Genomic DNA, 57,671 nt, shown 5'->3' on the forward strand with positions numbered 1-57,671 from the left:
TGAGCTCGCGGTGAGCTCGCGGTGAGCTCGCGGTGAGCTCGCGGTGAGCTCGCGGTGAGCTCGCGGCGGTGAAGCCGATGCGGTCCGGTCCACGATCGGACGCGAAGACCGCCGGTGGATCGGATCCGCCCGCGCCGAATTCCCCGGTCCGCCTCTTCCCGGCTCATCTCGGTGACCGACCGGCCACCCCGCCGGCCCGCTTCTCCCCCGCCGGGTGACCACGGTTCCCAGACCGCCTCACCCTGGCCGACCGGCCACCCCGCCGGCTCACTGCGTCCCCGCCGGGTGACCGTGGTCCGGTTCAGGGGCGGCCCCGAGGATTTACGGGCCGGGTGGTAATCAGGAGCGCCCGGGAGGGACTACTCGGTGTGGACGATCCCCAAGAACGATTCACCGGCCTCTATGACCGCCACTACCGGGGCGTGCTGGGCTATGCCCTGCTGCGCGCCGAGCACGGCGTGGCGGAGGACGTGTCCAGTGAGACCTTCCTGATCGCCTGGCGGCGTCTCGACGAACTGCCCGATCCACCGTTGCCGTGGCTGCTGGGCGTGACGCGCAACCTGCTGGCCAAGCAACGCGACTCGCGTCACCGGCGGCAGGCGCTCGTCGATCGGATCGCGGCGCTCACCACCTCTCAGGACCACCTGATCTGGGACATCGCCGAGCACGTGGTGGACCGGGACACCGCGCTCGCCGTCCTGGCCGCCCTGCCGGAACAGGACGTGGAGGTGATGGCCCTCGCCACCTGGCACGGGCTCCCGCCCGATCAGGCCGCGACCGTCATGGGCTGCTCGACCCGTACGTACAACGTCAGGCTCCACCGGGCCCGCAAGCGCCTGGGCAGGGCGCTGCGCACCGAGGCGGGGACGAGGGCCGCGCAGCTCCGCCCGCGCCCGTCTCTCCGAGGAGGCCTGATGTCGTACCCACCCCGCCGCTCCCGCGAGGAACCGTCCTGCCGAGCCAGCAAGGAGGAAGACATGACCGACCGCATGTTCGCCCGGCTCAAGCCCGTGGAGCTGGACGAGCTGACCGACGAGGCCTACCGCCGCCGCCGTTCGGACGATCTCGCCCGCGCGTTCCGGACTCCCCGTTCCCCCCAGCCCACCCGGAGGTTCACGATGCCCCGCCGTCCGTTCCTGATCACCGCCACCGTGGCCGCCGCCGGGCTCGCCGCCGCCGTGATCGCCGTTCCCGGCCTCGTCTCCGGGGACTCCTCTCCGGGCGGAACCCCCGCCGCGGTCCCGCGGACCTCGCAGGCCGTGGACGCCGCGGGCTCGCAGCCGCTGGACGCCCGGTCCTTCCTCCTCGCGGCGGCCGAGACCGCGGCCCGCGAACCGGCCAGCTCGGGCCGCTACTGGTACACCCGCGAGCGCGTCTTCGAGAAGATCCGGGTGGCGGAGGGCGAGTACACGGCCGAGGCCAAGGCTCTGCTCAAGGAGTGGGAGGCGACGCAGAAGGCCCTGAAGGACAAGCCCGAGGAGCTCAAGGCCGCCACCGAGGAGTTCGAGAAGAAGAGCTACGAGCTGAAGACCTCGCAGGTGCCGTACGACGCGACCGCCGCCTACACCAAGGATTTCTGGCGCGCGCGTGAGAAGGGCGCCACCAGCCGCACGGTCGGCAACCAGGACGTGAAGATCACGTTCAGGACCCCGGAGGACGAGGCGAAATGGAAGGAGGCGGGTTCACCGGTCCTGCGGGACGACAGGCCGCGCACCGGCGACGACACCACGGAACGGGTCCTGTCCATCGACAACCCAGGCCTGAACGTCAGGAACGTGGCCGAACTGCCGACCGGCAAGAAGGATCTGGAGCGCCGGCTGCGGAGCCTGTACGGCCGGAAGCCCTCCGGTGGCGGCGGGAAGGCGACGTTCGACATGTACCTGTGGCAGACAGGTCTGGACCTGATGGCGGCGCCGATCACGCCGGGGACCCGGTCCGCCCTGTTCCAGGTGCTGGCCGGACAGTCGGGCCTCCGGTCGCAGGGAACGGTCACCGACGCGTTGGGGCGCGCAGGGGTCGCTCTCACGACGAGTGACACCTCCGAGGAGGGCACGTTCGAGTTCCGCCTGATCCTGGACGAGAAGACCGCGGAACTGCTGGAGTACTCGGTCGCCGAGCAGGGGGAGTCCTCCCCGCTCGTGCAGGTGGCCTACGAGGACATGGGCTGGGTGGACCGCCTGGGTGAGCGCCCGCGCGACTAGCTCCCCGCGCCTCTTCCTCTCCCTTCCTCCGGGAACCCCGGGGGCCCCGGTCGGGACTCCGCCACAAGCCGAGGACTCCGCCACGGGCCCGGTCCCGGTGGGCTTTCCACCGGGACCGCCACGGAGGTCATCCCGTTCCGGTGCCCCGCCCCTGCGCGGCCGTCACGGCCTCCACCCCCAGCGGGATCTCGAAGTGGACGGTCTGGAAGTGCTCGTGGTCGCCGTCACGGGCGTCGTGGACCACCGTGGCCAGCGACCGCCAGAACGCCTCCGCGCCGTCCACCCGGGTGTCGGTGTGCAGGTAGAGGGCCTCGTACCCGCCGACGTCCGCAACGAATCGGCACGCGAGCCCGACCATGGCCCTGGCCAGGCCGTGACGCCGGTGCTCGGGCCGGACGTAGACGCGGAAAAGCTGGGCGGTGGTCTCCGCGGGGTAGCGGTCGGCGAGGAACCGCGGGTGCGGCGGGCACGAAGGGCCCCCGGCCCTGACCGCGGTGGTTCCGACGACCTCCCCGCCCTTGGTGGCCACGAAGAGGGCGTGCCTGGCCGGACGGAGATAGACACCGTCGAGGTCGATGACGTCCCGGTGCCATTCCGGGCGGTAGCCGTACCCGAACTCACGGTAGAAGGTGTCGAGCATGACGCCGCGCGCGCCTTCCAGGTGCTCGGCCTCGGCCAGGTGGACATCGTAGGGACTCATGTTCGGTTCTCCTGGTAGACGTGTGGATCGAGGAGGTCGCGGGTCAGCGGGTGGCGGGGCCGGTCGAGGACGTGCGCGACGGCGCCCTCCTCCACGACCCTTCCCGCTGAGAGGATCACGACGTGATCCGCCAGCCGCGCGACGACACCCATGTCATGGCTGATCAGTACGAGGGTGAGGCCGAACGCCTGGCGGAGCTCGTCGAGCAGGTCGAGGACCCCGGCCTGGGTGACCATGTCCAGGCCCGAGGTGATCTCGTCGCAGACGAGGACGTCGGGGGAGGCCAGCAGCGCGCGGGCGAGAGCCGCGCGCTGGAGTTCCCCGCCGGACAGTCCCCCGGGCCGGCGGGTCGCCGTGGCCGGGTCGAGCCTGACGTGCCGGAACATCTCCAGCGCCGCGTCCCGCGCCACGCCCGGGCTCAGGCCGCGCAACCGTACGGCGGTGCGGCTCACCTGGTCGACCACCGTCCGGTTCCGGTCGAAGGAGGCGTGCGCGTCCTGGAAGACGTACTGCACGCGGGCGATGTCCTCGCGGCGCCGACGCGACAGTGAGGGCGCCAGCGGTCGCCCGTCGAGCAGTACGGCACCCCGTGTGGGTTCGTGCAACCCCGCGATGCAGCGGGCGAGGGTGGTCTTCCCGCTGCCCGAACGCCCGACCAGCGCCAGGCACCGACCGGCGGCCACCCGCAGTGACACGTCATGGAGCACCGTGGTCGCGCGGTGCCCGGCGGTCAGGCCGTCCACGGCCAGCCGCGCCGGGGCCGGCGAGGCTCCCCCGGGGCACGGGTCCACCGAACCGGGAGACGCGTTCTCCGGGGTGAGAGGCGGGCCGGCCGGGTCGGAAGACGGGTTCCCCGGGCCGGGAGGCGGGTTCACCGGGAGCCGGGCGGCGAGAAGCCGCCGGGTGTAGTCGTGCCGGGGCCGGCTGAGCACCTGCTGAGCCGGACCGCTCTCCACCGCCCGGCCGTCGGACAGGACGACGACGTGATCGGCGAGTGCGCACACCACGTCCAGGTCGTGGCTGAGCAGCACCACGGCGATGCCCTGGCGGGTGAGGCCCTTCAGCTCGTCGATGATCTCCCGCTTGGTGATGGCGTCCTGGCCGGTGGTGGGTTCGTCCGCCACGATCGCCGATGGAGTGGTGAGGAGGGTCTGGGCAAGCACCAGGCGCTGCTGCTGGCCCCCGGAGAGCTGGTGCGGGTAGCGGCGGAGCAGGTCCTCACCCGTGGGCAGTTCCGCACGGCGGAGCACGGACGCGATGCGCTCCGCCTCGGCCTCCCGGCGGACGCGCCACCGGGCGAGGACCCTTTCCGGCCCGCGTCGGCGGGTGCCGCCTCCTTCCGCCCTTCCCAGCCCTTCCGCCCTTCCCCGCCCTCCCGGTCCTTCCGGCTTTTCCGGTCCTTCCGGCTTTTCCGGTCCTCCCGATCCGTGCCGCCGCGTGCCGGGCTCCCGCACCCCGTACGCCCGGGCGGCCTCCTCCGGCCCATGCCGCCGGGCGATCTCGCGGAGCACCGCGCCGACGCGGCGGACCGGGTTGAGCACCGACGCGGGGTGCTGTGGCAGACAGCCCACCGTGCCGGTCACCTCGACCGTCCCGGACAGGACCACGCCGGGTGCGTGCTCGCCGAGCAGCGCCCGGCCGATCGTGGTCTTGCCGCTGCCCGAGGCGCCGACCAGGGCGAGCACCTCGCCGGAGGCGAGCTCGAAGGAGACGCCGTCGACCAGCGTGCGGCCGCCGGCTTCGGCGCGCAGCCCCACGACGCGGATCACCTGGCCTCCCCACGGCGCCGCTGTGCCCCGTCGAAGAGCAGGTTCAGCCCGACGGCCAGCATGACGACGAGCAGGGCCGGGACGACGACCGCCCAGGGCTGGAGGAACATGCCGGTACGGTTGCGATCGACCATCACGGCCCAGTCGCTGGCGTCCGGCGGCACGCCGACGCCCAGGAAGCCCGCCGTCGCGACGAGGTAGAGCGCTCCGACGACGCGGACGCCCAGGTCCGCCAGGAGCGTGCGGAGCATCGACCGGCCCACGTACCCGATCGCCCGGCGCCACCAGGTCTCGCCCTGGAGCCGCATCGCCTCCATGGCGGGCCGTGCGGCGATCTCCAGGGCCGCCGCGCGGGAGATGCGGGCCACCTCCGGTGCGCTGATCACGGCGACGATGGCGATCAGGGTGAGCGGTCCGGGCGGGACGGTCGCGGCCAGCAGGATGAGCAGCAGCAGCGAGGGGATGGCCAGCAGCAGGTCGAGGGGGCGCATCAGCAGTTCGTCGAGCCACCGGCGCCGGGTCATCGCGGCCAGCACGCCCAGCGGCGTGCCGACGAGGTAGGCCAGGGCGGTGGCGGTCAGCGCGACCGTCACGACCGTCCTGCCGCCGAGGAGCACCTGCTCTCCCACGTCGCGCCCGACGAAGTCCGTTCCCAGGAAGGGGCCCTGGGAGAACGAGACACCGCGAGGGCTCGGCTCTCCCACCAGCAGCGGGCCGGCGAGGGCGATCACCGCCGGCACACCCAGCAGCACACCGCCCAGCCCCCACCTCAGTACCGGCCCCACGCCGCGCCTCCCGCCGCGTCCCGGCACCGGCCCCACGCCGCGCCTCCCGCCGGGTCCCGGCACCGGCCTCACGCCGCGCCTCCCGCGCGCGGGGCCAGACGGAAGGCGACGACGTCGGCGACGAGGTTCACGGACACGGTCGTGGCCGCGAAGACCAGGGCGAGCCCCTGGATCACCGGGATGTCCCGGGCGGAGACCGCGCTGATCAGCGAGGTGCCGAGGCCGGGGATGACGAAAACGGCCTCGACGGCGATCACACCGCCGAGGAGCCAGTCCGTGGTACGGGCGAGTTGCTGCACGGCCGGCGCCACCGCGTTGGGCAGCGCGTGCGCCAGCCTCACCCGCCGGACCGGTAGCCCGAGCCGCAGGGCATGGCGGACGTAGTCGGAGCGCAGGGCATCGATCATCCCGGCCCGGACCAGCCGGCTGATCGAGCAGATCGGCCGGGCGAGCAGGGCGAGGAGGGGCAGCACCAGCACGGCCGGCTGCGCGAGCAGGTTCGGGCCGACGCCCACCGCGGTGGGCGGGAGCCAGCCGAGCCTGAGCGCGAACAGCGCCACCAGCATGACGGCGAGGGCGAACTCCGGCACCGAGTACAGGCCGATGCCGACCGATGTGAGCACCCGGTCCAGCAGCCGGCCCTCGCGGATCGCGGCGACCACGCCGACGGCCACGGCCAGCGGCACCAGGAGCAGCAGGGTGATCGCGGCGAGTTGGACGGTCGGCCCGCCGGCGTCGGCGAGGAAGCCGGTGACCGGGCGCCCGGCCGTCAGGGACGACCCGAGGTCGCCGTGGAGAAGCCCGAGCAGCCAGTCGGCGTAGCGCGCCGGTGCGGGCCGGTCGAGCCCGAGCTCCCGGCGGATCTGCTCGATCCGCTCCGGGTCGGGTGTGTCACCGGCCAGCACCACGGCGGCGTCCCCGGGCAGCGCCTCGGTGAGGGCGAACACCAGCGTCGCGACCGCGAGGATCTGCGCCAGGCCGAGCAGCAGGCGCCGCCCGGCGTACCGCGGCAGGCTCACGCCAGCCAGACCTTGTCGAACCGGGCCCAGTCGAGGGTGTTGGCCGGGGCGTCGACGATGCCGCCCACCCCCGGCGCGGTGGCGACGAGCCAGTCGGCGAAGCCCCAGACGAGATAGCCGCCCTCGGCGTGCTGCATGCGCTGCATCTCGGCGTACACGTCGCGGCGTGCCTTCTCGTCGGCGAGCGAGACGGCCTTGGCGTAGAGCGCGTCGAACTCCGAGCGCTTCCACTTGGTGATGTTGGTGGTGGACGTGGAGAGCAGGCGTTGCGAGAAGTGGGACTCGATGGGCATCGCGCCGGAGCGGAAGCAGCACAGGCTGCCCTTGTCGAGGACGTCCTTCCAGTAGGTGTCCTTGTCGCCCACGGCGACCTTGACGTCGAGTCCGGCCTGCCGCATCTGGTCGGCGAAGACGCTCGCGGACTCCACGAAGCCACTGGCCGCCTCCGAGGTGTCGAGCTGCACCTTCAGTCCCTTCGCGCCGGCCTTCTCCACCAGCCACTTCGCCCGGTCCAGGTCCCGGGTGCGCTGCGGGATCTCCTCGGCGTAGTACTGGTAGCCCTTGCCGAACAGGTCGTTGCCGACCTGCCCGGCCCCGGCCAGGACGGTGTCGACCAACTGCCGGCGGTCGGCCAGCAGGAACATGGCCTCGCGCAGGTCGGGGTCGTTGAAGGGCGGACGGTCCAGCTTCATCGCGAAGGCCTGCATGCCGCTGTTGGTGAGCCGGGTGATGGTCAGGCGGTCGTTGCCCTGGTAGGTGCGGGCGGTGGTGGCGGTGATGTCGTGGGCGTAGTCGACCTGCCCGCCGAGGAGCGCGTTGACGCGGGCCGACTCCTCGTTGCTGATCAGGTACTGCAACTCGTCGACGTGGGGGGCGCCCTCCCAGTAGTCGGGGTTGCGCTTGAGCAGCAGGGAACGACCGGGCTCGAAGGACCCGAAGCTGAACGGCCCGGACCCGATCGGCCTGGTGAAGTCCTCGGCGCCCTCGGGGACGACGAACACGCCGAAGGCGGCCATCACATTGGGGAACTCGGCGAACGGCTGCTTGAGCGCGAACTCGACGGTGCGGTCGTCGACGGCCTTGCTGCGGGACAGGTCGATCACCGCCAGGCTGGCCCTGGCGCGGAAGGCGCGGGCGGGGTCGCCGATGCGGGCGTAGCTGTACAGGACGTCGGCGGCGCGGACGGGTTTGCCGTTGTGGAAGTTCGCCTGGCGGAGGGTAATCCGCCACGTGGTGAGGTCGGCGTTCGCCTCCCAGCGTTCGGCGAGCCGGGGCCGGACGGACAGGTCGGGGCCGTAGTCGGCGAGCTTGTCGAACAGCGCCTTGGAGCGCGAGGCCTCGACGAACAGGTTGGACAGGTGCGGATCAAGGGTCTCCTGGGCCCCGCCCCCGGCGAACGCGACGCGCAGCCGGCCCCCCTTGCGCGGCCGGCCCGTCGCGGCGGTCCCGGTCGCGGAGGAGCCGGTGCCGCACCCGGCGAGCAGGGCGGCGGACAGGCCTGCGGTGGCACCGAGGAAGGCACGGCGGTTCATGGAGTGCATGGGGGTGGGTCCTTTCATGGGTGGAGCACCGTGGCCGTGCCACGGTCATGAGGTCGTGGCCGTGCCACGACGTGGAGCCGGTCACCGGACGGGTCGGCGCCGGACCGGCGTACGAGGGCGTCAGCGAGGCGACCGGCCCGGTGGCCGGATCCGGGATCGGGGAACCGGAACCCGTGCAGTTCGGGGTCGTCGGCGGGGAGGTTCACGGCCCAGCCGTCCTCTCCGGCAGGCGGACACGGCGTACGGCGAGCGCGGACCCCAGCCCCAGCGCCGCGCAGAGGACCCAGGCGAGCCCGCCGGCCGTGTCGCCCGCCCAGCCGATGACGACGTTGCCCACCGCGGCGACCAGACCCGAGGCGAGGTAGAACATCCCGAAGAGGGTGCCGGTGACCCCCTCCCTGCCGAAGGCGGGGATCAGTTCCAGCACGAACGGCTGCGCGATCATCACGCCCAGGGCCAGCCCGAACGCGGCCACGAGCACCGGGACCAGGCCGGGCAGCAGCGGGACCAGGAAGGCGGCGCCCATCACCGCCAGGCCGAGCGCGATGGCGTCACCCCGGCTGACGCAGTCCTTCAGCCGGCGCGTGACCCGCACCTGGAGCAGCAGCGTGGCGACGGTGGACACCAGGAACAGCGCCGCCACGGAGGCGGCCGATCCGGTGACCTGTTCCGCCCGCATCGGCAGGATCAGGTAGAGCTGGTTCTGCAGCGCGAACATCCCGCTCAGCGCCAGCGTGAAGGCGACGAACCCGCGGGCGGCCAGGCATTCCCGCCAGTCGCCGAGCACCGGCCCCGCGCCGGGCGGGACGGGCCGCGGGGGCAGCGTCAACGCCTGCGCCACCGTCAGCCCGGCGAAGATCAGGGCCGCGACCGTCGCCGCCACCCGGAAGTCGAGCAGCAGCAACGCGCTCCCCAGCAGCGGACCGAGCAGCGCCCCGGTGTTGGCGAACACGTTGAACAGGGAGAACGCCTCCGCGCGGCGGTCGCCTGCCTCGGTCGCCAGGTAGGCCCGCACAGCCGGGTTGAACAGCGCCCCGGCCAGACCCGACAGGACCGAGGCGCCGAGCAGCACGGGCAGCGAGCCGTCGAGCGCGAAGAGGCCGAAGCCCACGGCACGCAGGCCGCACCCCACGATGATGACCGTCCGCGCGCCGATCCTGTCGGAGGCCGTCCCGCCGATCAGGAACAGGCCCTGCTGGCTGAGGTTGCGGACGCCGAGCACCACCCCCACGACCGCGGCCGACAGCCCCAGGGTCCCGCCGAGGTAGCCGGCGAGATAGGGCACCAGCAGGTAGAAGCCGGTGTTGACCCCCATCTGGTTCACCAGCAGGAGCCGTACGGACAGCGGGAAGGACCGGAACGTCTTCATGCCGCCGACCGGACCCCGAGCCCGGGGCGGCCGGTCGGAGCGGCGAGCACCGTCTCACCGGCCGCTCGCACCATGTCCGTGTCGAGCACGGCGGGGAACAGGTGACCGCTCTCCACGAACCACGGCTCGCCGGTCACGCCGATGGCGGAGGCCCCGCCTCCGCTCACGCTCCCGCCGGTCCCGCCGGTGCCGGAGGCCCCGCCTCCGCAACCGACCGGCTCGACGCCGGCCCCGGGACCGGTCGGCGGCCCCTCCGGCAGGGCCGGGACGTCGCCGGCCCCCATGGTGATCACATCGTCGGCGGGGAGCGGGGAGTGCCCGGAGGCGCTCCCCGGGACGTGCGGGCAGCGATGCGGTTCACAGGCCGGGAAGGTGAGCCGGTGCCCCTCCGCCGGGGTCGCCCTCGGGGAGCGGACGCGCAACGCCCCTCCCCACTTCTCGACCATCAACGGGTGCCCCAAGACGCCTTCCCAGCCACGCGACCAGATACCAGAAAATGATAATGAGTTTCATTTCATTGGCAACCCTCCGCCGGGAAACACCCGGGATCACCACCGGGAGTGTTCGGGCGAGCTCTCCTCGTGCAGGAAGCGGGTCGGGGAACCGGCCACGCCCCGTCCGCGCTCGTGAAGTGGTCGATCGGGAAGCGGAAGAGCGGGCGCCACCCGGATCCGGGCCGCGACAGGCCGTTCCACCGGCGGGGCCGGGGCCCGTCCGCCCCGGTCCGCGCGGGGCGGCGGCGGATTCCGAGGGCGCCGTGTCCCGAGCGGTGGCTGATACGGCTCCCTTCAGCGCCGGACGCGGATCACCCCTCTTCACCGTCGCGGCGGCGATCGGGGAAGATGGCGGGACACCGCGCGTCAGGACACCGCGGAGGCCGTGGAAGCCGGCGCCGCCGGACGAGGCCCTCGCGGTCGGGCACGGCGCACGTCCCCGGCGCGACCGGCTGCGTAGACGAACCAGATAAACCGGATGAACAGGAGAATCGGTGGAGCTGCCCTACGACGCGGTGCTGTGCGACTTCGACGGTGTGATCCGCCACTACGACGCCGGCAGGCTGACCGCGCTCGAACGCGACTGCGGACTCGCCGAAGGGACCACGATGAAGATCGCCCTGGCGCCCGAGCTGCTGCTCCCCGTGTCCCAAGGGCAGATCACGACCGACCAGTGGACGGCCTCGATCGTCGCCGAACTGGAGCGCCTGCTCGGCTCCGCCGAGAAGGCCGCGGCGCTGGGAAGGGCGTTCGCCGAGGCCCGTGCCCAGGTGGACGAGGAGGTCCTCGATCTGCTGCGCCAGGCTCAGGCGCGGGTGCCGGTGGTGCTGGTGACCAACGCGACGGTCCAGTTGGAGGATGACCTCCGGGCTCTGGGCCTCGCGCACTTCTTCGACGAGGTCGTGAGCAGCGCCCGGGTCGGGACGGTCAAACCCGGGCGGCGGATCTACGAGATCGCGGCCGAGCGGGCGGGGGTGCCCCCCGCGCGATGCCTTTTCGTGGACGATCGCCGGGAGAACGTCGAGGCCGCCCGCGTGCTCGGCATGACCGGCGTGTTCTATCGCGAGGTCGCGAACCTGCGCGAGGCGCTGGCCCCACTGCTGGACGGGGACCGCGGCCCGGCCTCCTCGTAACCGGGCCGGGATCGGCGGATCACGGCCTGCCCCCGACCGGCACCCGGCGGACGCGGACGCGAGCGGTCGTACGTCTCCGTCGCCGTACCCGTTGCGCCCACTGCGGTACGCCATGCTCCCGGCGCCGGCCAAGTGCGGTCCCGCACGTCCTTCCCCGCTCTTTGCGATCTTCGGCAGCACGGGGACGACCGCCCCGGCCGACTACCGGCGGCGGCCGCGGAACGTCCGGCGCAGGTCGTCGACCCACGCGTCGGGGATCTCCCAGGGGATGAAGTGGCCACCGCGGTCGTGCGCGGTGAGGTTGACGTGGTGGTACCACGCCGCGCGGTCGGTGCCGAGGAAGTGCTGGACGCGCTGGTCGGTGCTGACACCCGGCGGGTTCTCGTAGCCGACGAACGTGATGCCGGTGGGCGCCTCGATCACCGGCTGCCGGTCGTGGGACGGCGTCCACGGGTACCGGTTGTTGGAGGCCGACCATGCCGCCGGTCACCTCGATGTCGTAGCCGGTCTCCTCCTTCACCTCCCGGACGGCGGCCTGCGGCACCGACTCAGTGAGGTCCATCCCGCCACCAGGCAGCGCCCACAGCCCGTTGTCGACGCGCCGCTGCATGAGGATGCGGCCCTGGTCATCGGCGACCACGGCGGACACTCCCACAACCAGAGTGTTGGGCGCAGGGGCGTCGGGATCGTCGTAGTACTCGGTGCGGGGCACTCACGTCTCCTCGTCGGGAAGCCGGGACTGTTTCCAAACTGCCTCAAAGCTGGTGGCGTAGGTGTCGAACAGTCCCTCGTCGCGCATGCGGCGCACGTGGTGGACCGGTGCGCCATAGGCGTTCATGCCGTACACGTGGGCGTTGACGATCATGTGATCGTCACCGGTGAACAGGGAGTTGTAGAGCGTGGTGTCGTGCACGCACAACTCGACTCCGGACGACTCCGCCAGCGGCCGGTAGTGCATGAGCGCGACGCGGCAGCGTGACTCGATGCCATGCCCGAACCGTTCCTCAGCTCCTCGGCCTCGGATGACGGGGAGTCGGCGTCGCCCAGGAGGATGCGCACCCGGCACCCCTGCCGCGTCTTGGCGGTGAGAAGATCGTTGAGGTCCGGCCACGACTCGTGCAGGAAATTGGCGGCGTAGACCAGGATGTCGATGCGCTGCTCGGCCCGCTCGAACAGGGTCCGCCACATGTCCAAGGGGGCGGACGCGCGGGTGGGGGTAGGCGGCGATCAGCTCACCGCTCCCCCGGTTGCGGCGACGAGGCGGCTCTACTCGTCCGCAGGTAAGAGCCCCTGACGGAGTCCGGCCCGCCCTCTTATGGCTGAAGGCGGGCCGACTGCTCGTGCGTCTACACCGGACTGTCACCGACTTCCTGAAAAGGCTTCCGGTAGCTGCGGGAGGAGTCCCCCACTGATGCCTGGAGGGGAATCATGATGTCCAACCTGTCCTGCGGCTCGTCAGCAGGCGACGGAGGGGTGGACGGCGTACAAGATCTCCCTTCGCTCCATTCCTCGTAGGAGATCCCGCATGCCGTACAGAACGTCGTCGGGAGTTCCGACGGGTCCTCCCATGCATGGCCCATGGTCATGTTTCATCCTCGGGGGATGGGGCCTGCGCGGCGTGGACTCGCTGCGCAGGCCAAACGCCCTTACGAAACCAAGCCAGAGATCGGTTCGATACCGGCATGGCGAGGAGTCGCGACCGCGTTGTCCGAGCAGGAGGCAGGCCGGCAACGCCATCCGGTCACGACACTGGTGTGATGCGGGGGGAGGGCCATCGTCGTCCTGCCAGTGGAGGCAGGGGCGGGCGGCATCAGCCGATCAGGCCCGGCTTCAGGGATGAGGCCTGCAACAGATCTATATCGGCCACGCCCAATGTGACCCATCCGCTGTACGGACGGCTAAGGGCCACAGATATAGTGCACGAAGCCCCCTCTCCACGAGATGCGACAGTGGCCCGCCTCGGCGGGAAGAGCGGGGGAACCGGCCTGGCAGGGTCCGAGAGCCGCAATCTCTCGGGTGTTCCCCGCTGGGCCGTCCCCGTATCTGGACATGGACCGTCTCACAGCGAAGGCTCTCCATCGAGCTCGATCGGTCCAGGCTCAGCCTAACACCTCCCAGATGGTCGGGTTCGCCCCTTAGGTTCCGCTCACGCAAACGAGATCCTTTGCCTCCGTGCGTACGAGAGAGACGCCCCTCCCACCGGAGCCTTTCCTCGGCGCCACCACACTCCAAACGTCGAATGAAGGAGTGGCATCGCCCCCGCCGAATGCGGTCACAGCGCATAGGAGCGGTGGATGATAGAGGAGGAGAGGACATGTCCGTATCCGCAGTGACCATAACCGAGATTGCGGATGCGCAACATGACCACTATGTTTCGATTGCGCATTTTGGGAAGGAGGCGGAGTATAGCAGTGAGCGTTGACAGCAGCAGCGACAAGACCCACTTCTCCGTTTGGCTGACCCAGATGGCCCGGGCTATGGGATATCCGACCGACGCATCCCTGGCGGAAGCCCTGGACATCAGTCCCTCTACGATCTTGAGGTGGCATCGGGGAAGCAAGCCATCGGTCGCCCATCTTGTGCGCTTGAGCACGACGCTTGGGGTACGCCTGGAGGGATTACTGGCCTTGGCCGGCCACGTCGACCCCCAGATACTCGGCCCCAAGGCCGAGCTACCTGAACCTCCATCACCCGTCACCGAGACCGTACGCCGTATCCGGGACTCCTCCATGACCGCGCGGTCACAGGAGATCCTGACCCGCTACTGGAACAGTCGCCTCGCAGAGGAACGCAGTCGAACATATGAGCTGATCCGCATCGTAGAAGGCGCCGAACGCGGAGAACTCGACGTCGTCGAAGACCTCGCCAAGATCCTCGCCCTCACATCCCAGTCACAGCTGTCGAAGCACCTGGTGGATCTCCTCCGAGAGGTGACCGACACCCTGGGGGCAACCACAGCGCGATCCCGGAGAGGACGAAGGCGATCACCTCACGAGCGGCTTCAGTTCATCCTCCGCCGGTCCGAATCCGACCGCGTCCGCTTGGAGGTCCTAGGGTTCGACGGCACCGTCCTCAGCGCCGAGAACGAGTTCGAGAGTCCTGAAGCCGCCAAGAAGCAACTGGAGCGGTCCTTGGGGGTCGAACCGGACGCCATTCAACTGCTGGACGAGGAGTAACACCACGAGGCTGTAGAGGCGCTTCCCGCGCTTCTGCGGCCCGACTCTCAGAGCCGAGACGGGTGGCACCGCGACGGAGAGCGGAGCCGACTCGTGATCATTGTTCAACTCGGCGCAGGAACCTCTTCGGGGACCACCCACTGCCGACGTCGACTGATTTATGTCACTCGGTCGGGGGAAATCCCGCTAACAAGCTGCTAATAAACGATCAAAAGGCCAGATCCATAGTCATGGGATCCGGCCTGTGAACTGGGTGGGGCTAAGAGGACTTGAACCTCTGACCTCTTCCTTATCAGGGAAGCGCTCTAACCGACTGAGCTATAGCCCCTCATCGTGCAGGAACGGCCTCGCATCCGTCTTCCGGCAGCGAGCCCGTTCGCTCGAACTGGGAAAAGCTTACCCTGTTCCGGCACCTGCTTGCGCCATGTCCTCGCGCGGAAAGACGAGGACATGGCGCGAGATCGACTATTCGGCCTCGCTGAAGGTGACCTCGATGCCGCCGACCAGGTCGGAGGAGATGTTGTAGATCACCGCGCCGAGGGTCGAAAGAGCGGTGATCAGGACGACGTTCACCGCGCCGATCAGGGCGGTGTAGCCCAGGATGCGCACCGGCTCGAACCAGGAGGCGACGTCGATGTCACTGGTGGACTTGCCGTCGGCCATGGTGAGCTGGTTGACCGTCTGGATGATGTTGTCGAACACCCCCAGGCTGTTCAGCACCATGTAGAGCACCGCGACCGCGACGAACAGCACCACGAAGCAGACCAGCGCCACCACGAAGCTGAACTTCATGGCCGACCAGGGCTCGATCCTGCGCAGCACCAGGTGCGCCTTCCGCGGCGTCCTGGGGGCGGGTTCGGGCCCCTTCCTGTCGGCGGGTGTGTCCAGCGACGGCTGGGGCGACGACAGGCCGCCGGGAGACCACGGAGCGCGGTTCTGCTCGGCGGCCGGAGCCGGAGAGGAATGCGGCGGCGAAGCCGACGGTGGCTGAGGGGGTGGAGACCCCCCCGGGCGGACCCGCACCGTGGTTTCGCCGTGCTTGGTGTCGTCTGTCACTTTCTTCCTGCCCTTGGAGTCGTCGGATACCGAACCATCGGTCCCCGGCGCGGGCACGCTACCGTTGGCCGGTGACGGGGCCACCCTCACATCATTCGGTTCAGGGGCCTTGTCCATTTTCTCCGTCACCTTGTCACGCGTCGACGAGGAAGCAGGACGCGAGCCGGGCTTGCCCTGAGCACTCACCGGCTACTCCCCTTCCCCATTTCCCTCGTTCTCCAACGCCTCGGCGTTCCGGGCGAGCGCCACGACACTGTCTCCCTCTGCGAGATTCATCAGCCGAACCCCCATCGTCTGGCGGCCGGACTGCTTGATCTCCCCAGCGCTTGTCCGGATAACCCCCCCGGCGGACGTGATCGCGAAGACCTCGTCCTCCGGTCTGACCATGACGGCACCCACCAGCTTGCCACGAGCGCTGACAATCTTGGCGGTCAAAACGCCCTTGCCGCCCCTTCCTTGCACAGGGTACTGATCGGCGGGGGTCCGCTTGGCGTATCCGCCCTCGGTCGCGACCAGGACGTCGTCGCCGTCGGCGATCCGGTTCATGGCCAGGAGCTCGTCCCCGTCCATGAAGCGCATGCCGATCACGCCGCTGGTGGCGCGGCCCATGGGACGCAACGCCTCGTCGGAGGCCGTGAAGCGGATGGCCTGGGCGTCGCGGGAGACCAGGAGGAGGTCGTCGTCCTCCGACACGAGCCTGGCCGCGATCACCTCGTCGTCCTCGCGCAGGTTGATGGCGATGAGGCCGCCCGTGCGCGGCGAGTCGTACTCGGACAGGCGCGTCTTCTTGACCAGGCCGCTGCGGGTGGCCAGGACGAGGTACGGGGCGACCTCGTAGTCACGCAGGTCCAGGACCTCCATCACGACCTCGTCCGGCTGCATGGCCAGCAGGTTCGCCAGGTGCTGGCCGCGGGCGTCACGGCCGGCGTCGGGCAGCTCGTAGGCCTTGACCCGGTAGACCCGGCCCTTGTTCGTGAAGAACAGCAGCCAGTGGTGGGTCGTGGTGACGAAGAAGTGGTCGACGATGTCGTCCTGGCGCAGCTGCGCACCCTTGACCCCCTTGCCGCCGCGCTTCTGGGAGCGGTAGAGGTCCATGTTGGTGCGCTTGGCGTAGCCGCCCCGGGTGATCGTGACGACCATGTCCTCCTCGGCGATGAGGTCCTCGATGGACATGTCGCCCTCGTAGGCGATGATCTCGGTCTGGCGGTCGTCGCCGTACCGCGTCGTGATCTCGGCCAGCTCGTCGGCGATGATGGAGCGCTGCCGCTCCGGCGAGGCGAGGATGTCGTTGTAGTCGGCGATCTGCGCGGTCAGCGCGTCGTACTCGTCGATGATCTGCTGCCGCTCCAGGGCGGCCAGCTTGCGCAGCTGCATGTCCAGGATGGCCTGGGCCTGGATCTGGTCGATCTCCAGCAGCGACATGAGGCCGAGCTGGGCCTCGGCGGCCGAGGGTGAGCGCCGGATGAGGGCGATCACGTCGTCGAGCCGGTCGAGCGCCTTGAGCAGCGCGCGCAGGATGTGCGCCCGCTCCTCGGCCTTGCGCAGCAGGTAACGCGTCCGGCGGACGACGACCTCGACCTGGTGGTTGATGTAGTGGCGGACGAACTGGTCGAGCCGGAGCGTCCGCGGCACGCCGTCGACCAGGGCCAGCATGTTGGCGCCGAACGTGGTCTGCAGCTGGGTGTGCTTGTAGAGGTTGTTCAGCACGACCTTGGCCACGGCGTCGCGCTTGAGCACGATCACCAGGCGGCGGCCGATGCGGGCGGAGCTCTCGTCACGGACGTCGGCGATGCCGGTGATCCTGCCGTCCTTGACCAACTCGGCGATGGTCAGTGCGAGGTTGTCCGGGTTGACCTGGTAGGGCAGCTCGGTGACGACCAGGCACTGCCGGCCCTTGTTGTCCTCCTCGACCTCGACGACGGCCCGCATGGTGATCGAGCCGCGGCCGGTGCGGTAGGCGTCGTCGATGCCGCGGCGCCCGACGATGAGCGCGCCGGTCGGGAAGTCGGGGCCCTTGATCCGGGCGATCAGCGCCTCGAGAAGTTCCTCGTCGGTGGCGTCGGGGTTCTCCAGCGCCCACTTCACCCCGGCGCCCACCTCGCGCAGGTTGTGCGGCGGGATGTTGGTGGCCATGCCGACCGCGATGCCCGCCGAGCCGTTGACCAGCAGGTTCGGGAAGCGGGACGGCAGGACGTCGGGCTCCTGCGACTTGCCGTCGTAGTTGGGGCTGAAGTCGACGGTGTCCTTGTCGATGTCGCGGAGCATCTCCATGGCGATGGGCGCGAGCTTGCACTCGGTGTATCGCATGGCGGCCGCCGGGTCGTTGCCCGGCGAGCCGAAGTTGCCCTGGCCGTCGACCAGCGGGTAGCGCAGCGACCAGGGCTGCGCCAGTCGCACGACCGCGTCGTAGATCGAGCTGTCGCCGTGCGGGTGGTAGGTGCCCATCACGTCGCCGACGATCCGGGCGCACTTGAAGTAACCCCGGTCCGGCCGGTAACCGCCGTCGTACATCGCGTAGAGGACGCGGCGGTGCACCGGCTTGAGGCCGTCGCGCACGTCCGGCAGCGCGCGGGACACGATGACCGACATCGCGTAGTCCATGTAGCTGCGCTGCATCTCGGACTGGATGTCGACCGGCTCGATGCGATCGACGGGCGGAGTGTTCACTTCCGTCACAGGTGAAAGGTCCTTTTCTCTTACACGTCGAGGAAGCGCACGTCGCGCGCGTTGCGGATGATGAAGGACCGGCGGGCCTCGACGTCCTCGCCCATCAACACGCTGAACAGGTCGTCGGCCTGGGCCGCGTCGTCCAGGGTGACCTGGCGCAGCAGGCGGGTGTCCGGGTTCATCGTGGTCTCCCACAGCTGGGCGGCGTTCATCTCGCCCAGACCCTTGAATCGCTGGATGCCGTCGTGCTGGCGGGGGTCGCGCTTGCCCCGGGCGACGCCGTCGGCGATGATCGCGTCACGCTCGGCGTCGGAGTAGGCGTAGGACGCGTCGTCGCCCTTGCGGTCCCACTTGATCTTGTAGAGCGGCGGGCAGGACAGGTAGACGTGCCCGGCCTCGATCAGCGGCCGCATGAAACGGAACAGCAGCGTCAGCAGCAGCGTGGTGATGTGCTGGCCGTCGACGTCGGCGTCGGCCATCAGGATCAGCTTGTGGTAGCGCAGCTTGGCCAGGTCGAACTCGTCGTGGACACCGGTGCCCATGGCCGTGATCAGCGCCTGGACCTCGTTGTTCTTGAGGACCTTGTCGATGCGCGCCTTCTCGACGTTCAGGATCTTGCCGCGGATCGGCAGGATGGCCTGGTAACGGGAGTCGCGACCGCCCTTGGCCGAGCCGCCCGCCGAGTCGCCCTCGACGATGAACAGCTCGCACTTCTCCGGGTCGCTCCACTGGCAGTCGGCCAGCTTGCCGGGCAGGCCGGAGCCGGACTCCAGGAGCGACTTGCGCCGGGTCAGGTCGCGGGCCTGGCGGGCCGCGAGCCGGGCGCGGGCGGCCTGCAGGGACTTGCTGATGATCTCCTTGGCCTCGCCCGGGTTGCGCTCGAACCAGTCGCGCAGGTGGTCGTTGCAGGCCTTCTGGACGAACGACTTGGCCTCGGTGTTGCCCAGCTTGGTCTTGGTCTGGCCCTCGAACTGCGGATCGGCCAGCTTCACCGAGATGATCGCGGTGAGCCCCTCGCGGATGTCCTCACCGGCGAGGTTCTCGTCCTTGCCCTCCTTGAGGAACTTCTGCTCGCGCGCGTAGCGGTTGACGATGGACGTCAGCGCCGCGCGGAAGCCCTCCTCGTGGGTGCCGCCCTCGGCCGTGTTGATCGTGTTGGCGAAGGTGTAGACCGACTCGCTGTAGGAGCTGTTCCACTGCATGGCGATCTCGACCGCGATGCCCTCGCCGTGCTCCTCGAAGTCGATCACCGAGAGGTGCGCCGGCTCCTTCTTGGAGTTCAGGTGCCTGACGAAGTCGGACAGGCCGCCCTCGTAGTGGTACGTGATCTCCTTGGGCTCGCCGTTGATGTGGTCGGGCCGCTCGTCACGGACGACGATCGTGAGGCCCTTGTTCAGGAAGGCCATCTCCTGGAAGCGGCGCGAGAGCGTCTCGAAGTTCCACGTGGTGGTCTCGAAGATGTCGCTGTCGGCCCAGAACGTGGTCGTGGTACCGGTCTCGGCGGTCGCCTCGCCCCTGGCGAGGGGGGCGGTGGGCACGCCGCGCAGGTACGACTGCCGCCACACGTGGCCCTCGCGGCGGATCTCGACCTGCAGCCTGGTCGACAGCGCGTTGACGACCGCCGCGCCGACGCCGTGCAGGCCGCCGGAGACCGCGTACGACTTGCTGTCGAACTTGCCGCCCGCGTGGAGGGTCGTCATGACCAGCTCGACCGCGGGCTTCTTCTCCACGGGGTGCTCGCCGACCGGGATGCCCCGGCCGTTGTCGACGACCCGCACACCGTTGTCGGCGAGCAGGGTGACCTCGATGCGGTCGGCATGACCGGCCAGGGCCTCGTCGACCGAGTTGTCCACGACCTCGTAGACGAGGTGATGAAGACCACGCTCTCCGGTGGAGCCGATGTACATGCCAGGGCGCTTACGGACCGCCTCAAGTCCTTCGAGAACGGTGATTGAGCTAGCGTCGTAGGACAAGTGTGAAATCCTCCTGCCGCGGACACGCGGCGAGGTACAACGCATCGCCCCGCCGTGCCCGTCACCGTCGTGAATGCCCCGATGCGTTCACCCGGGGGAGTCGGCATGGACGCCGGGGTGACACGCAAACGGACGTGTCCGGAATTCGATTTCATTCTAGCGGGTCGGAACACATCGTGTGGCATTGACGGCCCCTGGAATGGCCTGTCGCGCGACGATCATGTTCTTGGGCATCCCCCCACAGGGATGAGGGTCATGGCCTCAGAGGGGCCGCTGATCCGTTTTCGGGTGATGACTCAGCCGTAGGTGTCACCCGGGCCGCGGCTCCCCGTGACACGCAGCCCGCCCCCCGGGCGGGGGCCGTTCTGCGGCCCGCGGACCTTGACGCGCTGTACCGTTCCGTCCCCGAGTTCCTCGTTCAGCCGCCTTACGAGCGTCCTCGCCAGAAGGCGGACCTGCGTCGCCCAGGCGGTGGAGTCGGCGACCACCACGACCTCGCCCTCGGCGAAGGACTCCGGCTTGGTGTGGGCCGCCATGTCGGGACCGACGATCTCGTGCCAGCGCCCGAACACCCCGCCCACCGCGGCCGGCCGCTCCCAGCCACGGTCGGCCAGCAGGTCGGCGATGGCCCGGCCGAAGAGCTGGGGATCTCCGGAGTCCCGGCGCGGCCCGCGGGCCCTGCGCCGGGGCTCGCTGCGGGGCAGCTGTCCCCGCCGGGCGGCATCGGACTTGGCCTGGGCCAGCTTCTCCCTGGCGATGGCCGCCCCCCGGGCCGCCGCGCTCCGGGCCGACCCGGGCTCGGCCGCGCCGGAACCCGCGGGGGCTCCGCCCGGCCCGGACGGGCCTCCCGCGGAGCCCGGACCGACCGGGCCCCGGGGACCGCCCGGACCTCCGACGCCGGCGCCCGGCACCGTCTCGGACGTCTCACCGGACACGGGACACGCCCCCCTCCGTCACGTCGAACCGGGACCCGACCAGCTCGGCCGGGACGTCGTCGGGGACCGCGGCGGTGATCAGCACCTGCTCCGCGGGGGCGACCATCTCGGCCAGGCGGCGCCGGCGTTTGCTGTCGAGCTCGGCGAAGACGTCGTCCAGGATCAGCACCGGGTCGCCGCCGTCGGCCCGCAGCAGGTCGTAGGCGGCCAGCCGGAGCGCCAGCGCGAACGACCACGACTCGCCGTGGCTGGCGTAACCGCGCGCGGGCAGGTCGCCCAGGCCGAGGAAGAGGTCGTCGCGGTGCGGGCCGACCAGTGTGACACCGCGCTCCAGTTCGGCGGCGCGGACCTCCAGCAGGGCCGCCCGCAGCGCCTCGGCGAGCGCCGCCCGATCGGTGCCCGCGCCGGCGGGCAGGGTGCCGCGGTACTCCAGGCAGGCTGCGGCGGATCCGGGCGCCAGGGCGGCGTACGAGGCGGCGACCAGCGGCCGCAGCGCCTCGACCAGTTCGAGCCTGGCCGCGAGCAGTTCGGCGCCGTGCCGGGCCAGGTGGGCGTCCCAGACCTCCAGGGTGCTCAGCGGGTCTCCGGCTCCGGCCGCGGCGAAGGCCGAGTCGTTCTCGGCCCGGCGTGTGCTCCGGCCACCGCCCCGCCGGGCCTGCGCCGCGGTGCGCAGCAGGGCGCCGCGCTGCTTGAGCACCCGCTCGTAGTCGGCGCGGACCCCGGCGAACCGGGGAGCCCTGACCACCAGGAGGTCGTCGAGGAAGCGGCGGCGCTCCGAGGGGTCGCCCTTGACCATGGCGAGGTCCTCCGGCGCGAACAGGACCGTGCGCAGCATGCCGGCCACGTCGCGCGGGCGGGACACCGGCGAGCGGTTCAGCCGGGCCCGGTTGGCCCGGCCCGGGTTGATCTCCAGCTCGATCAGGGCCCGCCGATCGTCGCGCACCACCACCGAGCGGATGATCGCCCGGGTCGCGCCCTGCCGGACCAGCGGCCCGTCGTTGGCGACCCGGTGGCTGGACTGCGTGGCCACGTAGCCCAGGGCCTCGACCAGGTTGGTCTTGCCCACCCCGTTGGGGCCCACGAACGCGGTGACCCCCGGCTCCATGCCGAGGTCGACGGTTTCGTAGGACCGGAAGTCGGTCAGGGAGAGATGGGCGACATGCACCTCAGGAAGAGTAGTCGGCCGCGCCCTCCGGCGGATCCCCGCCGCGGCGGGACGGCCCGCGCACCGCTGCGTCCACATCCCGTGGACGACGGGTGCGCGCTGGCCGCGCTCCACGCGGGAGCGCACGCGGAACCGGACACCGCGCCCCGGCGCCGTGGACGGCGCCCGCGCGGGCCGGGTGGGGCACCGCCCGGCGGCGCCCCGTCGTGGACGACGGGCGGGCGGGCCGTACGGCTACGGGGACGGCGCGGTCAGCGGCCCGGTCGGGTCGCCTCGGCGGGAGGCTCGACGTCGGCGCCGGGGGCGTCGGCGCCCTTGGCGACCTGGCCCTCCTTGGCGGAGACCGCGTGGCCGCCGAACTGGTTGCGCAGGGCCGCGACGACCTTCATGGCCGGCGAGTCGTCCTGGCGGGAGGCGAACCGGGCGTACAGGGAGGCGGTGATCACCGGCAGCGGGACCGCGTGGTCGACGGCCGCCTGGACCGTCCAGCGGCCCTCCCCGGAGTCCTGCGCGTAGCCCCTGAGCTCCTCCAGCGCCGGGTCCTCGTCCAGCGCGCGGACCAGCAGATCGAGCAGCCACGAGCGGATGACCGTGCCGTGCCGCCAGCTCTTGAAGGCACCGGGGACGTCGGTCACGACGTCGGAGGCCTCCAGCAGCTCCCAGCCCTCGGCGAAGGCCTGCATCATGCCGTACTCGATGCCGTTGTGGACCATCTTGGCGAAGTGACCCGCGCCGATCTTGCCGGCGTGCACGAAGCCGTCCTGCTCGGGCTTGAGGGTCTCGAAGACGGGCATCAGCCGCTCGATGTCGCTCTTCTCGCCGCCGACCATCAGGGCGTAGCCGTTCTGCAGGCCCCAGACCCCGCCGCTCACGCCGCAGTCGACGAACCCGATGCCGCGGCCGCCGAGCTCGGCGCCGTGCTTCTGGTCGTCCACATAGTGCGAGTTGCCACCGTCGATCACGATGTCACCGGCCGACAGCAGGTTTCCGAGCTCCTGGATCGTCGCGTGGGTCGGATCGCCCGCGGGGACCATGACCCACACGGCCCGCGGCGTCTCCAGCCGCTCGACGAGCTCCTTCAGGCTCGCGACGTCGCTGACCGCCGGATCGCGGTCGTAGCCGACGACCTCGTGGCCTCCGCGGCGCAGCCGCTCGGCCATGTTGCCGCCCATCTTCCCCAGCCCGACCATGCCGATCTGCATACGAGCACCCCCTTCAGGGTTCCATCATCCACCTACGCCAGGCGTGCCCGCGCAAGCCGTACCAGATCGGCGTTCCCTCCGACCGGATCACCCACAGGGCTGTGGAGGACGTCCTCCAGGCCGATGCGCGTGGCAAGTCCCAGCTTCCCCGCCTCGTCCAGGAGAATCCACGTCGGCTCCCCCTCTCCGTGGAGGAGCAGCGGGCCGGGGACGCCTCGTTCGGCCAGCCGGCCGAGGACCGCGTGCGCCCGGGAGACGGCGGTGCCGGTGGACCCGCCGAGGATCTCGACGAGGACCCGCGTGCACTCCAGCCCGGTCGCGGCGAGCGTGTCGGCGTCGTCCACGGACCAGACTCCGGCCTCCACCCCCACTCCGAGCCGCCGCAAATCATGCCATATGTCCGTGAAGCCCGGTTCGGCGAGGTTCACGGACGCGAAGTCCGGCAGATCGGCGGGCGCCAGCGCGGCCCAGCCCCGAACGGCCTCGCGCCGCGCCGGCACGTCCCCGCCGGTTATCCACAGGCCGGTGCTCACCCCCACCGGGAGCCCCGGGCACGCCTGCCGGACGGCGCGCACGGCCGCCCCGATGTGGACGGCGCTCAGCGACTCGCTGCCCGCCTCGTCGCGCGGGTGGATGTGCACGGCGTCCGCACCCGCCTCACGGGCCTCACGCGCCGCCTCAGCGAGCTGCAGGGGGCTCAGGGGCAGAGCGGGGTGCTCGCCAGGCCTCCTGGCGCCGTTCAGCGACGCCTTGAGCCACGGCCGGCGGCCGGCCGTGGGCTCCCGTTCCGCCGCGGGCCGCTCCCCGGCCTGTGGACGGGCCCGGCCCTGCGGGCGCGTCCGCGGCTCCGGGGCGGACCGCCGACCGGCCGCCATCAGCTGGACAGGCGGATGGGCATGATCAGGTAGCGGTAGTCGGGGACGCCGCCGTCCTCCACGGCCTTGCCTCCGGTGAGGATGGCGGGCTTGGTGGACGTGGTCATCTGCAGGCGCGCCACGTCGGAGTCGATGGCGCCCAGGCCCTCCAGCAGGAACTGGTGGTTGAAGGCGATGTTGATGTCGTCGCCCTCGAACTCGACGGGCAGCACCTCGACCGCCTGCGCCTCGTCACCGGTGCCCGCCTCCAGGACGACCTCGCCGCCGCGGAAGGCCAGCCGGACCGGCGTGTTGCGCTCGGCGACCAGGGCCACGCGCTTGACGGCCTCGACGAAGGCCCCGGTCGGCAGGTCCGCGCGGGCGGAGAACTCGGTCGGCAGCAGGGAGCGGTACTTGGGGAACTCCGGGTCCAGCAGGCGGGTGGTGGTCCGGCGACCCGCGCTGCTGGAGAAGCCGATCATCCCCTCGCCGGTGCCGCCGACGGCGCTCATCGCGATCTCCACCTCGGCGCCGGTGCCGCCCAGGGCCTTGGCCGCGTCGGCGAGGGTCTTTCCGGGGATCATCGCGATCGCCGAGAAGTCGGGCTGGCCCGGCTGCCACTTCAGCTCGCGTACGGCCAGGCGGTAGCGGTCGGTCGCGGCGAGCGTGACGGTGTCGCCCTCGATCTCCATGCGCACGCCGGTGAGCATCGGCAGGGTGTCGTCCTTGCCCGCGGCCACGGCGACCTGGCCGACGGCCGAGGCGAACACGTCGCTGCCCACCCGGCCGGCGGCCGGGGGCATGGTCGGCAGGGACGGGTAGTCCTCCACAGGCATGGTGAGGAGCGTGAACCGGGCGCTGCCGCAGGTGACGACCGCCTTGGCGCCTTCCACGACGAAGTCCACCGGCTGTGCGGGGAGCGCCCTGGTGATCTCCGCCAGGAGCTTGCCGGAGACGAGCACGACGCCCGGCTCGCCGGTCTGCAGTTCGAGGGTCACCTCGGCGGAGACCTCGTAGTCGAAGCCCGAGAGCTTGAGCTGCCCGCTCTCCGTGACTTCGAGGCGCATGCCGGCCAGCACCGGCACGGAGGGACGCGCCGGCAGGCTGCGTGCCGTCCATGCCACCGCCTCGGCGAGCACGTCTCGTTCGACCCGGAACATCACGTGGATCTGCCTCCTGTGTATCGAGCGCCATCCGCTCGGTGCCTGGGGTTCAAGTGTTCACTGTCCCGCACATGCGCTCCCCGGGACCCCTCTATGGGTTTTCGGTTTCCCTGTTAGAGATAGAAGTGGTCATCGCATTAGGGGCGGTGGATACTGTGGAAATCCGTTGTTTCCGCAGCTCAGATGCTATTTCTTCGTCCACTGTGGCTGTGGGTGGGCGGTGTGGAGAACTCGTCGGCCTGGGGAGAACCGGAGGTTGCACACAGGCCGTCCCCAGATCTTGCGTCGTCTGTCCACCGGTTATCCACGAGGTTTCCCCAGGTTCTCCACGGGGTAAGAGGTCGTTTTGTCCCTGGGGAAAACTCTGCTCACAGGGCGTCCCCAGGTTGTCCACGGGTTGTCCCCAACTTGTCCCCAGGTTCTCCCCAGAGTTGTCCCCATGCTCCGAACGGGGTTCGGACCGGCGCGTTCCCAGATGATCATGGTTGTGCGGTCCCGGAACCTCCCGCCGGCCCCGCGATCCCCCCGGGGCGGCCGATCCACAAGGTTTTCCACAGCCTGTGCATCACGGAATGGAAAACCTCACCCATTGCGCGACTGCTGCTTGATCCTCGTGGTGAGCTCGTTGACCTGGTTGTAGATCGAGCGGCGCTCGGCCATGAGGGAACGGATCTTGCGGTCGGCGTGCATCACCGTGGTGTGGTCGCGGCCGCCGAACTGCTGGCCGATCTTCGGCAGCGACATGTCGGTGAGCTCCCTGCACAGATACATGGCGATCTGCCGGGCGGTGACCAGGACCCGCGAGCGCGAGCCGCCGCAGAGGTCGTCGATCGACAGGCCGAAGTAGGCCGCGGTGGACGCCATGATCGTGGCGACCGTGATCTCCGACCCCGCGTCCTCGGTGATCAGGTCCTTGAGCACGACCTCGGTGAGCTGCAGGTCGACCGACTGCCGGTTGAGGCTGGCGAACGCGGTCACCCGGATGAGGGCGCCCTCCAGCTCGCGGATGTTGGTGGAGATCCGGCTGGCGATGTACTCCAGGACGTCGCCCGGGGCGGCCAGGCCCTCCTGGATCGCCTTCTTGCGCAGGATCGCGATGCGGGTCTCCAGCTCGGGCGGCTGGACGTCGGTGATCAGGCCCCACTCGAACCGGTTGCGGAGCCGGTCTTCCAGGGTGACCAGCTGCTTGGGCGCCCGGTCGCTGGAGATGACGATCTGCTTGTTGGAGTTGTGCAGGGTGTTGAAGGTGTGGAAGAACTCCTCCTGCGTCTGCTCCTTGCCCTCCAGGAACTGGATGTCGTCCACGAGCAGGATGTCCACCGCCCGGTAGCGGCCGCGGAAGTTGTCGGCCTTGTGGTCGCGGATGGAGTTGATGAAGTCGTTGGTGAACTCCTCGGAGCTCACGTACCGCACCCGCGCGCCGTCGTAGAGGCTCTGGGCGTAGTGGCCGATCGCGTGCAGCAGGTGGGTCTTGCCCAGTCCGGAGTCGCCGTAGATGAACAGCGGGTTGTACGCCTTGGCCGGGGCCTCGGCCACCGCGACCGCCGCCGCGTGGGCGAAGCGGTTGCTGGAACCGATGACGAAGGTCTCGAAGGTGTACTTGGGGTTCAGCCGGGCGGGCTCGCCCGGGGTGCGGCCGCCGCGCCCGTCCCACCTGTTCTGCCCGGCGCCCTGGCCCGGCGCCGCGGGCGGCGCGCCGCGGGTGAAGCCGTCGTCCTCGGACCGCGGCGGGGAAGGCTGCGGGGAGTAGCCGCCGCGGGCGAACGCGGGGGCCTGCTCACCCGGTGAGGCGGCCGGGGAGGGCTCGCCCGACAGGTACGGCTGGGCCGGCTCCTCGGGCTGTGGGAAAGGGTAGGAGAACTGCCGGTCCTGCGGCCCGCGCTGTGGATAGTCGGTGGACGGCGGACCGGCCTGCCCGGGGCGGGGATAGGGGCGCTGGGGCCCGGAAACGCCGTGGTGCTGGGGCGACACGGGCTGTGCGTAACCCTGCTGGGGACCCCCAGCCTGGGGATAACCCGGTGCCGGTGCCTGGGGATAAGGGTCCTGGCGGGGGGCGAGCCCCGAGTCCTGGCCCGCCGCGCTGGGGTCGACCATGACGGCCACGCGCATCGGCCGGCCGAACTCCTGGGAGAGCGCGTGGCTGATGAGCGGGCGGAGCTTGTTCTCCAGGACGTCCCTGGCGAAATCGGTCGGTGCGGCGAGCACCACCGTGTCGTTCATGAGGCCGAAGGGCCGGGTCATGCCGAGCCAGACGCGCTGCTGGGACGGAACGCTCTCGTTCAGGGAGTTCTCCAGCGCCCGTGCCCACACCGCGCTGAGGTCCGTTCCGTCCATGGTCCGGCTCTCCTCCTCCCTGCGGCCCCGTCTGAGCTCACCGCGATCCGTTTATCCACACCGGAGGCCATCGAGTGCACCGGATTCCGCCGTTGTCCACATGCCGGTGTCCCCGTGGCCCCTCCGTGGGCACCGTGTGAAATCCACATCGAATCCACAGGGTGTGCACAGCCTCCGACCTGCGGCCCGACGTGTCCTCGCAGCGGAGAGAGGGTCTGGAAGGGCCGACAGTAGCCGTGTCCACATGCTGTGTACAAGACGTTGTCCACAGCCTAGTGGCAGTACGAGGGGGACCGAGTGCACATCCTGTGGATGGCGGGGCACCAGTGGAAAAGGTGCCTGTGGAAACGTGGATAACCTATATCCGCGTGCCCTCTGGTTTGACCTGGGGCACGCCTGACCCGTAACGTACGACGGTCGGCTTATCGTGCGGCGGCTATTTCGCATGCCCCGCGTCCGGTAAGCCAGCCGTTGTCGAGCGTCCCATGTGCTCGTCCCCATGTGCTGGGGATGGCCTTTTAGCCTGGAGCCCACTCGTGAGCAAGCGTACTTTCCAGCCGAACAACCGCCGTCGCGCGAAGACCCACGGCTTCCGGCTCCGCATGCGCACCCGCGCCGGCCGCGCCATCCTGGCCGCCCGCCGCCGCAAGGGCCGCGCCGAGATCACCGTCTGACGCGTCCGCCGCGCCCGGTCCGCCGGGCCGAGGCAGCAACGCCAGGTCGCCCGTCGGTCGGATGCCGGCGGGCGATAGCCGTACCTGCCCCGGGTCGTCAAGGTCTCTCGTGTTGCCATCCGGGTCCCGCATGCGTCGGGGCGAGGAGTTCGCCGACGCGGTCAGAAAGGGAAGGCGAGCGGGCCGTCCCACCCTGGTCGTGCATTTCGGCATGCGCGAAGAGACAGACGAGCCGGCCCTGGTCGGATTCGTGGTGAGCCGTGCCGTGGGCGGCGCGGTCGTCCGAAATCGAGTCAAACGTCAGCTGAGACACCTCATGCGAGACCGTCTCGACCGGTTTCCGCGAGGTAGCCTGCTGGTGGTACGCGCCAATCCACCGGCCGCGTCCGCGCGAAGCGAGCGCCTTGCCGCCGAACTCGACGTCGCGCTGGATCGTTTACTCAGGCGGCGAGAGCCATCGCAGGCTCGCGTGGATGGGCGATGATGACGGCGCAGCAGATGACCGGGGTTTCCCCGGCCGCCAGGATCCTGATGGGTCCGATCCGGTTCTACCGGGCCTTCGTGAGCCCGCTGCTGGGCCCCCGTTGCCGCTTCTACCCCTCGTGCAGTGCCTATGGCCTGGAGGCCGTGGCCGTTCACGGCGCGCTGCGCGGCACATGGTTGACGATCCGGAGAATCGGGCGTTGCCACCCATTCCATCCCGGAGGCTTTGACCCGGTGCCCCCACGCCCGGGCCGGTCCGACGATACGCAAGGGAGCTAGCTCGGTGGAGCTGTCCTGGCTGAACTGGCTGTATACGGCCGTCGCCCAAGTAATCACCTGGATCCACCAGGGCTACAGCACCTTCCTGCCGAAGGACAGCGGGCTCAACTGGGCGCTGACCATCGTCACGCTGACCGTGCTGATGCGTTTGCTGATCTTCCCGCTCTTCCTCAAGCAGATGCGCTCGTCGAAGAAGATGCAGGAGCTCGCGCCCAAGGTCCAGGAGATCCGCAAGCGCTACCAGCACGACAAGCAGCGCATGAACCAGGAGGTCATGGCGCTGTACCAGGGCCAGGGCGCCAACCCGCTGGGTGGCTGCCTGCCGATCCTGGCGCAGTTCCCGATCTTCATCTCGATGTTCACCGTGCTGCAGGCCATGGCTGCGGGCCAGGCCAAGTTCGGCATGACACAGGAACTCGTCGACAGCGCCCGGGCCGCCCACATCTTCGGCGCCCCGATCCCCGCGACGTTCTTCACGAGCTCGGCCGACATCGTCAAGCTGGACGCCGACCCGGTCGTCACCAAGATCGTGCTCGTCATCTTCGTGGCGATCAGCTCGCTGACCACGTTCCTCACCGTCCGGCAGAGCGTGACGCGCTCGATCGCGCAGATGCCGGACAACCCGATGGCACAGCAGCAGAAGATCCTGATGTACATCTCGCCGCTGTTCGCCATCTTCTCCCTGAACTTCCCCCTGGGCCTGATCCTCTACTGGGTCACCACCAACCTGTGGACCCTCGGTCAGCAGCACTGGTTCTACAGCCGCAACCCCCACACGGCCGACGCCAAGGGCAACGCCGCGGCCTCCGACGCCAAGCCGGGGCTGCTCGGTAAGGTCAAGAAGAGCGCGCCCGAGCCCGAGGCGCCGCCCGCTCCGGAGCCCAAGGTGATCCGCCGGCAGCCCACCCGTCAGCCCCGCAGCAAGCGGACCGGCAGCAAGAAGCCCTGACGACCCATCCCGACAGCACGAAGGAGTAGCCGGACGTGACCGAGCCCGAGAAGGAACCCGCGAAGGCGGGTCCCGATCTCGCCGCCCTTGAGCAGGAAGGCGAGATCGCGGCGGACTACGTCGAGGGTCTGCTCGACATCGCCGACATCGACGGCGACATCGATATGGACGTCGAGGGCGATCGCGCCGTGGTGTCGGTCGTCGGCGTCAAGGGCGGGGACCTGGTGGGCCCGCACGGCGAGGTACTGGAGGCCATCCAGGAGCTGACCCGTCTCGCGGTCCACCGCCAGACCGGGGAGCGGTCCCGCCTCATGCTCGACATCGGCGGTTACCGCGACCGCCGCCGGACCGAGCTGAGCCAGCTCGGCGCCAAGATCGCCGCGGACGTCAAGCGGAGCGGCGAGCCCAAGCCGCTGCAGCCGATGACCCCGTTCGAGCGCAAGATCGTGCACGACGCGGTCGCCGCGGCCGGCCTGCGGAGCGAGTCCGAGGGCGAGGAGCCCCGCCGTTTCGTGGTGGTCCTTCCCGTTTAGTGGTAACGGGCGGTTCCCCCGCCCGGCCGTCACCGGTGTGATTCTTTCCGCCCGCCCGTAGCGGGCGCGGACAGGCCGCCGTCCCCGGGGTTCCGGGGACGGCGGCCTTTTCCATGGGTTCCGTGGCTTGCCGCTGTACGTCGCTGTGGAGGCGGCCCGTTAGCCTTGAGACCGGCCTGACCCCGACAGTTTCAAGGAAGAGTGAGCGTCGAGTGAATGACCAGATCCCCGAGCCGCCCGAGGTCGCGCGCGAGGTGTTCACCGGCGAGGCGTGGTCCAGGGCGGAGGCGTTCGCGGAGCTGCTGGCCGGTCCGGGGGTGGTGCGCGGGCTGCTCGGGCCGCGCGAGGTGCCGCGCATCTGGGACCGTCACCTGCTCAACTGCGCCGTGGTCGCCGAGGCCGTCCCCGAGGGGGTGCGGCTGGTCGACATCGGCTCGGGCGCCGGGCTGCCCGGCCTGGTCCTGGCGATCGTCCGGCCGGACATCACCGTCACCCTTCTGGAGCCGCTCCTGCGCCGGACGGTCTTCCTGGAGGAATGCGTGGAATCGCTGAAACTCGGCAACGTCGAGGTGCTGCGCGGCCGGGCCGAGGAGTTCGCGGGCAGGCGGGAATTCGACGTCGCCTCGGCCCGGGCGGTGGCGCCGCTCGACCGTCTGCTGAAATGGGCGTTGCCGCTTTTGCGTGAGGGCGGTGAACTGCTCGCCATGAAGGGTGAGCGGGCGGCGGAGGAACTGGCGGACGCAGAGGAGCAATTGAGGTCGAGTGGGGTGCGGACCGCCGAGCTTGTCTCGGTCGGGCACGGTAAGGTCGAGCCGCCCGCAACTCTCATCCGAGTGGTCGCCGGTCGGGCTCCTGAGGGACCCCGGAAGGCCTCTTGCCGGAAGGATCGCGCCTCGCGAGGCAGGCAGTCGCGAGGTCAGTAGGTAAACCGAGCAAAGCGAGTACGAGGCCAGTGAATGACCGTTTAGGTGCGATCGTCAGCGTGACGGGCGGCCTCGGCTGGCCCGCTCGTCCTGCCGCTTCACCCCGTGAACGCCCCTCCGGTCTGGGCTGGCCGGCATCGCCCCCCGGTGCCGCAGCCAGGCCGGTCGAAAGGACGGCGACCGTGACCCAGACCCCCCTTAATCCCGGCGACTCGCCGCTGGTACGAGAGGCACTCAGCTCAGTGGTTTCACGTGAAACATCGGCCCAGCAGACCGCGACCACCCCGGCGGGCTCCCTCGGAGCCCGCAACGACGACTGGCCCCGCCCTCCCAAGACCCGCATATTCACCGTCGCCAACCAGAAGGGCGGTGTGGGGAAGACCACGACGTCGGTGAACCTGGCCGCCGCCCTGTCGATGCACGGCCAGCGGGTGCTCGTGGTCGACCTCGACCCGCAGGGCAACGCCTCCACGGCCCTGTCCATCGAGCACCGCGGCGACGTACCGGACATGTACAAGGTGCTCGTGGAGGACATGTCACTGGAGGACGTCGTCAAGCCCGTCCCGGACATGCCGAACCTCTACTGCGCCCCCGCGACGATCGACCTGGCCGGCGCCGAGATCGAGCTGGTCTCCATGGTGGCGCGCGAGGCCCGCCTGCAGCGCGCGCTGGCCGCGTACAAGGCCACCGAGCTCGATTACGTCTTCATCGACTGCCCGCCCTCACTCGGCCTGCTGACCGTCAACGCGCTCATGGCCGCGACCGAGCTGCTGGTCCCCATCCAGTGCGAGTACTACGCGCTGGAGGGTCTCGGCCAGCTGCTCAGGAACGTGGACCTGGTCCGCGCCCACCTGAACCCGTCGCTCGACCTGTCCACCATCCTGCTGACGATGTACGACGGGCGGACCCGCCTCGCCTCCCAGGTCGCCGAGGAGGTGCGCTCCCACTTCGGAGACTCGGTGCTCAACACGCTGATCCCCCGGAGCGTCCGTGTCTCGGAGGCGCCCAGCTACGGACAGTCGGTCATCACGTACGACCCGGGCTCCAGCGGCGCGATGGCCTACATGGACGCCGCGCGCGAGATGGCGTACCGTGGCGCGGCTGTGTGAACCCCGGGGGATTCGCGGCATCATCGGTCTCGGAAGCCACTGATGGCGGAAAGCATTGAGCCGGAGGAGAAGCAGTGAGTAAGCAGCCGAGAGGGATGGGTGGCAAGGGCCTGGCGGCGCTCATCCCCACGGGCCCACCCGTGGTGCGTGGCGCGGCGCCGTCGGCCGCCCCGCCGTCGGCCGCCGTGGAGCCGGCGGAGTCGTCCGGCCTCAAACCGGTCGCGGGCGCCTACTTCCTGGAGATCCCCGTCCGGGACATCACGCCCAACCCGCGTCAGCCCCGCGAGATCTTCGACGACGACGCCCTGAGGGAACTGGCCGACTCGATCCGTGAGGTCGGCCTGCTCCAGCCGGTCGTGGTCCGCCCGGCGGGCGAGGGGCGCTACGAGCTGATCATGGGGGAGCGCCGCTGGCGCGCCTCCAAGCTCGCGGGTCTCTCCGAGATCCCCGCGATCGTACGGAGCACCCAGGAGGACAAGCTCCTCCTGGACGCGCTCATCGAGAACCTCCAGCGCGAGCAGCTCAACGCCCTGGAGGAGGCGGCGGCCTATGAGCAACTGCTGAAGGACTTCGGCGCGACCCACGAGCAGCTCGCCACCCGCATCGGGCGCTCCCGCTCGCACGTGACCAATATGCTGCGCCTGCTGAAGCTGCCTCCCCGGGTGCAGCGCCGCGTCGCGGCGGGCACGATCACCGCGGGCCACGCGCGGGCGCTGCTCGGCTTGGACGACCCCGCCGCCCAGGAGCACCTCGCCGACCGGATCGCGGCCGAGCTCCTCTCGGTCCGCGAGGTCGAGGAGATCGTGGCGGTGGGCGACGCCAAGGCCGCCGCGGCGCCCACCCCCCGGGCTCCCCGGGCGAAGCCGGCCGAAGACCCCGCTCTCCGGCATCTGGCCGACCGTCTCTCCGACCGCTTCGAGACCCGGGTGAAGGTCGACTTCGGCCGCCGCAAGGGTCGCATCGTGGTGGAGTTCGCGACCATCGACGATCTGGAGCGCATCATCAGCACGATGGCTCCGGGGTCGATGCAGGTGCTGGACGGGTAGGCCGCGGCTCCACCTTCCCGGCGGATCCCTTCTCCGGCTCTCCGGTCCTCCATCGAACGGGCCTCTCTGTTTCACGTGAAACAGAGAGGCCCGTTCGCTTACTTCCCCTTGCTCCGTCGGTCTTCCCTTCTCCTCCCCGGGGTGGGCGGTTCCTTGGCGATCCTTGGCCGCCGGTACTCCAGCCGCAGATCGTGATGTTCATGGCTGCTGCGACTGAGCGCTTCAGTTGACCGGTCGGCGCTTCGGACGGCCGGTCCCGTGCTCGGGCGTCGATACGGGAGGCGAGGCCGCGGCAGTGCTCGTACAGTGCGGCCCGCGGCAGTCGGCGGATCGTGTCCTCGGTGCTCTGCGCTTTCGGGCAACCAGGGCCTCCACCGCGTCGGCGCCGACGGCGCAGCGCTGTGGGATGCTGGTCGCGTGACGTTGGAGGACCTCGTCCGGCTGCGCCGGGCCCGTGACCTGATGGACCGCGACTACGCGAAGCCGCTCGACGTTCCGGCGCTGGCGCGCGTCGCCCTCATGTCGCCGGGCCATTTCTCCCGCAGCTTCCGCGCCGCCTTCGGGGAGACGCCGTACAGCTACCTGATGACGCGCCGGATCGAGCGGGCCAAGGCGCTGCTGCGGCGGGGTGACCTGACGGTGACGGAGGTCTGCTTCGCGGTCGGCTGCACCTCGCTGGGGTCGTTCAGCTCACGGTTCACCGAGCTGGTCGGCGAGAGCCCGAGCTCATACCGGGCCCGCCGCCATGACGAGGGCGCCGCCATCCCGGCCTGCGTCGCCAAGATCTACACGCGACCGGTCAGGAACGGAGAAGCGGAACCCGCTCCTCGGCCCATAGCGTGAAACGCATGGACATCAAGCTTTCACAGTGTTTCATCGCCGTCGACGACCACAACAAGGCGCTCGCCTTCTACCGGGACGTTCTCGGCCTGGAGGTGCGCAACGATGTCGGGTTCGAGGGGATGCGCTGGGTGACCGTCGGGGCGCCGTCCCAGCCCGATGTGGACATCGTCCTCGAACCGCCCCTCGCGGACCCGAACGCCTCGCCCGCCGACAAGGAGGCCATGGCGGAACTGCTAGCGAAGGGCCTGCTGCGCGGTGTCATCTTCAGTACCGACGACTGCGACGCCACCTTCGAGCGCATCCGCGCCGCGGGTGGCGAGGTGCTGCAGGAGCCGATCGACCAGCCGTACGGCGTCCGCGACTGCGCCTTCCGCGATCCCTCCGGCAACATGCTGCGCTTCAGCCAGTCTCGCGGGCAGTGAGCTCCGGTCTCGCGAACCGGGCGCTACCCTGCCGCGACCTGAAGAACTCAGACCGGCCAACTGAAGCCCCCCGTCACAGCTGCGTGGCCGCCTGCCGTCAGTAGTGGCAATTGCGGGCCGGGCTTGGCGCAGACGTCGGCGGACAGCCGTTGCCAGGCCCGCCTGGGAACACGCGTCACCAGGCTCTTGGCCGGGATGCGACCTGCGCGGGTGGTCACCTGGTGCGTGCCGGAGACGGCACGTTCGTTTTCCCGCACAACCCACGCTGATCATCGGTGGCCGCGGCCGTCTCTGTACCGCCCTGACTGGCAACACCACGATCCATGGCTGGAGCGTCGGGGAATCTGTGTTTCACGTGAAACGGGGCTCGCGGCGGAGAAGGCATCCGGCCGCCCTTCTCCCTTCCCCGGGGTGGGCGGTTCCCCGGAGGGCGGCGGCCCGTGTTTCACGTGAAACACGGGCCGCCGCCCAGGAGAAGGCATCGGGTCCTGCGACATCCGCCAGTGGGATCTTCCCGTTGGGTTTCTGTGGACTGCCGGGCTTCCCGATCCACCGGAGAGCGGGAGCGGGCCGTCAGAGCGCATGAGGCGCTCAGACCCCCGTCGCCTCCCGGACGGCGAGACGGATGTCGGCGACGAAGGCGTCGACGTGCTCGGGCATGGTGTCGAAGGAGGTGACCCAGCGGACCACGTTCTCGGCGGCGTCCCAGACGTGGAAGAGATAGCGGCGCTGCAACTCCGCGATGGCCTTCTCCGGGAGGGCGGGGAAGACGGCGTTCGACTGGACGGGATAGCGCAAGGACACGCCGGGGAGATCGGTGACGCCGTCGGCGAGGCGGTGAGCCATGGCATTGGCGTGGGCGGCGTTCTCGTGCCACAGGCCGTCGGTGAGGAGCGCGGTCAGCTGGGCGGAGACGTAGCGCATCTTGGAGGCGAGTTGCATCCCCTGCTTGCGGAGGAAGAGCGCCGAGCCGTCCAGCTCCGGGCGGAGGACGACGAGCGCCTCGGCGCCCATGGCGCCGTTCTTGGTGCCGCCGAAGCTGAGCAGATCCACGCCCGCCTCGGTGGTGAGGGCGCGCATCGAGCAGCCGAGCTCGGCGGCGGCGTTGGCCAGCCGGGCACCGTCCATGTGGAGGAAGAGGCCGTGTGCGTGGGCGAAGTCCGCGAGCTCGGAGATCTCCTCGGCGGTGTAGCAGGTGCCGCACTCGGTCACCTGGGAGATGGAGATGACCCGGGGCTGGGACTGCTGCACATTGCCCACCGCGGCAAGCTGCTCGCGGACGTCGTCCACCCGGATCTTTCCGTCACCCGTGGGCAGGGGGATCAGCTTGACGCCCAGCATGCGTTCGGCCGCGCCGCACTCGTTGGTGTTGATGTGCGCGGTCTCCGGGCAGAGCACCGCGTCGTAGGACCGCAGGACGAGCCCGAGGCCGACGACGTTGGCCCCGGTCCCGTTGAACATCGGATAGGCGGTCGCCTGGGCGCCGAACTCGGCGCGGAAGGCGTCCTGCATCGCGTCGGTCCACGGATCCCCGCCGTACGCGGGGGCGTCACCGGTGTTGGCATCGAGAACGGCGGCGATGACCGCCGGGTGCACGCCCGCGTGGTTGTCGCTGGCGAAACTCTTGGGGAAGAGAGTGGAGGTCGGCACAGGCCCAGCGTAGGGGGAACCACGACCTCCCCGGCCCTCCCCTCTCCGCGGGTGGCGGGGAGCCGCTGCGGCGGCCCTCAGATCCCGTCTGCCCGTACGACGGCGGGCATCGGCATTCCGGGCATGGCCCGCGCCTCCCGGCCGCGAGAGACGTCGTTCCGCCCTGAGGGCGCCCAGCGCCCGGCGGGCACCGGGCGGTCTCGGGGCACCGGGCGCCCTCAGGGCGCCGGGCGGCCTCGGGAAGCCGGGCGGCCGAGCCGGCCAGGTGGACGGGGGCGATCGCGGTAGGCGGTCCCGGTGAGCGGGCCGGAGCAGCGGGGCGAAACCACCCGGCCGGGACGGCGAGCCGGGGCCGCCGCCCGGACCGCCGAAATCACCGGCTCGAACCACGGCCGGGATGGTGAACCGGGGCCGACCGCCCGGGCCGCGGCCGGGGCCGACCGGCTCGACCGCGGGCCCGGAACGGCGGGTCAGGCGCCGCGGGCGGCGGCCTGTTCGAGGAGGACGCGGCAGAGGGTGCCGAGATCGTCGCCGGCGGCCTCGGCGGCCATGGGGAGGAGAGAGGTCTCGGTCATCCCCGGCGCGACGTTGACCTCCAGGAAGTAGGGCAGGCCCGCGCCGTCGACGATGAGGTCGGTGCGGGAGATGTCACGCAGGCCGAGGGCCGTGTGCGCGGTCACGGCCATCCGGGCGCACGCGTCCGCGACCTCGGGCGAGAGGCGGGCGGGGGCGAAGAACTCGGTGTGACCCGCGGTGTAGCGGGCGGCGTAGTCGTAGACGCCCTTGTCGGGCACGATCTCCACCGGGGGCAGGGCCACCGGCCCGTCGCCGAGGTCGACCACGGAGACGGCGACCTCGACGCCCTCGATGCAGCGCTCGATCAGCGCGGTGTCGCCGTAGGCGAAGCAGCCGACCATGGCCGCCGGGAGCTCCTCGGCGCTGCGCACGGCCGATGCGCCCAGCGCCGAGCCGCCGCGGGCCGGCTTGACGAACAGCGGCAGGCCCAGGCGCTCCACGATGCGGGCGAGCACCGCGGAGGCGCCGAGGTCGTGGAAGGTCTCCTTGGGGAGCGTCACCGAGTCGGGGGTGCGCAGGCCGACGGAGCGGACGACGGCCTTGGCGGTGGGCTTGTCGTAGGCGACCCGGCAGGCGTCCGGACCCGCGCCGACGTAGGGGACGGACAGCAGTTCCAGGACCGAGCGGATGGCGCCGTCCTCGCCCGCGCCGCCGTGCAGGGTGACGAAGACCGCGTCCGGCGGATCGGCGAGGACGGAGGGGACCAGTGACGCGTCGGTGTCGCGGGTCTCCACGGACACACCCGCAGCCTGGAGCACCTCGCTCACCCGACGGCCCGAGCGCAGGGAGACCTCACGCTCGTAGGACAGCCCGCCCGCCAGGACGAGCACGTGGCCCAGATCACTCATCCGATGCACCTCTCGCTATGGCCCGCTCCGAGCCTTCCGGTCGCCGCGCCGCACGCCCCCGGCCTTGACCCGGGCCGGATCGTCCGCCGCGCACCGGCGCGGGAAGTCACCGTACGGCGCCGCAGGAAGTCACCGTACGGCACCGGAGGGACAGGAGCCACGCCGAGGGCGCCCGTGTCCGCGGGCACCCCGGCGCGACTCCCGGTTACGTCCCGGTTATGCGAGGTCGGGCCCGGGGGTGTCGACCCCAATGTGCTCCGGCGGCGAGCCGGTGCCGAACGTGTCGCGCAGGCGGAGCTCCTGCTCGATCACCCCGGCCAGGCGGCGGACGCCCTCGCGGATGCGCTCGGGCTCCGGGTAGCAGTACGACAGCCGCATCTGCCGCGCGCCGCTGCCGTCGGCGAAGAAACCGGTGCCCGGCACGAAGGCCACCCGCTCGGCGACCGCACGCGGCAGGAGCGCCTTGGAGTCGAGGCCCTCGGGCAGGGTGGCCCAGACGAAGAAGCCGCCGCCGGGGCGGGTCCACGTGACGCCGGCGGGCATCAGGGCCTCCAGGGAGGCGAGCATGGTGTCGCGGCGCTCGCGGTAGAGCTCCCGGAAGTTCTTGATCTGCTCGCGCCAGGGCTGGGTGGCGAGGTACTGCCCGACGGCGAGCTGGGTGAAGGTGGAGTGCGACAGGACCGCCGACTCCATCGCCAGCACCAGCTTGTCGCGGACGGCGTGCGGCGCCAGCGCCCAGCCGACCCGGAAGCCGGGGGCCAGGGTTTTGGAGAACGAGCCGAGGTAGACCACGCCGTCGGCGTTGTCGGCGCGCAGCGCCCGCATGGGCTCGCCGTCGAAGCCGAGCATGCCGTACGGGTTGTCCTCGACGATCAGCACGCCCGCCCGCTGGCAGATCTCCAGGACCTGCTGCCTGCGCACCGCGTTGAGCGTCACGCCGGCGGGGTTCTGGAAGGTGGGGATCGTGTAGAGGAACTTGATGCGGTTGCCCGCGCTCTGCAGCGCGTAGATGGTCTGGGCCAGCGACTCGGGGATGATCCCCTCGTCGTCCATGGCGATGTGGATGACCTTGGCCTGGTAGGCGGAGAAGGTGCCCAGTGCACCGACATAGGAGGGCCCCTCGGCCAGGATCACATCACCCGGGTCGATGAAGATCCGGGTGATGAGGTCGAGGGCCTGCTGGGAGCCGACGGTCACGACGACGTCGTTGGCGTTGGCCTCGATCCCCTCCATGCGCATGACGTCGCAGATCTGCTCGCGAAGATGCGGGTCGCCCTGGCCGGAGCCGTACTGCAGCGCGACGGGGCCACGCCGGGCCACCAGGTCGGCGACCAGGTCCCCCACCACGTCGAGCGGGAGAGCGGTGACGTAGGGCATGCCGCCGGCGAGCGAGACCACCTCGGGCCGCGACGCGACGGAGAAAAGAGCTCGAACCTCGGAGGCGACCATCCCGGCAGCTCGTGCTGCGTACCGATCGACGTAGGCGTCGATGCGCGACCCGTGAGCCGCGATGGTCTGACCGTGATCTGAGTCTTGGGGCACGGTCCACCTCCTCGTCGTGTGGAGCACAGGTGCTCGTATCAGAGAAACCAGGGTACGTCAGTGCTCGTAGTCGCCTGCGTGGGGGGACGAGACAACATCCGGCCATTCATGGTGTCGATCAAGGAGTGCAGCCGCCCGCGTGGGAGAACGGGACACCCTGAAACAACGGCCCGCACTGGGCTACGATGCCAGCTGAAGGCGCCGTTTTCGCGCGTTTTTCGCCATGGCTTGCACTCGTCTCGCCAGGATTGGGGCCAACAGGTGTCGCGTCGGCTGGCAAACGTCACCCTCGACAATCTCGACGACCTGCCGCACCGCTGCCGCCGGTGCGTCTTCTGGGAGCTCGATCCCGTCAACGGGAACCGGGCGATGGAGGCGGGTGATCCGGGCCTGGAGAAGGAGGCGTGGATCTCCTCCACACTCCTGGAGTGGGGCAGCTGCGGCAAGATCGTCTATGTGGACGGCGTGGCGGCGGGGTTCGTGCTCTACGCGCCGCCGCACTACGTGCCGCGCTCGGTGGCGTTCCCCACCTCTCCGGTCAGCGCCGACGCGGTGCTGTTGATGACCGCGCACATCATCCCCGAGTTCTCCGGCGGAGGTCTGGGCCGGATGTTGGTCCAGGGCGTCGCCAAGGACCTGACGCGGCGCGGGGTGCGGGCGATCGAGGCGTTCGGCGACCTGAAGTGGGAGCAGCCCGGCGCGTGCCTGATGCCCGCCGACTACCTGCTCTCGGTGGGGTTCAAGACGGTCCGGCCGCACCTGCGCTTCCCCCGTCTCCGCCTGGAGTTGAAGAACGCCGTCTCGTGGCGTGAGGACGTCGAGGTGGCGTTGGAGAGGCTCCTCGGCTCCATGAGCCCGGAGCGGGCCCTGCGGCCGGTCTGAGGCGATCTGGGGCCTCTACGGGGTGTATCGGTCCGGCCTCACCGGGCGTTGCGGGTCCGGCCTTATCCGATGTGCCGTCCGGGACGGTCCCGGGAGCCCTTCCCCGTCCGCCGGTCCGGGCCGCGGGAGGACCTCCCGCGAGACGGCCCGAGCCCTCCCCCCCGAGCCTTCTCCCAGAGCCACGACCTTCTCGGAGCCACGAGCCACGAGCCACGAGCCACGAGCCCTTCCCACGACATGGAGAAGCCCCCCGCCGTGCGGCGGGGGGCTTTCCCGTGGGTGGGTGTGCCGCTCGGAAGCGGTGGTACGGCATGGCGCTGTGGGGTGCGACAGGCCGCAGGGGGCTAGATGATGCCCTCGAGCTCGCGAAGCAGCATGGCCTTCGGCTTGGCGCCGATGATCTGCTTCACAACCTCTCCGTTCTTATAGACGTTCAGGGTGGGAATCTGGAGTACGCCGTATTTGCCGGTAGTAGACGGATTTTCGTCGACGTTCAGCTTGACGACGTTCAGCTTGTCCGCCTGCTCGCTGGCGATCTCCTCCAGGATCGGCGCGACCTGCCGGCACGGGCCGCACCACTCGGCCCAGAAGTCGACGATCACGGGCTTGTCGCTCTTGAGGACCTCGGCCTCGAAGTCGGCGTCGGTCACGTTCCTGATGCTGCCCAAGGTTCTCGTTCTCCCTGTCTCGGCGTCACTTGTCGTTGTGCTCGGTCAGCCAGCGCTCGGCGTCGAGGGACGCGGCGCAGCCGGTGCCCGCGGCGGTGATCGCCTGGCGGTACGTGTGGTCGACGACGTCGCCCGCGGCGAAGACGCCGTCCAGGTTGGTCCGGGTGGAGGGGGCGTCGACCTTGATGTAGCCCTCGTCGTCGAGCTCGACCTGGCCCTTGAAGAGCTCGGTGCGCGGGTCGTGCCCGATCGCGATGAACAGGCCGGTGGCCGCGATCTCGCTCTCCTCGCCGGTCTTGACGTTGCGCACGCGCACACCGCTCACCTTGGCGTCGCCCAGCACGTCGACGACCTCGCTGTCCCAGACGAAGCGGATCTTCTCGTTGGCGAACGCGCGGTCCTGCATGATCTTGCTGGCGCGCAGCTCGTCACGGCGGTGCACGACGGTCACCGAGCCGGCGAAGCGGGTCAGGAAGGTGGCCTCCTCCATGGCGGTGTCGCCGCCGCCGACGACCACGATGTCCTGGCCGCGGAAGAAGAAGCCGTCACACGTGGCACACCACGACACGCCGTGGCCCGACAGGCGCTTCTCGTTGGGCACGCCCAGCTCGCGGTAGCCGGAGCCGGTGGCCAGGATGACAGACTTGGCGAGGTAGGTCTCGGAGGCGGTCTTGACGACCTTGGGGGTGACGGTCAGGTCGACCTCGATCACGTCGTCGGCCACCAGCTCCGCGCCGAACCGCTCGGCCTGCTTGCGCATCCCGTCCATGAGATCGGGGCCCATGATGCCGTCGGGAAAGCCCGGGTAGTTCTCCACCTCGGTGGTGTTCATCAGGGCGCCGCCTGCGGTGACCGACCCCTCGAAGACCAGGGGCTTGAGGTCGGCGCGCGCAGAGTACACCGCCGATGTGTAACCGGCGGGACCTGACCCGATGATGATTACATTCCGGACGTCTGTCACTGCTGTGCCTTTCCCTCGGTCGTTGCCAACGGCGTCAACAGATCCTAGGCGTCTGTGATTCCCGCCGGGCGCCGCGGCGCACTCGCCGGTGGAGGGCGGCATATCCCCAGGTGGAACCCGGGGGGAGAAAGATCGTTCCCAGGCCGGGGCAGGCCGCCCGGTACGTGACCGGGCCACCCCCTGCCCGGAAGCGGATCGCAACCGTCCGCGCCGGACCGCTACCCGGAGCGGGCCGCATCCGCGGGCGGCCGGAACGTTCTGCCCGGACCGCGCCTCCCGTACGGGACCGGGCCGCTCCCCCGGAGGAACGGCCGGAAGGAAACGGAAGGCCCGGCACGGATGTCTCCGTGCCGGGCCTCCCACGCCGACGGGGCCTTCTCCGGGAAGACCCGGAGCTCACCTCGGGGGCCGCTCCGCGCCGGTCACTTCCAGCGTGCGAGGCCGGGCTTGCGCACGTCGTCGCACTGCGGGCCCACCACGTGGACGCGCACCGTGTTCTTGGCCTGGTTGTGCCAGAAGAGCAGGATGTTGGCCTCCTGCCCGTTGTAGTAACCCTGGTCGACGGCGAAGGGGGACTTGCCGACCTTCGCCGAGACCTGGCGCACGCACTGGTCGATCTTCGCGTTCTCGGTGGCGTCGCCGCTCATGGTCACCGGACCGATGTAGTCCAGCAGCGAGCCGCGGAGCTCGGCGTCGGTGTAGTTCCAGTTGCTGTCGGTCAGCGCGTACTGGACCGTGTCCGACGGAGCCGGCTGAGCGAACTCCTGGACCTGTGCCGGGCCGGACGCGGTGAGCGTCCCGGTCGCCACCACGGTCGCGCCGATCACCGCCGCCGCCACGCCCGCCGCCGCGGCGGGCATCGCCCACCGGCGCCGTCGAGCCGCCTTGCGCCTCCTGGCGGGCACGATGGTGCCGTCGTCACCGACGATCCCCAGCCGCACCGGCTCGGGCTCCGGCTCTCGCGCGGGCTCCGGCACGGGGAGAGGGACGCTCTCCCAGGGCGCGGGCTCCCCGCGGGAGGCCGTCTCCCAGGGCGCGTCGCGCATTATGTCGTCCCAGGCCGGTGCCTCCACCAGCCCAACTCCACCTCCACGGAAGCTCTCGGCCTCGGCCGCCAGCGCACGGTCGATCCTGAGCGCGACCCCCATCGGCATCGCCGGGGTGGGCGTAGCCGCGAGCACCTCACGGACCGCTGCGAGGTCGGCGAGGCTTTCGCCACAGGGATCGCAGATCGCAAGATGCTCGCGTACCTGCATGGCCGTGGCGGTGTCGAGGAGACCCTCGGCCAATTCGGCCAGGATCTCCAGGTCGTAGTGCGTATCACCCGTCACGAAGTTCTGCTCCCTTCGCGGATGAGACGCGAGACAGGTTGGAACGGTTCCGTAGATGAGAAAGAATCGGGGCGAGTTTCGCCCGGCCGCGCGCGCACCGGCTTTTCACCGTGCCGCTCGGCACTTCGAGCACCTGTGCCGCGTCCTCGACGGAGTACCCCATCATGTCGACGAGCACGAGCGCGGCCCGCTGGTCGGCCGGCAGCAGCTTCAGCGCCGCCGACACCTCCATGGAGACCTCGCGGTCGGCGGTCTGGTCGAGCACCGGGGTGTCGCGCTCCGCGGCCTCGACGAGCTCGTCGTCGGCCACCGGGCGCACGGATTTCCTGCGCATGCGGTCGAGGCAGGCGTTGACCACGATGCGGTGCAGCCACGTGGTGACGGCCGCCTCGCCGCGGAAGCTCCCGGCCTTGCGGTAGGCCGAGACGAAGGCGTCCTGAACGGCGTCGGCCGCCTCGTCGGGGTCGCCCAGCGTGCGCAGGGCGACCGCCCACATGCGGTCTCGATGCCGCCTGACTATTTCACTGAAAGCGTGCGGATCCCCGGCGATGTGGCGGGTCAGCAGCTCGGCGTCGGGCACGGGGGCCTTCGCCTTCTGCTGCGCCGCCGCAGGCGGGGTCTCGGGTGGGGAATTCACAAGGAGAGTCCTGCTATGCCGGTCCGGGGGAACACCACTACGGGATAGATGGTGCCATGAATTCTCCAATGATCTGCAAGGAGATGGGTAAAACAGATCAAATCGCACTGGCGTCACTTGGCGGCGAGAATCTTCACCTCGAACACCTGCCCGCGAAGCTTGCCCTGGTAGGTGGGCATCTTGGTGAACCAGACGAGGACGTAGCGGCTCTTCTTCGGGGTCTCCGCGGTGAACGTCTTCTTGCCCGCGGCCGTACCGAACTTCTCGGCCACGGACAGCTCGCCGAGCTCGGGCGCGTCGCCCAGCCTGAGCTCCGCGGCGCCGCCCGAGCCGCCGCCGAAGTCGATCGAGACCTCCTTGATCGGCATGCTCTCGCCCATGTCCAGCAGGAGCCCGACGCCGTCCTTGAGCCGCCCGAAGTCGGCCGAGTCGTACGACTCGGAGTGCCAGTCGGTCGACTCCTTGCCGTCGACCGCGTTGGAGGCCAGCTCGCCGCGCTCCTCCTTGTCGCCCAGCGGGTCGAAGCCGGTGACCGTGGCGGGCTTCACCGAGCGGGTGGCGACGGCCACGGTGGGGGTGGGGGTGGGGGTCTGCCCGGCCTCCGGGGTGCCGGCGTTGCCGATGCTGCGGCCGAGCGTCCAGGCGCCCAGGCCGACGGCCACCATCACCAGCAGCACGACCACGGTCATGACGACCTTGTTGACCGTCCCCCCGCTGGCGGGGGCGGGCCGGTGGTGCGGCGGCGGGAACGGCGGCGGGGTGGGCGCGGGGCGCTGGGGCGCCGCGGTGCCGAGGCCCTCCGAGGGGGAGGCCGCCACCGGCAGCGAGGTCATGGGCATCGGCGCCGGCATCGGCAGCGGGGTGGGCCGCGCCACCGACGACAGCGCCTCGGCGACCTCGGCGGGGGTGACCAGCGGCTCCAGCGCGCGCTTGGTCTCGGGCAGGATCGTCCGGCAGGTGATGGTGTCGAGGTAATTGGGGACGCCCGCGGTGACCTGCCGCGGCGTGCAGAAGTGGCTGTCATCCATGGGCGCGATGGGCAGCCCGCCGCTGTGCTGCTCGTCTCCGGGCCAGTGACCGGTCAGCCCGGCGTACAGCAGGCGGCCGAGGCCCTCGGCGTCGGCGCGGGCGGGGTCGTCGCTCATGACGTCGGCGAGCACGGCGTCGACGCCCAGGCCGAGCAGCTTGACCGTGTTGCCCGCGGTCCAGACCAGGTGCTCGGGGCTCAGGCAGAGGTGGGCGATGTCCGCCTCGTGCGCGTGGGCCAGCGCCTCGGCGGCCTCGGCGACCATCGCCGCGGCCCGTTCCGGGTCGAGCGGGCCACCGGCGATCATGTCACCGAAGCTCTCGCCGCTCACCCACTCGCTGACGACGTAGGCGCGGCCGTCGTCCTCGGTGGCGTCGAAGACCTGGGTGAGCCGGGGGTCGGTCAGCCGGCTGGCCGCGCGGGCGGCCGTGACCACCTCGTTGAGGCGGGGGAAGTCGGCGTCGAAGGTGTGGACCGCGACGGGGCGGGCGAGCACCTCGTCGATGGCTTTCCACAGCGTGGCCCCGCCCGATTCGTGGACGCGGTCTTCCAGCCTGAAACGCTCGGCCAGCTTGGTGCCGGGCTCGACGGAGGGGGAACTCATGAACGCCCCGCACCTGAGAACACGACAGCACCCCGCCTGGTCGGCACATCAAGACACATCACATGATGCCGGGTGGATCCGCCCACGCCCTCCTGCTTCCATTAGCCGCATGTCACCACACGCGTCGCACCATGGTAGTCCCGCACCGGTTCCGCCCGTGTTCGCCTTGTCAGACGCTTGGGACAAGTCTTTGGCTTACCGGCCTACCCGTCCTGCCACCATTCCAACGATCGAACTCACCTCGGGGATGCGCATCCGATGGGCGATCGCCAAGTAAAGAACCATACCGACTCCGCCGCCCGCCGCCAGCATGACGGCCGCGCTGAGCGCGTTCAGCTCGGTCAGTTCCTCCGTCAACCACAGGACGCCCAGCGCGACCGCCGCGGCCGGCAACGCGGCCAGGTACATGCGTGACAGCCCGGTGGCGACCGCGCGTCCGCCCAGGCCACCCGCGCGGCGGGCGGCCAGGACCCACGCGACCGCGGTGCCCGTCACGTAGGCGACGGTGAAGGCCAGCGCCAGGCCCATCACGATGTAGCGGGGCGGCAGGGTGAAGTAGGCCACTGTGCTGAGCGCCGCGTTCACCGTCACGTTGCCGACGGCGAGGAAGACCGGCGTGCGGGTGTCGCCGAAGGCGTAGAAGACGCGCAGCAGCAGCTGGAAGGTCGAGAACGGGACCAGCGCCAGCCCGAAGACCTGGAGCACGTTGCCGATGTAGACCGCCGCGTCGACGGTCATGGTGCCCCAGGAGAAGATCAGCACGGTCACCGCGGGGCCCAGCACCATCAGCAGCAGCCCCGCCGGGACCATCAGCACCGAGACCAGCCGCACCCCCGAGGAGAACTCCTCGCCGATCGTGTCGAGCCGCCCGTCGGTCACCGCCCGGGTCATCCTGGGCAGCATCGCGGTGATCACCGAGACCGCGATGATCCCGTACGGGAGCTGGAAGAACTGGTAGGCGTAGGAGTAGGCGGCGATGCCCGCGCCGGGCGCCTGCTCGCCCGCGCCGGTGGCGAGCCTGTTGGTGATCACGAAGCCGACCTGGCTGACCCCGATGTAGGCGAAGGTCCACACGGCGGTCCGGCCCATCTCGCCGAGCCCGGCGTCGCGCAGGCCGAACCTCGGCCGGAACCGGAAGCCCACCCGGTGCAGGGCGACGACGAGCACCAGGCACTGGGTGACGATCCCGGCGGTGGTGCCGAGCCCGAGCAGCGCCAGGTCGGCATCCGTCACCGTGTCGATGTCCGCGCCCGCCTCGCCCAGCATCACGTAGTAGGCGACCGCGACGCCGATCATCACGATGTTGTTCAGCACCGGCGCCCACATCGGGGCGGCGTACCTGTCGTGGGTGTTGAGGATCGCGCCGGCGATCGCGCCGATCCCGAAGAAGGCGATCATCGGCAGGATGTACCGGGCGAGGGTGACCGCGACCTCGGTCTGCCGGGGGCCCCAGCCGGTGCTGTAGAGGCCGATCAACGGCTCGGCCAGCGCCACCGCGACCGCCGCGACCACCGTCAGCGCGACGGTCCCGAGGGTCATCAGCAGCTGCTCGTAGGCGCGGCCCCCGTCGGGGTCGGACTTCTGCCGCCGGATGATCATCGGCACCACGACGCTGCTCAGGATCCCGCCGATGAGGAAGTCGAACAGGACGAACGGGATCGTGTAGGCGATGTTGTAGGCGTCGCCGAGCGCGAAGGTCCCGATGGCCGCCGCGAGCACCGCCGTGCGGACGAAACCCGTGACGCGGGAGACCATCGTCCCCGCCGCCATGATCGCGCTCGCACGCAGGACCTTGCTCATGCGCTTTCCTCCGCTGGGTGCTCGACAGCCCGGTGCTCGACGGCCCGGGGCTCAGGACTCGGTGGCGGCCGGTTCGGGCGCCCGCCCGGTCCCGGGGGCCGGGGACGCGGCGGCGCGGCGCCCCCGCCGCCGGCGCAGGACGCGCAGGACCACGGCGGCCAGCATCACCGCGAGGGCCGCTCCCACGATCACCAGGGCGATCCCCGTGTACCCGGTGGTCCGCACGGTCAGCTCGACCGGCACGCCGTACTTGCGGCCGTCTGCGGTGGTGAGCTGGACCGTCACGGTGGTCTGGCCGCTGGCGGTCGCGGTCATCTGGACCGGGATGATCCGGTTCTGGCCGCCCTGGATCAGGATCGGCTCGCTGTCGGCCTCGTACGGCTCGATCTTCAGCAGGTTCGGCTGGTCGGAGGTGACCCTGAGCCGGACCATGACCTGGCTCCCCGGGCCCTCCAGCTCGTTGCGGACGCTGATCGGCACGTCGCCGTTGGTGCCGGCCAGGGTGCGCAGCCGGGACTGCTCGGTGCCGGTGATGGCGACCTTGGCGATCCGGCTGTCGACCGCCGCCCCGACCTGCTGGACGTACGGCGCCGCGGCGTCGGTCTTGCCGCGCCAGGCGGAGGAGGCGAGTCGCAGCATGGCCAGGCCGAACACGTCGACGTCCGAGGCGCTGGTGATGGCCGAGGTCAGGTCGGCGCGGGCGCCGACCTTCCTGACGCTCGTCATGTACTGCTTGCCGAGCTCCCGGCGCCGGTCGTCGGCGGTGTAGGTGAGGTCGGCCCGCCGCGTCGCGGCGCTCTTGCCGCGTTTGACCGTGTCGAGGGTGGCGGGCGCCAGCCACGGCAGCGAGGCGGCCGTCTCGACGAGGTCGGTGACGTACTTGGGGTCCGGGTCCCAGCGGCGGTGCGGGACGGCGATCACGGTCCGCGCGCCGGCGACGGGCTCCGCGCTGATCATCGCGGTCTCCGCGATGAACCGCTGGCGGTTCGCCAGCGCCGCGCCGGGCGCCGAGGTGTCGGCCCCGACGGTCTCGCTCAGCGCCGCGTCGGCGACCAGGGCGGTGACCGTGCCGTTCACGCTCTCCAGGGTCGCCGAGGCGTCGGGCGTGGTGGCCGGGGGCGGGACCGGCGGCAGGTTGAGCACGTTCAGCAGCACGGTGTCGACGCCGCTGGTGGCCAGCAGGTCCAGCGCGTCGTAGTCGACCATGCCGCCGACCGGCCAGTTCACGTTGGTGATCACGTCGCGCCCGAGGGTCTCCCTGGCGACGGTCCTGGCCGCCTCGATCCCGCTTCCGGCGATGTCGTCGACGCCGTTGTGGGCCAGCGCGGTCACGTCGGGGTCGGCGTACGGCGTGGCCACGACGGGGTGGTCGGCCAGGGCCGTGCGGAGGTCGTCGAGCCAGGTGGCGGCCTCGGCGTTCGCGGGGCGCCGCTGGGTCTGGTCCTTGACCCGGAGCGTGTGGGGCTTGCCCATCGCTCTCGCGTCGTCGAGCAGGGCGGGGTCGACGACCCAGGTGAGGCCCTTGGCGGAGGCGGTGTCCTGAGCGATCTTGAGCAGGTCGCCGAGCCGCTTGCCGGCCGCCATGGCGGCGGGCAGGCTCTCGTCGGCGAAGGTGGCGTCGTCGCTCCTGCGGGGCTGGTCGACGATCGGCAGCACCATGGAGAGCTTGGTGCGCGTCACCCTGGTCCCCCGGGGCATGTAGGTGACCACGGTGCGCCGGGTGGCGACCTGCTGCCCGAAGGAGTCGAGCACCTCGATCATGATCGGGTAGACGCCGAAGCGGGGGAAACCCAGCAGCTGCGGGGTGAAGGTGAACTCCCACGGCATCTTGCCCGACGGGGTGATCGGCGCCTGGATGTAGCGCTGGTCGCGCCAGGCGCCCGGCTGCAGGCCCTGCCCGTCCAGGTAGGCGTCCATCTCGGCCCGCTGCGTGAACGGTTGCTGCGCGTAGCGCATCTGGATGCGCAGGCCGGTGAGGGTCTCGGTGCCCGCGTTGACCAGGGAGCCGGCCACCTTGATCTCGGTGGTCGGCTCACGGGGGACGTCCGGCCCGATCTCCTCCAGCGTGAGCTGGGGGTTCAGGCGGCTCACCGTGGTCGTCTGGGCGTTCGCCGCACCCGGAACCGCCACGGCCGCCGGCGTGAGCAGCGTGGTGGTGAGTACGGCGAGCAGCGCGGCCTTGTGGATGTGGATCACGTGCCGGCCATGGGTCGAGTACGGCGCACGCCCGCAATGCTATGGCCTATCCGGCCAGAGGAAAGGTCGTCGGCTCCCGCCGGAGGCCGGACCGGGTCAGATCGACGATCTTCCCGGAGACCAGTGTGAGCAGGTGATCGGCGCGTATCAGGAGCGCCGTGCGGCGCTCCCCGGTCGGGGTGTAGACGGGCATGGCGGTACCGGTGAGTCGCTCGTCCACCAGCACGGTCAGCCCGTCGGGCAGCAGCAGCGGGCAGACCAGGCCCGCGGCGTAGTCGGTGGCGGCGTTGACCGTGTAGTCCGGGGCCTGGCGGACCCGGCGGGCGCCCAGGACGCCGCCGACCACGCCGGGACGCGGAGGGGATCCGACCGAGGTGACGACCGCCACCGGCTCGTGGCCGATTCGCGTCGTGACCTCGTAGACCGTTACGCCCACGCAGACCGCGGGGTTCGCGGACAGCACCTCCGGAAGCTCGTCGGCGCACGTCATCGCGCGCGGAAGGCGTACGATCTCATGATGGACCTGGTGTGCGAGGAGCCAGCGGTGGATCGCGAGGGCGTCCTTCATGTATGTGCTCCTTGCCTCGACGCACGGCCCCCGAGGTTCTCCTGACTGACCGTAACCTGGTGATCGCTTCAGGTGTATCCCCGCGGGGGAACATGTTCCGTAACCGAAGGACCTACCCGGCTTGTCCCTTTCAAATCTGACCCAGAGCCAGCGCGACGGCATGGCCGGACTGTTCCGGAAAATCGCGCCCGTCGCCGACGCGCTCGGCGACCTTTTCGCCGCCAAGGGCTACCAGATCGCCCTCGTGGGCGGCTCCGTCCGCGACGTCTTCCTGGGCAGGATCGGCAACGATCTCGACCTGACCACCGACGCACGCCCCGAGGCGGTCCTGGAGCTCGTCCGCGACTGGGCCGACTCCGTCTGGACGATCGGCATCGACTTCGGCACGGTCGGGGTGCGCAAGGACGGGTGGATGCTGGAGATCACCACCTACCGCAGCGAGTCGTACGACCCGGCCTCACGCAAGCCCGAGGTCGCCTACGGCGACACCCTGGAGGGCGACCTGGCCCGGCGCGACTTCGCCGTCAACGCCATGGCGCTGCGCCTGCCGTCGCGCGAGTTCGTCGACCCGCACGGCGGCCTCGACGACCTGCACGCCCGGGTGCTGCGCACCCCCGGCCCCCCGGAGCGGTCCTTCGACGACGACCCGCTGCGGATGCTCCGCGCCGCCCGGTTCGCCAGCCAGCTCGGCTTCACCGTGGATCCCGCGGCCTTCGCCGCGATGACCGCGATGGCCGACCGCATCGACATCGTCTCCGCCGAGCGGATCCGCGAGGAGCTGGACAAGCTCATCTGCGGCGACCACCCCCGGGAGGGGCTGAAGCTGCTCGTCGACTCGGGGCTCGCCGCGCACGTCCTGCCCGAGCTGCCCAAGCTCCGGCTGGAGATCGACGAGCACCACCGGCACAAGGACGTCTACGAGCACACGCTGATCGTGCTGGAGCAGGCGATCGACCTGGAGGAGAACGGCCCTGACCGGATCCTGCGCTGGGCCGCGCTCCTGCACGACGTGGGCAAGCCCAAGACCCGCCGCCACGAGCCCGGGGGCCGGGTCTCCTTCCACCACCACGAGGTGGTCGGCGCCCAGCTCGCCAGGAAGCGCCTGTCGGAGCTGAGGTTCCCCAAGGACGTGGTGACCGACGTGTCCCGTCTGGTGGAGCTGCACCTGCGCTTCCACGGCTACGGCACGGGCGAGTGGACCGACTCGGCCGTGCGCCGTTACGTCCGCGACGCCGGGCACCTGCTGGAGCGGCTGCACAAGCTGACCCGCGCCGACTGCACCACCCGCAACCGGCGCAAGGCCCAGATCCTGTCGCAGACCTACGACCAGCTGGAGGAGCGCATCGCCCGGCTGGCCGAGGAGGAGGAACTGGGCAAGATCCGTCCGGAGCTCGACGGCAACGAGATCCAGGCGCTCCTCGGCATTCCGCCGGGCCCGCTCGTGGGGCGCGCCTACAAGTTCCTGCTGGAGATGCGCCTCGACCGCGGCGTCATCGGCAAGGAGGCCGCCACGCAGGCCCTCGCGGAGTGGGCCCGGGAGAACGGGGTGGCCGCTGAGCGCCCCGCCTGAGCCCGCCCGCCGCCCGGGGCCGGACGCCCCCGCGGGGCCGGCCGCCTCTGCCGGTCCCGCGGTGGGGCCGGCCGCCTCCGGGGAGCGCCCGGGGCCGGACGCCTTCGCGGGCCCCCTCGCGGGCCCGGACGTCGCCGGGCTCGACCGTGAGCACGTGTGGCACCCCTACGCCGCCGTACCCCAGCCGGTGCCGCCGTACGTGGTCTCCCGCGCGCGGGGGGTCCGGCTGACGCTCGCCGACGGGCGGGAACTGGTCGACGGGATGTCGTCCTGGTGGGCGGCGATCCACGGCTACCACCACCCCGTGCTGAACCGGGCGCTCACGGCCCAGCTGGAGGACATGGCGCACGTCATGTTCGGCGGGCTCACCCACGAGCCCGCCGTGCGGCTGGCCCGGACGCTCGCCGACATGACGGGGCTGCCGAAGGTCTTCCTCGCCGACTCCGGCTCGGTCGCCGTCGAGGTCGCCATCAAGATGGCGTTCCAGCTCACCGGGAGAAGCCGGCTGCTCACCGTCAGGGGCGGCTACCACGGTGACACCTTCGGGGCGATGTCGGTCTGCGACCCGGTCAACGGGATGCACCACCTGTTCTCCGGGGTCCTGCCGGAGCACGTGTTCGCCGAGCGCCCGCCCCGGGAGTTCGACGAGGGGTACGCCGGCCGGCTGGCCGAGCTGGTCGCCCGGCACGCCGGTGAGCTGGCGGCGATCATCGTGGAGCCGGTCGTCCAGGGCGCGGGCGGCATGCACTTCTACCACCCCGCCTACCTGCGCCTGCTGCGCGAGCTGGCCGACGAGTACGGCGTGCTGCTGATCGTCGACGAGATCGCCACCGGGTTCGGCCGGACCGGGGAGCTGTTCGGCTGCGACCACGCCGGGATCCGGCCCGACATCATGTGCCTGGGCAAGGCGCTGACCGGCGGTTACCTCTCGCTCGCCGCGACGCTGTGCACCGAGCGCGTGGCACGGGGTGTCGGGGTGCTGATGCACGGGCCGACGTTCATGGGCAACCCGCTGGCCGCGGCCGTCGCCAACGCCTCCCTGGAGCTGCTCCGGGAGCGTCCCTGGCGCGAGGAGGTCAGGCGGATCGAGGCCGGCCTGACGGCGGGCCTGGCGCCGGCCGCGGCGGAGCCGGGGGTGCGGGAGGTGCGGGTGCTCGGGGCGATCGGGGTGATCGAGGCCCACGAGCCCGTGGACGTGCGGGCCGTCCAGGAGGTCGTCATGCGGCACGGCGTCTGGCTGCGCCCGTTCGGGCGGCTCGTCTACACGATGCCGCCCTACTCGGTCGGTGACGACCTCCGGCGGATCACGACGGCGATGACGGCAGCGGCTCGGGCGCTCGAGCCGGCGTGACGACGCGGTAGACCACCGCGCCCGCGAGGTATCCGGCGGTGATGACGGCCAGCACGACCAGCGACTTGCCGTCCGCCGGGAGCATGGCCGCCGCCACGGCCGCGGCCAGCACGTAGGTGCCGTTGAAGAGCATGTCGTAGATCGAGAACGCCCTGCCGAGGTAGGCGTCCTCGACGTCGCGCTGGACGGCGGTGTCGGCGCAGATCTTGATGCTCTGCCCGGCGACGCCGAGCACGAGGCCGGCGACCGCGAAGCCCCACTGCCGGAACGGCGCGCCCAGCGCCAGGGTCAGCACCCCGGCCGTGACCAGCATGGCGGGCACCCACCGCTCGATCGTGAAGCGCTCGGTCGCCCACGGCGTGACGAGGATGGCCAGGAAGTAGCCGACCCCCGAGGTGGCGACCACCAGGGTGGCCGCGTTCAGGGCGTCCTCGGAGTTCTCGGCGAAGTAGTAGCGCGACAGCATCACCAGCATCGCCGTGCACATGCCGTACATGAACCGGTGGGTGGCCATCGCCCCCATCGCCGCGGCGGCGGACCGGTGGTGGACGATGTGCCGCACGCCGTCGAGCAGGCCGCTCAGCACGTGGCGTACCGCCTCGCGGGCCTGCGGCCGCTCCGGGTCGTAGGCGGGGCCGAGCAGCCGCCTGTCCATCGTCCTGGCGATGATCGCGCTCAGCCCGAAGACGACGCCGGAGATGACCAGCAGCGCCGCCGTGCCGCGGTGGTCGGCCCCGAAGAGCATCCGGAGCAGGTAGCCGACGCCCACCCCGACGAAGGTGAGCACGGTGCCGGAGGTGGGGGTGACCGCGTTGGCCACCATCAGCCGCTCGGCCGGGACGACGTGGGGGAGCGACGCCCCCAGCGCGGCGAGGAAGAACCGGTTGACGCCGAGCACGCCGAGCGCCGTGCCGTAGAAGATCGCGTCCGGGGCCTCCGCGGCGACGAGCCCCGCCACGGCCAGCAGCAGCGTCCCGCGGACCAGCGGCGCGAAGACCAGGATCTGCCGGCGGGACCAGCGGTCGATGAACACCCCGACGAAGGGGCCCAGGATCGAGTAGGGCAGGAACAGCACGGCCAGGCCCGCGGCGACCTGCGCGGCGCTCGTGCTCTTCTCCGGGCTGAAGAACGCGAATCCGGCCACCGCGAACTGGAAGATCCCGTCGGAGAACTGCGAGACCAGGCGGGTCCCGTACAGCCGCCGGAAGTCCCGACCTTCCAGGACCACGCGTAGATCGGATACGAATGACACGCGCTCAGCCTACGCGTGACGGCCCACCGGCAGGCATCAGGAACATCCCTGATGTGTGTCGGCCACTCCACTCAGGCCGCCGGGCGCGGAACATCCCTGCCCGGTGTGCGCCGGCCACCATTCCCGACCTTTGCCTACGTATCGCCGAGGGGGTCCTGCAGGTCGACATGATCACGTACCCTCGATCGGGTGACAGCTGATGAACTCGTCGTGCTCGTCGACACCGACGGAAACGCGATCGGCACAGCGGCCAAGGCCACGGTGCACGGCCCCGACACGCCTCTCCATCTGGCCTTCTCCAGCTACGTGTTCGACGATCACGGCCGGGTGCTCCTGTCCCGCCGGGCGTCACACAAGATCACCTGGCCGGGGGTGTGGACCAACAGCTGCTGCGGCCATCCGCTGCCCGGCGAGCCGCTGCCGGACGCGGTGACCCGCCGGCTCTCCCACGAGCTCGGCCTGCGGGCCCTCAAGGTCGACCTGGTGCTGCCGCGTTTCTCCTACCGCGCGGTCATGGACAACGGCGTCGTCGAGCGGGAACTGTGCCCGGTCTACCGGGTGGTCGTCGCCGCCGACGCGGTGCCCAACCCCGACGAGGTCGACGACGTCCGCTGGATGTCGTGGAAGGAGTTCGCCGACGAGGTTCTCGGCGACCGCCTGGCGATCTCCCCGTGGTGCCGGGAGCAGGTTCCCCAGCTCGCCGAGCGCGGCGCCGACCCGCTCGCCTGGCGCCCCGCCGACCCCGCGGACCTGCCGCCCGCCGCCCGCTGACGCGCCGCTCCGCCGACCCCGCGGACCTGCCGCCCGCCGCCCGCTGACGCGCCGCCCCGCCGATCCCGCGGCTCCGCGTCCCGTGCCGACCCCGGCCCGGCCCGGTTCCGCGCCGACGCGTGAAGGCCCTCCGTCCGCGGGTGCGGACGGAGGGCCTTCGGCGGTGCTCGTTCGAAACGTGTTTGATCCTGATCAGGCGCGCGGTGCCCGCCCGGGACCGGTCCGGTGGCCGCTCAGCGCTCGACCTCGCCGCGGATGAACTTCTCCACGTACTCACGCGCCTCGTCGTCGGAGTACTGCTCCGGCGGGGACTTCATGAAGTACGAGGAGGCCGAGAGGATCGGGCCGGCGATGCCCCGGTCGAGGGCGATCTTGGCGGCGCGGACCGCGTCGATGATGATGCCCGCGGAGTTGGGGGAGTCCCACACCTCCAGCTTGTACTCCAGGTTGAGCGGGGTGTCGCCGAAGGACCTGCCCTCCAGGCGCACGTAGGCCCACTTGCGGTCGTCCAGCCACGGCACGTGGTCCGAGGGGCCGATGTGCACGTCGGCCTTGCCCATCTCGTGCGGGATCTGGGAGGTGACCGACTGCGTCTTGGAGATCTTCTTGGACTGCAGGCGCTTGCGCTCCAGCATGTTCATGAAGTCCATGTTGCCGCCGAAGTTCAGCTGGTAGGTGCGGAGCAGCTCGACCCCGCGGTCCTCGAACAGCTTGGCCATCACGCGGTGCGTGATGGTCGCCCCGACCTGCGACTTGATGTCGTCGCCGACGATCGGGACACCGGCGTCGACGAACTTCTGCGCCCACACCGGGTCCGAGGCGATGAACACCGGCAGCGCGTTGACGAAGGCGACCTTGGCGTCCAGGGCGCACTGGGCGTAGAAGCGGTCGGCCTCCTCCGAACCCACCGGCAGGTAGGAGACGAGCACGTCGACCTCGGCGTCCTTGAGGACCTGGACGACGTCTACCGGGGCCTCGTCGGACTCCTCGACCATCTCCCGGTAGTACTCGCCGAGGCCGTCCAGGGTGTGGCCGCGCTGCACGGTGACGCCCAGCGGCGGCACGTCGCAGATTTTGATGGTGTTGTTCTCCGACGCCACGATCGCCTCGGACAGGTCGCGCCCGACCTTCTTGGCGTCGACGTCGAACGCCGCGACGAACTCGACGTCGCCGACGTGGTAGTCACCGAACTTGACGTGCATCAGGCCCGGCACCCGGGTGCCGGGGTCGGCGTCCCTGTAGTAGTGCACGCCCTGCACGAGTGACGCGGCACAGTTGCCGACACCGACAATGGCTACACGCACCGAACCCATGGCACTCGCTCCCCTTTGTTTATGAGTGGTCATCAGTTGTCATCCGAGGCGGTGCGCCGCCCCGGGTCATCCGCTCCGGGCGCGGACGCCCGGGACGTTTCTTCTCGCCCCTCCCGCCCGGCCGGCGGCGCCTCACCCGCCGGGGACGCCCGCCGCTCGGTGGCGATCAGCTCGTTCAGCCAGCGCACCTCGCGCTCGACCGACTCCAGGCCGTGACGCTGGAGCTCGAGTGTGTAGCTGTCCAGCCGCTCCCTGGTGCGGGCCAGGGCGGTGCGCACGGCGTCGAGACGCTCCTCCAACCGGCTGCGGCGCCCTTCGAGGATGCGCAGGCGCACCTCGGCCTCGGTGTGCCTGAAGAAGGCGAAGTGCACGCCGAAGCTCTCGTCCTCCCAGGCGGACGGGCCGGCCTGGGTGAGCAGCGCCTGCAGGCGCTCCTTCCCCTCGGCCGTCAGCCTGTAGACGATCTTCGAGCGGCGGCTCGGGATTGGGAGGGGGCTCTCCGCGGCGGCCTTGGCCGTCTCGGGGCCGCCGTCCTCGACGATGAGCCCGTCGGCCAGTAGCTGGCGCAGGCACGGGTAGAGCGAGCCGTAGGAGAACGCCCGGAACATGCCGAGCAGCGCGTTGAGCCGTTTGCGCAGCTCGTAGCCGTGTAGCGGGGTCTCGTGCAACGACCCGAGCACGGCAAGCTCCAGGACCCCGCCACGTCCACCGGCCACTGGAAATCACCACCTCTCGCGTCGATGTATCGAGCCGATACATCTGCAGGATACGTCTGACCAACATAGGACTGCAATCAACGACTTTCCCAAGAGGTTGGGGGCAAACAGCAAAAAGCCGTAGTGTGACGCGTATGTGGTCACGGCAGGCGGAGGTGGGGCATGACCCCCGCATGGCTTGGCCCCATTTCCATTACGGGGAATCCCGCGTCCGTCCGGGAGAGGTCTGCCAAGGTTGTTTCCAGAACCACCTGACGATCTCGTTCGTCCCCGGTAATGGAGATCCACCCGAATAGGTCGGCCACCACCTAGCCAAGGCGACGAGATCACCTACGATGAGGCGGTAATCTCGCCCGCCTGCACGCCGTCGTAGACCCCGATGACCGAACGAGGACGCGTGAGTTACAGCCACAGCAATGACCCGGAGCCGCACAGGCGCCAGGAGGGCGCCGATGGGTCGGCTCGTCAGGGGCGGCGCCGTCGCTCAAGCCCAGGAGCCGCTCCCCGTGCAGTTCCCCCGTCTCCGGGGGCCCAAACCGGCGGCGCGCACTGGGATCCGCCCCAGGGGCGGCCGCAGCCGCCGGGGGGCGACTCCCACACCGTCGTGATGC

51 protein-coding genes, 1 tRNA gene and 1 pseudogene (1 of these 53 cut by a window edge) are annotated in these 57,671 nt (G+C 70.6%); 19 read left to right on the forward strand and 34 right to left on the reverse strand.

Annotated elements, in window-relative coordinates:
• The first annotated feature begins 368 nt into the window (after positions 1 to 368).
• Positions 369 to 2,201 (forward strand): CU044_5270 family protein, encoded by a 1,833-nt coding sequence (locus tag ABD841_RS27145; protein ID WP_344977736.1) that lies wholly within the window; start codon positions 369 to 371, stop codon positions 2,199 to 2,201.
• Positions 2,202 to 2,328: 127 nt separating this feature from the next.
• On the opposite strand, the gene ABD841_RS27150 is transcribed toward ABD841_RS27145, so the two are convergent.
• The 7 genes from ABD841_RS27150 to ABD841_RS27180 form a co-directional block, all read right to left on the reverse strand.
• On the reverse strand, positions 2,329 to 2,901 hold the full coding sequence (locus tag ABD841_RS27150; protein WP_344977738.1) for a GNAT family N-acetyltransferase: 573 nt from the start codon (positions 2,899 to 2,901) through the stop codon (positions 2,329 to 2,331).
• Positions 2,898 to 4,670, reverse strand: a complete 1,773-nt coding sequence (locus tag ABD841_RS27155) for an ABC transporter ATP-binding protein (RefSeq protein WP_344977740.1) — start codon at positions 4,668 to 4,670, stop codon at positions 2,898 to 2,900. The genes ABD841_RS27150 and ABD841_RS27155 overlap by 4 nt, the downstream gene beginning before the upstream one ends.
• A complete protein-coding gene (locus tag ABD841_RS27160; protein ID WP_344977742.1) occupies positions 4,667 to 5,455 on the reverse strand; it encodes an ABC transporter permease in 789 nt (262 codons plus the stop codon). The genes ABD841_RS27155 and ABD841_RS27160 overlap by 4 nt, the downstream gene beginning before the upstream one ends.
• A gap of 68 nt (positions 5,456 to 5,523) precedes the next feature.
• The gene (locus ABD841_RS27165; protein WP_344977744.1) at positions 5,524 to 6,474 is read right to left on the reverse strand and encodes an ABC transporter permease; all 951 of its coding nucleotides are present in this window, start codon (positions 6,472 to 6,474) and stop codon (positions 5,524 to 5,526) included.
• Positions 6,471 to 8,015 carry an ABC transporter substrate-binding protein gene (locus tag ABD841_RS27170; protein ID WP_344977746.1) on the reverse strand — a complete coding sequence of 515 codons (1,545 nt, stop codon included), beginning with the start codon at positions 8,013 to 8,015 and terminating at the stop codon, positions 6,471 to 6,473. The genes ABD841_RS27165 and ABD841_RS27170 overlap by 4 nt, the downstream gene beginning before the upstream one ends.
• Before the next feature lie 202 nt (positions 8,016 to 8,217).
• Complete coding sequence (locus ABD841_RS27175) at positions 8,218 to 9,384, reverse strand: MFS transporter (RefSeq protein WP_344977748.1); 1,167 nt, start codon at positions 9,382 to 9,384, stop codon at positions 8,218 to 8,220.
• The gene (locus tag ABD841_RS27180; RefSeq protein WP_344977750.1) at positions 9,381 to 9,845 is read right to left on the reverse strand and encodes a hypothetical protein; all 465 of its coding nucleotides are present in this window, start codon (positions 9,843 to 9,845) and stop codon (positions 9,381 to 9,383) included. Before ABD841_RS27180 ends, ABD841_RS27175 begins: the two co-directional genes overlap by 4 nt.
• Before the next feature lie 527 nt (positions 9,846 to 10,372).
• Here ABD841_RS27180 and ABD841_RS27185 point away from each other — a divergent pair.
• Positions 10,373 to 11,011: an HAD family hydrolase gene (locus ABD841_RS27185; protein ID WP_344977752.1), complete on the forward strand. Its 639-nt coding sequence runs from the start codon at positions 10,373 to 10,375 to the stop codon at positions 11,009 to 11,011.
• A 201-nt stretch (positions 11,012 to 11,212) separates the two neighbouring features.
• On the opposite strand, the gene ABD841_RS27190 is transcribed toward ABD841_RS27185, so the two are convergent.
• The 3 genes and pseudogenes from ABD841_RS27190 to ABD841_RS27200 form a co-directional block, all read right to left on the reverse strand.
• Positions 11,213 to 11,434, reverse strand: coding sequence for a hypothetical protein (locus ABD841_RS27190; protein WP_344977842.1), 222 nt, complete (start codon positions 11,432 to 11,434; stop codon positions 11,213 to 11,215).
• A gap of 58 nt (positions 11,435 to 11,492) precedes the next feature.
• Positions 11,493 to 11,723 (reverse strand): annotated as a pseudogene (locus tag ABD841_RS27195) (NUDIX domain-containing protein); the annotation flags it as partial.
• On the reverse strand, positions 11,724 to 11,924 hold the full coding sequence (locus ABD841_RS27200) for a hypothetical protein (protein WP_344977754.1): 201 nt from the start codon (positions 11,922 to 11,924) through the stop codon (positions 11,724 to 11,726). It lies immediately after the preceding pseudogene.
• A 1,498-nt stretch (positions 11,925 to 13,422) separates the two neighbouring features.
• On the opposite strand from ABD841_RS27200, the gene ABD841_RS27205 reads away from it, so the two are divergent.
• Positions 13,423 to 14,187, forward strand: a complete 765-nt coding sequence (locus ABD841_RS27205) for a helix-turn-helix domain-containing protein (RefSeq protein ID WP_344977756.1) — start codon at positions 13,423 to 13,425, stop codon at positions 14,185 to 14,187.
• 254 nt (positions 14,188 to 14,441) lie between these two features.
• Here ABD841_RS27205 and ABD841_RS27210 read toward each other — a convergent pair.
• Both ABD841_RS27210 and ABD841_RS27215 read right to left on the reverse strand, forming a co-directional pair.
• Positions 14,442 to 14,515: transfer RNA gene (locus ABD841_RS27210), tRNA-Ile, on the reverse strand.
• A 137-nt stretch (positions 14,516 to 14,652) separates the two neighbouring features.
• Positions 14,653 to 14,979, reverse strand: coding sequence for a DUF3566 domain-containing protein (locus ABD841_RS27215; RefSeq protein ID WP_344977758.1), 327 nt, complete (start codon positions 14,977 to 14,979; stop codon positions 14,653 to 14,655).
• Between ABD841_RS27215 and ABD841_RS27220 the strand changes: the two genes are divergently transcribed.
• Positions 14,978 to 15,178: a hypothetical protein gene (locus ABD841_RS27220; protein ID WP_344977760.1), complete on the forward strand. Its 201-nt coding sequence runs from the start codon at positions 14,978 to 14,980 to the stop codon at positions 15,176 to 15,178. The genes ABD841_RS27215 and ABD841_RS27220 overlap by 2 nt on opposite strands.
• 254 nt (positions 15,179 to 15,432) lie before the next feature.
• On the opposite strand, the gene gyrA is transcribed toward ABD841_RS27220, so the two are convergent.
• The 8 genes from gyrA to dnaA form a co-directional block, all read right to left on the reverse strand.
• Entirely contained in the window at positions 15,433 to 17,919 is a 2,487-nt protein-coding gene (gene gyrA / locus ABD841_RS27225; protein ID WP_344977762.1) for a DNA gyrase subunit A, read from the reverse strand.
• Positions 17,920 to 17,939: 20 nt separating this feature from the next.
• The gene (gyrB, locus tag ABD841_RS27230; RefSeq protein WP_344977764.1) at positions 17,940 to 19,883 is read right to left on the reverse strand and encodes a DNA topoisomerase (ATP-hydrolyzing) subunit B; all 1,944 of its coding nucleotides are present in this window, start codon (positions 19,881 to 19,883) and stop codon (positions 17,940 to 17,942) included.
• A 296-nt stretch (positions 19,884 to 20,179) separates the two neighbouring features.
• A complete protein-coding gene (locus tag ABD841_RS27235) occupies positions 20,180 to 20,818 on the reverse strand; it encodes a DciA family protein (RefSeq protein WP_344977766.1) in 639 nt (212 codons plus the stop codon).
• Entirely contained in the window at positions 20,808 to 21,983 is a 1,176-nt protein-coding gene (recF, locus tag ABD841_RS27240; RefSeq protein WP_344977768.1) for a DNA replication/repair protein RecF, read from the reverse strand. Before recF ends, ABD841_RS27235 begins: the two co-directional genes overlap by 11 nt.
• Before the next feature lie 251 nt (positions 21,984 to 22,234).
• A complete protein-coding gene (gene gnd / locus ABD841_RS27245) occupies positions 22,235 to 23,185 on the reverse strand; it encodes a phosphogluconate dehydrogenase (NAD(+)-dependent, decarboxylating) (protein WP_344977770.1) in 951 nt (316 codons plus the stop codon).
• A gap of 32 nt (positions 23,186 to 23,217) precedes the next feature.
• A complete protein-coding gene (locus ABD841_RS27250; RefSeq protein ID WP_344977772.1) occupies positions 23,218 to 24,060 on the reverse strand; it encodes a 3-keto-5-aminohexanoate cleavage protein in 843 nt (280 codons plus the stop codon).
• The gene (dnaN, locus tag ABD841_RS27255; protein ID WP_344977774.1) at positions 24,060 to 25,202 is read right to left on the reverse strand and encodes a DNA polymerase III subunit beta; all 1,143 of its coding nucleotides are present in this window, start codon (positions 25,200 to 25,202) and stop codon (positions 24,060 to 24,062) included. Before dnaN ends, ABD841_RS27250 begins: the two co-directional genes overlap by 1 nt.
• 582 nt (positions 25,203 to 25,784) lie before the next feature.
• Positions 25,785 to 27,536: a chromosomal replication initiator protein DnaA gene (dnaA, locus tag ABD841_RS27260; RefSeq protein ID WP_344977776.1), complete on the reverse strand. Its 1,752-nt coding sequence runs from the start codon at positions 27,534 to 27,536 to the stop codon at positions 25,785 to 25,787.
• A 536-nt stretch (positions 27,537 to 28,072) separates the two neighbouring features.
• On the opposite strand from dnaA, the gene rpmH reads away from it, so the two are divergent.
• From rpmH to ABD841_RS27310, 10 genes are all read left to right on the forward strand, one after another.
• On the forward strand, positions 28,073 to 28,210 hold the full coding sequence (rpmH, locus tag ABD841_RS27265) for a 50S ribosomal protein L34 (protein ID WP_184543430.1): 138 nt from the start codon (positions 28,073 to 28,075) through the stop codon (positions 28,208 to 28,210).
• Positions 28,211 to 28,271: 61 nt separating this feature from the next.
• Complete coding sequence (gene rnpA / locus ABD841_RS27270; RefSeq protein WP_344977778.1) at positions 28,272 to 28,694, forward strand: ribonuclease P protein component; 423 nt, start codon at positions 28,272 to 28,274, stop codon at positions 28,692 to 28,694.
• Positions 28,694 to 28,972 (forward strand): membrane protein insertion efficiency factor YidD, encoded by a 279-nt coding sequence (gene yidD / locus ABD841_RS27275; protein WP_425582047.1) that lies wholly within the window; start codon positions 28,694 to 28,696, stop codon positions 28,970 to 28,972. Before rnpA ends, yidD begins: the two co-directional genes overlap by 1 nt.
• A 4-nt stretch (positions 28,973 to 28,976) precedes the next feature.
• Positions 28,977 to 29,921 (forward strand): membrane protein insertase YidC, encoded by a 945-nt coding sequence (gene yidC / locus ABD841_RS27280; RefSeq protein ID WP_344977780.1) that lies wholly within the window; start codon positions 28,977 to 28,979, stop codon positions 29,919 to 29,921.
• A 35-nt stretch (positions 29,922 to 29,956) separates the two neighbouring features.
• A complete protein-coding gene (locus ABD841_RS27285) occupies positions 29,957 to 30,454 on the forward strand; it encodes a Jag family protein (protein WP_344977782.1) in 498 nt (165 codons plus the stop codon).
• A 212-nt stretch (positions 30,455 to 30,666) separates the two neighbouring features.
• On the forward strand, positions 30,667 to 31,377 hold the full coding sequence (rsmG, locus tag ABD841_RS27290) for a 16S rRNA (guanine(527)-N(7))-methyltransferase RsmG (RefSeq protein WP_344977784.1): 711 nt from the start codon (positions 30,667 to 30,669) through the stop codon (positions 31,375 to 31,377).
• Positions 31,378 to 31,619: 242 nt separating this feature from the next.
• On the forward strand, positions 31,620 to 32,486 hold the full coding sequence (locus tag ABD841_RS27295) for a ParA family protein (protein WP_344977786.1): 867 nt from the start codon (positions 31,620 to 31,622) through the stop codon (positions 32,484 to 32,486).
• Between the two features lie 74 nt (positions 32,487 to 32,560).
• Positions 32,561 to 33,532 carry a ParB/RepB/Spo0J family partition protein gene (locus ABD841_RS27300; protein ID WP_344977788.1) on the forward strand — a complete coding sequence of 324 codons (972 nt, stop codon included), beginning with the start codon at positions 32,561 to 32,563 and terminating at the stop codon, positions 33,530 to 33,532.
• A gap of 462 nt (positions 33,533 to 33,994) precedes the next feature.
• Complete coding sequence (locus ABD841_RS27305; RefSeq protein ID WP_344977834.1) at positions 33,995 to 34,375, forward strand: helix-turn-helix transcriptional regulator; 381 nt, start codon at positions 33,995 to 33,997, stop codon at positions 34,373 to 34,375.
• A 5-nt stretch (positions 34,376 to 34,380) separates the two neighbouring features.
• Complete coding sequence (locus ABD841_RS27310; protein WP_344977790.1) at positions 34,381 to 34,797, forward strand: VOC family protein; 417 nt, start codon at positions 34,381 to 34,383, stop codon at positions 34,795 to 34,797.
• Between the two features lie 591 nt (positions 34,798 to 35,388).
• Here the strand turns inward: ABD841_RS27310 and ABD841_RS27315 are convergent.
• From ABD841_RS27315 to ABD841_RS27325, 3 genes are all read right to left on the reverse strand, one after another.
• Positions 35,389 to 36,447 carry a threonine aldolase family protein gene (locus ABD841_RS27315; RefSeq protein WP_344977792.1) on the reverse strand — a complete coding sequence of 353 codons (1,059 nt, stop codon included), beginning with the start codon at positions 36,445 to 36,447 and terminating at the stop codon, positions 35,389 to 35,391.
• Positions 36,448 to 36,917: 470 nt separating this feature from the next.
• On the reverse strand, positions 36,918 to 37,871 hold the full coding sequence (locus tag ABD841_RS27320; protein WP_344977794.1) for a D-alanine--D-alanine ligase family protein: 954 nt from the start codon (positions 37,869 to 37,871) through the stop codon (positions 36,918 to 36,920).
• Between the two features lie 216 nt (positions 37,872 to 38,087).
• Positions 38,088 to 39,320 carry an aminotransferase-like domain-containing protein gene (locus ABD841_RS27325; RefSeq protein WP_344977836.1) on the reverse strand — a complete coding sequence of 411 codons (1,233 nt, stop codon included), beginning with the start codon at positions 39,318 to 39,320 and terminating at the stop codon, positions 38,088 to 38,090.
• A 354-nt stretch (positions 39,321 to 39,674) separates the two neighbouring features.
• Here ABD841_RS27325 and ABD841_RS27330 point away from each other — a divergent pair, with 354 nt between their 5' ends.
• A complete protein-coding gene (locus ABD841_RS27330) occupies positions 39,675 to 40,295 on the forward strand; it encodes a GNAT family N-acetyltransferase (protein ID WP_344977796.1) in 621 nt (206 codons plus the stop codon).
• Positions 40,296 to 40,639: 344 nt separating this feature from the next.
• Here the strand turns inward: ABD841_RS27330 and trxA are convergent, their stop codons facing one another.
• The 8 genes from trxA to ABD841_RS27370 all read right to left on the reverse strand — a co-directional run bounded on the left by trxA (position 40,640) and on the right by ABD841_RS27370 (position 50,087).
• On the reverse strand, positions 40,640 to 40,963 hold the full coding sequence (gene trxA, locus ABD841_RS27335; RefSeq protein ID WP_344977798.1) for a thioredoxin: 324 nt from the start codon (positions 40,961 to 40,963) through the stop codon (positions 40,640 to 40,642).
• A 25-nt stretch (positions 40,964 to 40,988) separates the two neighbouring features.
• Positions 40,989 to 41,924 carry a thioredoxin-disulfide reductase gene (gene trxB, locus ABD841_RS27340; protein ID WP_344977800.1) on the reverse strand — a complete coding sequence of 312 codons (936 nt, stop codon included), beginning with the start codon at positions 41,922 to 41,924 and terminating at the stop codon, positions 40,989 to 40,991.
• Between the two features lie 422 nt (positions 41,925 to 42,346).
• Positions 42,347 to 43,255 carry a zf-HC2 domain-containing protein gene (locus ABD841_RS27345; RefSeq protein WP_344977802.1) on the reverse strand — a complete coding sequence of 303 codons (909 nt, stop codon included), beginning with the start codon at positions 43,253 to 43,255 and terminating at the stop codon, positions 42,347 to 42,349.
• A complete protein-coding gene (gene sigM / locus ABD841_RS27350) occupies positions 43,245 to 43,892 on the reverse strand; it encodes an RNA polymerase sigma factor SigM (RefSeq protein WP_344977804.1) in 648 nt (215 codons plus the stop codon). The genes ABD841_RS27345 and sigM overlap by 11 nt, the downstream gene beginning before the upstream one ends.
• Positions 43,893 to 44,005: 113 nt before the next feature.
• Positions 44,006 to 45,523 (reverse strand): protein kinase family protein, encoded by a 1,518-nt coding sequence (locus ABD841_RS27355; RefSeq protein ID WP_344977806.1) that lies wholly within the window; start codon positions 45,521 to 45,523, stop codon positions 44,006 to 44,008.
• Positions 45,524 to 45,718: 195 nt separating this feature from the next.
• Positions 45,719 to 47,323 (reverse strand): murein biosynthesis integral membrane protein MurJ, encoded by a 1,605-nt coding sequence (gene murJ / locus ABD841_RS27360; RefSeq protein WP_344977808.1) that lies wholly within the window; start codon positions 47,321 to 47,323, stop codon positions 45,719 to 45,721.
• Between the two features lie 51 nt (positions 47,324 to 47,374).
• Positions 47,375 to 49,519, reverse strand: coding sequence for a DUF6049 family protein (locus tag ABD841_RS27365; protein ID WP_344977810.1), 2,145 nt, complete (start codon positions 49,517 to 49,519; stop codon positions 47,375 to 47,377).
• Between the two features lie 46 nt (positions 49,520 to 49,565).
• Positions 49,566 to 50,087 carry an aminoacyl-tRNA deacylase gene (locus ABD841_RS27370; protein WP_344977812.1) on the reverse strand — a complete coding sequence of 174 codons (522 nt, stop codon included), beginning with the start codon at positions 50,085 to 50,087 and terminating at the stop codon, positions 49,566 to 49,568.
• Positions 50,088 to 50,247: 160 nt separating this feature from the next.
• Between ABD841_RS27370 and ABD841_RS27375 the strand changes: the two genes are divergently transcribed.
• Complete coding sequence (locus ABD841_RS27375; protein WP_344977838.1) at positions 50,248 to 51,657, forward strand: CCA tRNA nucleotidyltransferase; 1,410 nt, start codon at positions 50,248 to 50,250, stop codon at positions 51,655 to 51,657.
• Between the two features lie 61 nt (positions 51,658 to 51,718).
• Positions 51,719 to 53,008, forward strand: coding sequence for an adenosylmethionine--8-amino-7-oxononanoate transaminase (locus ABD841_RS27380; protein ID WP_425582046.1), 1,290 nt, complete (start codon positions 51,719 to 51,721; stop codon positions 53,006 to 53,008).
• On the opposite strand, the gene ABD841_RS27385 is transcribed toward ABD841_RS27380, so the two are convergent.
• A complete protein-coding gene (locus ABD841_RS27385) occupies positions 52,962 to 54,260 on the reverse strand; it encodes an MFS transporter (protein WP_344977814.1) in 1,299 nt (432 codons plus the stop codon). The two genes, ABD841_RS27380 and ABD841_RS27385, sit on opposite strands and share 47 nt — an antisense overlap.
• 189 nt (positions 54,261 to 54,449) lie before the next feature.
• On the opposite strand from ABD841_RS27385, the gene idi reads away from it, so the two are divergent.
• Entirely contained in the window at positions 54,450 to 55,031 is a 582-nt protein-coding gene (gene idi, locus ABD841_RS27390; RefSeq protein ID WP_344977816.1) for an isopentenyl-diphosphate Delta-isomerase, read from the forward strand.
• A gap of 233 nt (positions 55,032 to 55,264) precedes the next feature.
• Here the strand turns inward: idi and ABD841_RS27395 are convergent, their stop codons facing one another.
• Together ABD841_RS27395 and ABD841_RS27400 are read right to left on the reverse strand one after the other, a co-directional pair.
• The gene (locus tag ABD841_RS27395; protein ID WP_344977818.1) at positions 55,265 to 56,344 is read right to left on the reverse strand and encodes an inositol-3-phosphate synthase; all 1,080 of its coding nucleotides are present in this window, start codon (positions 56,342 to 56,344) and stop codon (positions 55,265 to 55,267) included.
• Positions 56,345 to 56,376: 32 nt separating this feature from the next.
• On the reverse strand, positions 56,377 to 57,060 hold the full coding sequence (locus ABD841_RS27400; protein WP_344977820.1) for a PadR family transcriptional regulator: 684 nt from the start codon (positions 57,058 to 57,060) through the stop codon (positions 56,377 to 56,379).
• A gap of 607 nt (positions 57,061 to 57,667) precedes the next feature.
• Between ABD841_RS27400 and ABD841_RS27405 the strand changes: the two genes are divergently transcribed.
• Positions 57,668 to 57,671: the 5' end (the start) of a transglycosylase domain-containing protein gene (locus ABD841_RS27405; protein ID WP_344977822.1), read on the forward strand. 2,657 nt of this gene lie beyond the right edge of the window; 4 of the gene's 2,661 nt are visible here — the first part of the coding sequence; its start codon is at positions 57,668 to 57,670; the stop codon falls past the right edge of the window.

Origin of the sequence: Streptosporangium fragile (assembly GCF_039534445.1) — a bacterium.
Lineage (GTDB): Bacteria > Actinomycetota > Actinomycetes > Streptosporangiales > Streptosporangiaceae > Streptosporangium > Streptosporangium fragile.

Coding starts and splice junctions, on each gene's coding strand:
- ABD841_RS27310 (WP_344977790.1), top strand. CDS start 34,381: ATGGACATCAAGCTTTCACAGTGTTTCATCGCCGTCGACGACCACAAC.
- ABD841_RS27250 (WP_344977772.1), bottom strand. CDS start 24,060: ATGGCGGCCGGTCGGCGGTCCGCCCCGGAGCCGCGGACGCGCCCGCAG.
- ABD841_RS27355 (WP_344977806.1), bottom strand. CDS start 45,523: ATGAGTTCCCCCTCCGTCGAGCCCGGCACCAAGCTGGCCGAGCGTTTC.
- gnd (WP_344977770.1), bottom strand. CDS start 23,185: ATGCAGATCGGCATGGTCGGGCTGGGGAAGATGGGCGGCAACATGGCC.
- ABD841_RS27320 (WP_344977794.1), bottom strand. CDS start 37,871: ATGAGTGATCTGGGCCACGTGCTCGTCCTGGCGGGCGGGCTGTCCTAC.
- ABD841_RS27170 (WP_344977746.1), bottom strand. CDS start 8,015: ATGCACTCCATGAACCGCCGTGCCTTCCTCGGTGCCACCGCAGGCCTG.
- ABD841_RS27220 (WP_344977760.1), top strand. CDS start 14,978: ATGGCCGACCAGGGCTCGATCCTGCGCAGCACCAGGTGCGCCTTCCGC.
- ABD841_RS27150 (WP_344977738.1), bottom strand. CDS start 2,901: ATGAGTCCCTACGATGTCCACCTGGCCGAGGCCGAGCACCTGGAAGGC.
- ABD841_RS27375 (WP_344977838.1), top strand. CDS start 50,248: ATGGCCGGACTGTTCCGGAAAATCGCGCCCGTCGCCGACGCGCTCGGC.
- ABD841_RS27305 (WP_344977834.1), top strand. CDS start 33,995: ATGGACCGCGACTACGCGAAGCCGCTCGACGTTCCGGCGCTGGCGCGC.
- rnpA (WP_344977778.1), top strand. CDS start 28,272: ATGCCGGCGGGCGATAGCCGTACCTGCCCCGGGTCGTCAAGGTCTCTC.
- ABD841_RS27370 (WP_344977812.1), bottom strand. CDS start 50,087: ATGAAGGACGCCCTCGCGATCCACCGCTGGCTCCTCGCACACCAGGTC.
- ABD841_RS27175 (WP_344977748.1), bottom strand. CDS start 9,384: ATGAAGACGTTCCGGTCCTTCCCGCTGTCCGTACGGCTCCTGCTGGTG.
- ABD841_RS27215 (WP_344977758.1), bottom strand. CDS start 14,979: ATGAAGTTCAGCTTCGTGGTGGCGCTGGTCTGCTTCGTGGTGCTGTTC.
- murJ (WP_344977808.1), bottom strand. CDS start 47,323: ATGAGCAAGGTCCTGCGTGCGAGCGCGATCATGGCGGCGGGGACGATG.
- dnaA (WP_344977776.1), bottom strand. CDS start 27,536: ATGGACGGAACGGACCTCAGCGCGGTGTGGGCACGGGCGCTGGAGAAC.
- yidD (WP_425582047.1), top strand. CDS start 28,694: ATGACGGCGCAGCAGATGACCGGGGTTTCCCCGGCCGCCAGGATCCTG.
- ABD841_RS27395 (WP_344977818.1), bottom strand. CDS start 56,344: ATGGGTTCGGTGCGTGTAGCCATTGTCGGTGTCGGCAACTGTGCCGCG.
- ABD841_RS27325 (WP_344977836.1), bottom strand. CDS start 39,320: ATGGTCGCCTCCGAGGTTCGAGCTCTTTTCTCCGTCGCGTCGCGGCCC.